Annotated in this window: 40 protein-coding genes, 1 tRNA gene and 1 rRNA gene; 16 read left to right on the top strand and 26 right to left on the bottom strand. The window is 71.3% G+C overall.

What is annotated here, in order from left to right; genetic code table 11:
* Window positions 1–182: 182 nt before the first annotated feature.
* On the bottom strand, window positions 183–1,436 hold the full coding sequence (locus ACWDA7_RS25530; RefSeq protein ID WP_450606539.1) for an MFS transporter: 1,254 nt from the start codon (window positions 1,434–1,436) through the stop codon (window positions 183–185).
* 218 nt (window positions 1,437–1,654) lie between these two features.
* Between ACWDA7_RS25530 and ACWDA7_RS25525 the strand changes: the two genes are divergently transcribed.
* The gene (locus ACWDA7_RS25525) at window positions 1,655–1,885 is read left to right on the top strand and encodes a hypothetical protein (RefSeq protein WP_450606537.1); all 231 of its coding nucleotides are present in this window, start codon (window positions 1,655–1,657) and stop codon (window positions 1,883–1,885) included.
* A 10-nt stretch (window positions 1,886–1,895) separates the two neighbouring features.
* Here the strand turns inward: ACWDA7_RS25525 and tatA are convergent, their stop codons facing one another.
* From tatA to ACWDA7_RS25505, 4 genes are all read right to left on the bottom strand, one after another.
* Window positions 1,896–2,141: a Sec-independent protein translocase subunit TatA gene (tatA, locus tag ACWDA7_RS25520; protein ID WP_450606535.1), complete on the bottom strand. Its 246-nt coding sequence runs from the start codon at window positions 2,139–2,141 to the stop codon at window positions 1,896–1,898.
* A gap of 149 nt (window positions 2,142–2,290) precedes the next feature.
* Window positions 2,291–4,882, bottom strand: a complete 2,592-nt coding sequence (mgtA, locus tag ACWDA7_RS25515; RefSeq protein WP_450606543.1) for a magnesium-translocating P-type ATPase — start codon at window positions 4,880–4,882, stop codon at window positions 2,291–2,293.
* 22 nt (window positions 4,883–4,904) lie between these two features.
* The gene (locus tag ACWDA7_RS25510; protein WP_450606533.1) at window positions 4,905–5,264 is read right to left on the bottom strand and encodes an ArsR/SmtB family transcription factor; all 360 of its coding nucleotides are present in this window, start codon (window positions 5,262–5,264) and stop codon (window positions 4,905–4,907) included.
* Window positions 5,265–5,407: 143 nt separating this feature from the next.
* The gene (locus tag ACWDA7_RS25505; RefSeq protein WP_450606531.1) at window positions 5,408–5,815 is read right to left on the bottom strand and encodes a pyrophosphohydrolase domain-containing protein; all 408 of its coding nucleotides are present in this window, start codon (window positions 5,813–5,815) and stop codon (window positions 5,408–5,410) included.
* A 93-nt stretch (window positions 5,816–5,908) separates the two neighbouring features.
* Between ACWDA7_RS25505 and ACWDA7_RS25500 the strand changes: the two genes are divergently transcribed.
* Window positions 5,909–6,907 carry a TAXI family TRAP transporter solute-binding subunit gene (locus tag ACWDA7_RS25500; protein ID WP_450606529.1) on the top strand — a complete coding sequence of 333 codons (999 nt, stop codon included), beginning with the start codon at window positions 5,909–5,911 and terminating at the stop codon, window positions 6,905–6,907.
* A 114-nt stretch (window positions 6,908–7,021) separates the two neighbouring features.
* On the opposite strand, the gene ACWDA7_RS25495 is transcribed toward ACWDA7_RS25500, so the two are convergent.
* Together ACWDA7_RS25495 and ACWDA7_RS25490 are read right to left on the bottom strand one after the other, a co-directional pair.
* The gene (locus ACWDA7_RS25495) at window positions 7,022–8,467 is read right to left on the bottom strand and encodes an ATP-binding protein (protein ID WP_450606527.1); all 1,446 of its coding nucleotides are present in this window, start codon (window positions 8,465–8,467) and stop codon (window positions 7,022–7,024) included.
* Between the two features lie 10 nt (window positions 8,468–8,477).
* Window positions 8,478–9,164 (bottom strand): response regulator transcription factor, encoded by a 687-nt coding sequence (locus tag ACWDA7_RS25490; protein WP_359397941.1) that lies wholly within the window; start codon window positions 9,162–9,164, stop codon window positions 8,478–8,480.
* 340 nt (window positions 9,165–9,504) lie between these two features.
* Between ACWDA7_RS25490 and ACWDA7_RS25485 the strand changes: the two genes are divergently transcribed.
* The 8 genes from ACWDA7_RS25485 (at window position 9,505) to ACWDA7_RS25450 (ending at window position 16,404) form a co-directional block, all read left to right on the top strand.
* A complete protein-coding gene (locus tag ACWDA7_RS25485) occupies window positions 9,505–10,281 on the top strand; it encodes an amino acid ABC transporter ATP-binding protein (RefSeq protein ID WP_359397943.1) in 777 nt (258 codons plus the stop codon).
* Between the two features lie 89 nt (window positions 10,282–10,370).
* Window positions 10,371–11,288, top strand: coding sequence for a glutamate ABC transporter substrate-binding protein (locus ACWDA7_RS25480; protein WP_359397946.1), 918 nt, complete (start codon window positions 10,371–10,373; stop codon window positions 11,286–11,288).
* A gap of 164 nt (window positions 11,289–11,452) precedes the next feature.
* Window positions 11,453–12,100: an amino acid ABC transporter permease gene (locus ACWDA7_RS25475; protein WP_450606524.1), complete on the top strand. Its 648-nt coding sequence runs from the start codon at window positions 11,453–11,455 to the stop codon at window positions 12,098–12,100.
* Window positions 12,097–13,041 (top strand): amino acid ABC transporter permease, encoded by a 945-nt coding sequence (locus tag ACWDA7_RS25470; RefSeq protein ID WP_450606522.1) that lies wholly within the window; start codon window positions 12,097–12,099, stop codon window positions 13,039–13,041. Before ACWDA7_RS25475 ends, ACWDA7_RS25470 begins: the two co-directional genes overlap by 4 nt.
* Window positions 13,042–13,519: 478 nt before the next feature.
* Complete coding sequence (locus ACWDA7_RS25465) at window positions 13,520–15,196, top strand: FAD-dependent monooxygenase (protein WP_450606520.1); 1,677 nt, start codon at window positions 13,520–13,522, stop codon at window positions 15,194–15,196.
* A 114-nt stretch (window positions 15,197–15,310) separates the two neighbouring features.
* Window positions 15,311–15,397, top strand: coding sequence for a putative leader peptide (locus ACWDA7_RS25460; RefSeq protein ID WP_318722129.1), 87 nt, complete (start codon window positions 15,311–15,313; stop codon window positions 15,395–15,397).
* 75 nt (window positions 15,398–15,472) lie between these two features.
* Window positions 15,473–16,006 (top strand): cysteine dioxygenase, encoded by a 534-nt coding sequence (locus tag ACWDA7_RS25455; protein WP_450606518.1) that lies wholly within the window; start codon window positions 15,473–15,475, stop codon window positions 16,004–16,006.
* Window positions 16,003–16,404, top strand: a complete 402-nt coding sequence (locus ACWDA7_RS25450) for a rhodanese-like domain-containing protein (protein ID WP_359397956.1) — start codon at window positions 16,003–16,005, stop codon at window positions 16,402–16,404. The genes ACWDA7_RS25455 and ACWDA7_RS25450 overlap by 4 nt, the downstream gene beginning before the upstream one ends.
* An 84-nt stretch (window positions 16,405–16,488) precedes the next feature.
* On the opposite strand, the gene recX is transcribed toward ACWDA7_RS25450, so the two are convergent.
* Together recX and recA are read right to left on the bottom strand one after the other, a co-directional pair.
* Complete coding sequence (gene recX / locus ACWDA7_RS25445; protein ID WP_450606516.1) at window positions 16,489–17,268, bottom strand: recombination regulator RecX; 780 nt, start codon at window positions 17,266–17,268, stop codon at window positions 16,489–16,491.
* Window positions 17,269–17,271: 3 nt separating this feature from the next.
* On the bottom strand, window positions 17,272–18,408 hold the full coding sequence (gene recA, locus ACWDA7_RS25440) for a recombinase RecA (protein WP_450606514.1): 1,137 nt from the start codon (window positions 18,406–18,408) through the stop codon (window positions 17,272–17,274).
* Between the two features lie 346 nt (window positions 18,409–18,754).
* Here recA and ACWDA7_RS25435 point away from each other — a divergent pair, with 346 nt between their 5' ends.
* On the top strand, window positions 18,755–19,588 hold the full coding sequence (locus ACWDA7_RS25435; RefSeq protein WP_450606512.1) for a hypothetical protein: 834 nt from the start codon (window positions 18,755–18,757) through the stop codon (window positions 19,586–19,588).
* A 52-nt stretch (window positions 19,589–19,640) separates the two neighbouring features.
* Here the strand turns inward: ACWDA7_RS25435 and ACWDA7_RS25430 are convergent, their stop codons facing one another.
* Together ACWDA7_RS25430 and ACWDA7_RS25425 are read right to left on the bottom strand one after the other, a co-directional pair.
* Window positions 19,641–20,873 carry an AI-2E family transporter gene (locus ACWDA7_RS25430; protein ID WP_450606510.1) on the bottom strand — a complete coding sequence of 411 codons (1,233 nt, stop codon included), beginning with the start codon at window positions 20,871–20,873 and terminating at the stop codon, window positions 19,641–19,643.
* A gap of 60 nt (window positions 20,874–20,933) precedes the next feature.
* Window positions 20,934–21,128 (bottom strand): DUF3046 domain-containing protein, encoded by a 195-nt coding sequence (locus ACWDA7_RS25425; RefSeq protein WP_359397962.1) that lies wholly within the window; start codon window positions 21,126–21,128, stop codon window positions 20,934–20,936.
* Window positions 21,129–21,208: 80 nt separating this feature from the next.
* Between ACWDA7_RS25425 and ACWDA7_RS25420 the strand changes: the two genes are divergently transcribed.
* A complete protein-coding gene (locus ACWDA7_RS25420) occupies window positions 21,209–22,153 on the top strand; it encodes a hypothetical protein (RefSeq protein ID WP_450606508.1) in 945 nt (314 codons plus the stop codon).
* Between the two features lie 175 nt (window positions 22,154–22,328).
* Here ACWDA7_RS25420 and ACWDA7_RS25415 read toward each other — a convergent pair whose 3' ends face one another.
* From ACWDA7_RS25415 to ACWDA7_RS25405, 3 genes are read right to left on the bottom strand one after another with little or no spacing between them, the layout of a single operon-like run.
* Entirely contained in the window at window positions 22,329–22,637 is a 309-nt protein-coding gene (locus ACWDA7_RS25415) for an AzlD domain-containing protein (protein ID WP_450606506.1), read from the bottom strand.
* Complete coding sequence (locus ACWDA7_RS25410) at window positions 22,634–23,407, bottom strand: AzlC family ABC transporter permease (RefSeq protein WP_450606504.1); 774 nt, start codon at window positions 23,405–23,407, stop codon at window positions 22,634–22,636. The genes ACWDA7_RS25415 and ACWDA7_RS25410 overlap by 4 nt, the downstream gene beginning before the upstream one ends.
* Window positions 23,320–24,300 (bottom strand): AraC family ligand binding domain-containing protein, encoded by a 981-nt coding sequence (locus ACWDA7_RS25405; protein WP_450606502.1) that lies wholly within the window; start codon window positions 24,298–24,300, stop codon window positions 23,320–23,322. The genes ACWDA7_RS25410 and ACWDA7_RS25405 overlap by 88 nt, the downstream gene beginning before the upstream one ends.
* A 103-nt stretch (window positions 24,301–24,403) precedes the next feature.
* On the opposite strand from ACWDA7_RS25405, the gene ACWDA7_RS25400 reads away from it, so the two are divergent.
* From ACWDA7_RS25400 to ACWDA7_RS25390, 3 genes are all read left to right on the top strand, one after another.
* Complete coding sequence (locus tag ACWDA7_RS25400; RefSeq protein WP_450606500.1) at window positions 24,404–29,386, top strand: ATP-dependent helicase; 4,983 nt, start codon at window positions 24,404–24,406, stop codon at window positions 29,384–29,386.
* 70 nt (window positions 29,387–29,456) lie between these two features.
* Window positions 29,457–30,305: an Fpg/Nei family DNA glycosylase gene (locus tag ACWDA7_RS25395; protein ID WP_450606498.1), complete on the top strand. Its 849-nt coding sequence runs from the start codon at window positions 29,457–29,459 to the stop codon at window positions 30,303–30,305.
* Between the two features lie 33 nt (window positions 30,306–30,338).
* Window positions 30,339–31,100 (top strand): SDR family NAD(P)-dependent oxidoreductase, encoded by a 762-nt coding sequence (locus tag ACWDA7_RS25390; protein ID WP_450606496.1) that lies wholly within the window; start codon window positions 30,339–30,341, stop codon window positions 31,098–31,100.
* 569 nt (window positions 31,101–31,669) lie between these two features.
* On the opposite strand, the gene ACWDA7_RS25385 is transcribed toward ACWDA7_RS25390, so the two are convergent.
* From ACWDA7_RS25385 to ACWDA7_RS25345, 9 genes are all read right to left on the bottom strand, one after another.
* The gene (locus ACWDA7_RS25385; RefSeq protein ID WP_359397978.1) at window positions 31,670–32,140 is read right to left on the bottom strand and encodes a Dps family protein; all 471 of its coding nucleotides are present in this window, start codon (window positions 32,138–32,140) and stop codon (window positions 31,670–31,672) included.
* 295 nt (window positions 32,141–32,435) lie between these two features.
* Window positions 32,436–32,813, bottom strand: a complete 378-nt coding sequence (locus ACWDA7_RS25380) for a helix-turn-helix domain-containing protein (RefSeq protein WP_450606494.1) — start codon at window positions 32,811–32,813, stop codon at window positions 32,436–32,438.
* Between the two features lie 109 nt (window positions 32,814–32,922).
* Entirely contained in the window at window positions 32,923–33,468 is a 546-nt protein-coding gene (locus ACWDA7_RS25375) for a CinA family protein (RefSeq protein ID WP_450606492.1), read from the bottom strand.
* The gene (gene pgsA / locus ACWDA7_RS25370; protein WP_450606490.1) at window positions 33,465–34,262 is read right to left on the bottom strand and encodes a CDP-diacylglycerol--glycerol-3-phosphate 3-phosphatidyltransferase; all 798 of its coding nucleotides are present in this window, start codon (window positions 34,260–34,262) and stop codon (window positions 33,465–33,467) included. The genes ACWDA7_RS25375 and pgsA overlap by 4 nt, the downstream gene beginning before the upstream one ends.
* Window positions 34,259–35,728, bottom strand: coding sequence for a 30S ribosomal protein S12 methylthiotransferase RimO (rimO, locus tag ACWDA7_RS25365; RefSeq protein WP_450606488.1), 1,470 nt, complete (start codon window positions 35,726–35,728; stop codon window positions 34,259–34,261). The genes pgsA and rimO overlap by 4 nt, the downstream gene beginning before the upstream one ends.
* 128 nt (window positions 35,729–35,856) lie before the next feature.
* Window positions 35,857–36,726 carry a helix-turn-helix domain-containing protein gene (locus ACWDA7_RS25360; protein ID WP_450606487.1) on the bottom strand — a complete coding sequence of 290 codons (870 nt, stop codon included), beginning with the start codon at window positions 36,724–36,726 and terminating at the stop codon, window positions 35,857–35,859.
* A 289-nt stretch (window positions 36,727–37,015) separates the two neighbouring features.
* Entirely contained in the window at window positions 37,016–39,727 is a 2,712-nt protein-coding gene (locus ACWDA7_RS25355) for a DNA translocase FtsK (protein WP_450606485.1), read from the bottom strand.
* A 180-nt stretch (window positions 39,728–39,907) separates the two neighbouring features.
* Window positions 39,908–40,591, bottom strand: a complete 684-nt coding sequence (locus tag ACWDA7_RS25350; protein WP_359397992.1) for a response regulator — start codon at window positions 40,589–40,591, stop codon at window positions 39,908–39,910.
* A 276-nt stretch (window positions 40,592–40,867) separates the two neighbouring features.
* On the bottom strand, window positions 40,868–46,330 hold the full coding sequence (locus tag ACWDA7_RS25345) for a HAMP domain-containing protein (protein WP_450606482.1): 5,463 nt from the start codon (window positions 46,328–46,330) through the stop codon (window positions 40,868–40,870).
* 376 nt (window positions 46,331–46,706) lie between these two features.
* On the opposite strand from ACWDA7_RS25345, the gene ACWDA7_RS25340 reads away from it, so the two are divergent.
* A complete protein-coding gene (locus ACWDA7_RS25340; RefSeq protein ID WP_450606480.1) occupies window positions 46,707–49,454 on the top strand; it encodes a SpoIIE family protein phosphatase in 2,748 nt (915 codons plus the stop codon).
* Between the two features lie 85 nt (window positions 49,455–49,539).
* Here ACWDA7_RS25340 and ACWDA7_RS25335 read toward each other — a convergent pair.
* The 3 genes from ACWDA7_RS25335 to rrf all read right to left on the bottom strand — a co-directional run.
* Window positions 49,540–49,612, bottom strand: a tRNA-Thr gene (locus tag ACWDA7_RS25335).
* An 82-nt stretch (window positions 49,613–49,694) separates the two neighbouring features.
* Window positions 49,695–50,357, bottom strand: coding sequence for a DegT/DnrJ/EryC1/StrS family aminotransferase (locus ACWDA7_RS25330; protein WP_450606541.1), 663 nt, complete (start codon window positions 50,355–50,357; stop codon window positions 49,695–49,697).
* 112 nt (window positions 50,358–50,469) lie between these two features.
* A 5S ribosomal RNA gene (gene rrf / locus ACWDA7_RS25325) occupies window positions 50,470–50,557 on the bottom strand; the annotation flags it as partial.

Genomic DNA, 50,557 nt, shown 5'->3' with positions numbered 1-50,557 from the left:
GCGAGCCGCCCAATCACCAGCCACCGACATGATCCTGGCGCCCTCCACAGCGAACCGACACGCTCAGGAAGACCCGCTTAACACCAGTCACCTAGAGCCCGGCTCGACACCGCGCACGGGCCCGCGCCGTCGGACACCGTCACCGGGTGCGGCGAACGCGGCGGACCGCGGCCGCACCGTGGTCAGCGTTCGCTCCGCACCGCCACCGCCGCCGCCAGGACCGCGCCCGCGGAGAGCACCACCGAGAAGCAGACCATCGTCGTTGGCATGCTCAGGTGGCGGATGAGCTCGCTGAAGAGGATCGAGGGCAGACCCAGGCCCGCGTACGCGACGACGAAGTAGACGGCGAGGACGCCCGCCCTGGACGCGGGGGCGGCCGCGGTCACGGACTGGACGAGACCGGCCTTGAACAGGATGCCCGAGCCCGCGCCCGCCAACGTGGCGGCCGTGAGGAAGAGCCACAGCGTCGAGCCGTATACGGACAGGGCCACCAGGGCCAGCCCGGACGGGAAGGCCACCATCCCCACGGCAAGCAGGCGCCGCGGCGGCAGCGCGGCAAGGGCCAGCTGGGCCAGCGCGGCGGCACTGAACATCAGGAACGGCGCGAGACCCGCGACGAACTCCGAGGAGACTCGCAGTTCGGTGTGAAGAATGACCGCGCCCAGCGCCGTGACCAGGCCGAAGAGGGCGAAGGAGCAGAAGCCGAGCCCCGCGGCCGAGGCGAACACCGGGCGCCCGCCGGGGCACAGGGCGAACCGCTCCGGCTTCTGCCGCACCGTACGGCTCCGGTCCACGGTCTCCGGCGTGACCAGGCTGAGCACCAGACACACCGCGAGGGCCAGCGCGAAACCGAACTGCGTGACCGTCAGCGGATCGGGCACCCACTGCGCCACCGCTCCGGCCACCAGCGGACCGAGAGCGAGCCCTCCGAGGTTGGCCGCGGTCGCGACCACCTCCGGCAGCACGGCCTCGGGTCGGTGGGGGTGCGCGCCTGCGTACAGGTCGTGCAGGTACGCGGTGGCCGTGGAGGCCATGAGGCCGATGCCCACCCCGTTCAGGAACCGGCCGGTCATCAGGCCGGGGAGGTCCTTCCACCAGGTCAGGAGGAGGGCGGCGGCCAGGGCCACGGCAAGGGCCGGGACGACGACACGGCGGCGCCCGAAGCGGTCGGAGAGATGCCCGAGGGCGAGGAAGCCGACGGCGGCACCGCCGACCAGCATGGCGAACACCACGGTGATCGTGGTCACCCCGAACCCGTCGCGGGCCGCGTAGAGCGGCCACAGCGGGGTGGGCGCGGTACCGAACGCCATCAGGACGGCGAACGCCGCCGCCACGAACCAGAATCCGGCGCCCTGTCCGACCGGGCGCAGACCCGGGCGCCGTCGGCCCGACGAGGCGGGGACGGCGGATCCGGCGGTCCGGGGCTGGGTCGGCATGGAGGGCCTCTCCGTTCGGTCGGCGCCGGCCGGGCACCGATGGACTCTCATGACCCCAGAGTTCCCACCATACGAGCATCAAAGGCGGCGAAGCGCCCGGCGAAGGCCGGCGCCGGGACGCGCCGGCCTTCGCCGGTGGACCGGCTTGCCGCACGCCCGGTGAAGCACGTGGTAGAGCTCACAACGCTGCCGCGAATGCGCAACTTTAAAGTACAGCCATGGATCTTCACGTCGCGACGAAGTGGGAGACCGCGGTGCTCGCGGGAGGGCCGGCCGACGGCCTGCGCATGCAGGTCGCGGGCCGGCCCTCGGTGTTGCAGGTCACCTACCCCTGCCGGGTCGACTCCCCGCAGGACGGTGTGCGGGTGGAGGCGGTCTACGTCTACCGGCGCCGACTCGGCCTGCAGGGCGAACCGTTGACGTACGGCTACGACTGCGCCAGCCCCTGACGGAACCGGTTCAGCGGGCGGCGGACGACGGCTGCTCCGGGGTCGCCTCCGCGGAGGTGTGGACGGCCGTGGGCGTCACGGGAACGACGTCCGCGGGCGCGTCCCCTTCCTTCATCGCCTTCGCCTCGCTCTTCAGGATGCGCATCGACCTGCCCAGCGCGCGGGCGGTGTCGGGCAGCTTCTTCGAGCCGAACAGCACGATGACGACGATCGCCACGACCAGCAGGTGCCAGGGTTCCAGTCCGTTGCGGAGCATGAGCGCGCCCGCCCTTCCTCGCCTGGGCGAAGACGCGTGCGCCGCTCGCCCGTCCCATGATGATTGCTACATTGCGCAACTGTACAACTGTCCAGCGGACCCTACCGGTCCGAGACGGCGCCGGGTATCGGCATGCTCCTCATCCAGCCCTACGGCCGGTCCAAGCGCAGGCTCTGCCCGCCGTAGCCCCAACGCCGCTCGTAGCGTGCCCTGATCGCCCACAGGGCCAGGGCGTACAGCGCGAGGACGGCGCCGACCAGCAGGTAGTACGAAACCGGAAGCGCCGGCAGGCCGAGGAGTGCGCCGAGCGGGGTGACGGGCAACAGGAGCCCGACGGCGGCGAGCGCGCCGGCTGCCCCACCGACCGGGCCCGGCCGGCGGCCCTCGGCGAGACTCCGGCCGGACCGCAGCAGCAGCATGACCAGGGCCTGGGTGAGGAGGTTCTCCGTGAACCAGGCGGAGTGGAAGACCGCTGCGTCGTCGAGCGCGTCGGGACCGCGCAGGCTGAGGGCGAGGACGCCGAAGGTGGCGAGGTCGGCGACCGCGTTGACCACGCCGAAGCCGGTGATGAAGCGCAGGAGGTCGTGCGGGCGCAGCACGGTGGGGCGCGAGAGCTCCCGTGGCGCGGGACGGTCGTGGGCGAAGGCGAGTTGAGCCGCGTCGAAGCACAGGTTCTGGGCGAGTACCTGGGCCGGGAGCATCGGGAGGAAGGGCAGCAGGAGGCCCGCTGCGAGCATCGCGAGGACGTTGCCGAGGTTCGAGGAGAGCGCGACCCGCAGATACGTGGCGATGTTGCCGCCGCTGCGGCGTCCGGCGGCCACCGCGTGGTCGATCGCGGTCAGGTCCTTGTACGCGAGGACGACCTCCGCGCTCTCGCGGGCCACGGCGACGGCCTCGCGTGGGGCGATGCCCACGTCCGCGGCGCGCAGCGCGGGCACGTCGTTGACGCCGTCGCCGAGGAAGCCGACGGTGTGCCCCGCCGCGCGCAGCCCGGCGACGATCCGCGCCTTGTCCTCGGGGGTGCAGCGGGCGACGACGGTCGCGGCCAGTTCGTCGGGCGCGCCGGCGGTGCGCATGTCACCGGGGTCCAGACCGAGGTCGCGGCAGGCACGGGCTGCGGTGCCCGGGTGGTCGCCGGTCAGGACCCGGACGGTGACGCCGCGGGCGGTGAGGTCCCGCAGGGCGCGCTCGGCGGTCGGTGCGAGGGCGTCCCGGAAGGTGACGAAGCCCCGGAAGGCCAGGCCGCGTTCGTCGGCGGGGGTGTAGGGGCGGGCGCGGGCGGGACGGTCGGCGGTCGCGACGCCGAGCAGCCGCAGGCCTCCGGCCGCCTCGCGCGCGGCCCGTGCGAGCAGCCGTTCCCGCTCCGCGGGCTCCAGCGCGCAGCGCTCCAGTACGTCCTCGGGAGCGCCCCTGACGAGGAGGGTGTGGCTGCCGAGGCGGCCCCGGACCACGGCGGTGGCGAGCCGCCGGACCGGGTCGAACGGCAGGGCGGCCACTCCCTCGTACTGCTCCCAGGCCCCGTCGGCCGCGTCCAGAAGCGCCTCGTCCAGGGCGTCCGCGAGGGGCAGGTCGGCGATGTGGAGGGTCCACCAGGCGCCCGCGGCCGCCCAGCGCAGGACCTCGGGGGCGTCCTCGCCCTCGGCGTCCAGGGCCCGTTCGACGACAGGCCGGTCCTGGGTGAGGGTGCCGGTCTTGTCGAGGCAGAGCACGTCCACGGCACCGAGGTCGTGCAGGGCGGGCAGCCGTTTGACGATCACCCCGTGGGCGCGGGCGAGCCCGGAGGCGCCGCGGCCCAGACAGGTGGTGACGATGACCGGCAGCATCTCGGGGGTGAGGCCGACCGCGACCGCGACGGCGAAGGGGAGCGTCTCAAGACCCCGGCCGCGCAGCGCCGCGTTGGCCATGAGGACCAGCGGCGGAGTGAGCAGCATGAACCGGATCAGCACCCAGGAGATGCCGTGCACGGACCGGTCGAAGGCGCTCCCCCCGCGCCGGGTGCCGACGGCGTACGCCTTGGCGAACCGGGTCCGGGCCCCCGTCTCGAGAACGAGCGCGGTGCCGCTGCCCGATCCGACGCTGCTGCCCTGGAAGCAGAGGTGGGGCTGGTCGAAGGGCCCGCCGTCGCAGACCGCGGGAGCGTCGAGGGCGTGCTTCGCCACGGGCGCCGACTCCCCGGTGAGGGCCGCCTGATGTACCGTCAGGCCGCTGGACCGCAGCAGTCGTACGTCAGCAGGAACGAGGTCGCCGGGCGCGAGCCGGACCACGTCACCGGGCACCAGTTCGGCTGCGGGTGTCTCCCGCGCCGGCCCGGGCCGGCGCGCGCCCTGCCCTTCGCCACCGGCGTGGCCTGCCGGCTCGAGCGCCGTGTCCGGGCGGCGCAGCACGGTCGCGGTGGCGGCAACGAGGTCACGCAGCGCGGCCGTCGAGCGGTCGGCCCGGTGCTCGCCGGTGGCGCGCAGGACGCAGCTGACCACGACAAGGAAGAGAATCACGCAGGCGGTGCCCCAGGCGGCGACGGTGGCGGAGACGAGGCCGAGGCAGAGCAGGACCGTGGTGAACGGGTCGCGCAGACCGCGTAGGAAGAGACGGGCCCAGGAGGTCGTACGGGTCTCGGGGAGCACGTTCTCCCCGAAGTCCGCGAGCCGTGCCGCAGCCTCCGCGTCGGTGAGTCCGCGCGGCGTGCTCTCCAGCCGCCGCAGCTCCTGCAGCGAGGTGGCGGCCGTGGCGCCCGCACCCGGCATCGACGCCGACGGAGCGGCCGTGTCAGAGGCCACGGAGACGGGGTGCCGCGGCGCCGCTCTGCGCGGCGCGATCGGTGAGCTGGCCCACCATGAGCCGCACCACGGTCACCACGTCCGCGTCGTCGACGAAGTAGACCTGGCGGCGGCCCTCACGACGGGAGCGGACCAGCCCGGCGAGCTTGAGTTTGGTCAGATGCTGGCTCACGGCGGGCAGCGCGCCACCGACCCGCTCGGCGAGCCCGGTGACATCGCTCTCGCCCTGCGCGAGCGCCCACACGATGTGCAGCCGCGCGGGCGAGGCCAGAAGCCCGAAGGCGGCGGCCGCCTCCGTCAGCACCTCGGCGGACGGGTCCTGGAAACCACCGCCACCTGCCGCCACCATCGCCCTCCTGTCCCAGCCCGCCGTACTGTACGGGTCGCCTCAGTCTAGGCGGCTGTGGACGGCGGGCCGACGGGTCCGACAGGGGCTCGCCGCACCGGCTCCCCACCCGGTCCGGTCGTCGTAAGCGCGCCGGAAACCGGTCCTCAGGACTGCGCGGGCGGCGTCCAGCCCTGGCGGCGCAAGACCTCCGAGACGACCGGGCCCCGGTAGTGGTCGCCCTTGAGGACCTTGCCGTCGGCCCGGCGGGAGACCGTGCCGTCCGGGCCGATCTTGGTCATGTTGGCCCGGTGGATCTCGGCGATGACGGCGTCGAGGTCGATGCCGTGCACGAGGGCGGTTCCGTAGGCCACGTACACGAGGTCGGCCAGTTCGTGCGCCAGCCGGTCGAGCGGTCCGGTGACGGACACCTCGGCGACCTCCGCGGCCTCCTCGGCGAGCAGCTCCCCACGATGCGCGGCCAGCTCCGGGGAGACCTCCGTCGGCACGGTACGGGCGTCGAGCCCGAAGGCGCGGTGGAACTCGCGGACGAGGGAGGCGGGCGAAGGGTGCATCCGGCGACCCTACCCGCTGCCACGGCCCGCTCCCGTGGGCCCGTGGTCTGCCGCCCTGGTCAGGGGCGCCCCCGGACTGGCAGGATCGCGCGCATGTTCACGCCACTCCCCCGCATCGGCCGGCGCCGCGCGCTGCTGGGCTCGGCGGCCTCTCTCGCGGTCGTCGGGCTGCTGCTGTGGTGGCTGCTGCCGATCGGCGAGGAGTCCCCGAGCGGAACGGTCACCTTCAGTACGGGCACCCCGACCGGCGTCTACCAGAAGTACGGCACCCTGCTGCAGCAGGCGATCGCCAAGGAGCTGCCGAGGGTGGACGTCCGGCTGCTGAACAGCGACGGGTCCCAGGAGAACGTGCGACGGGTGGCCACGGGCACGGCGGACTTCACGATCGCGGCCGCCGACGCGGTGGAGACGTACAAGCTGGAACACAAGGCCGGGGCCGGCCGACTGCGCGGTTGCGCACGGCTGTACGACGACTATGTGCACCTGGTGGTGCCGCGCTCGTCGACCGTGCGGTCCGTCGCGGATCTCGAGGGACGCAGGGTCGCCATCGGCCCGGGCGGGTCCGGGGTACGACTCATCGCGGAGCATGTGCTCCAGGCGGCCGGTCTCGACCCGAAGAAGGACATCACACCCCTGTCCGACGGCATCGGGACCATGCCCGACCTGCTCAGGCGGCACCGGATCGACGCGTTCTTCTGGTCCGGCGGGCTGCCCACCGGCGCGATCACGGAACTGTCGAAGCACTTCGCGATCCGTCTGGTGCCGATCAGCACCGATCTGGTGGCCAAACTGCACGCCCAGGGCGGCGCCTCACATTACTACCGGGCCTCGGTGATGCCCGCCGACGCCTACCCGGACGCCCAGCAGGGCTCCGCCGTGCAGACCGTGGCCGTCGCGAACCTCCTCATGACCCGGGAGGACATGGACCCGGGCCTGACCGAGCAGCTCACCCGTGCCGTGATCGACAGCCGGGACCGGATCGGCGCGAAGGTCCACGCGGCCCAGCTGGTGGACCTGCGCACGGCGATCTACACGGACCCGTTGGCGCTGCACGAGGGCGCGCGGCAGTACTACGAGTCCGTGAAGCCGTAGCCTTCGCCCCCCTGGGCCCCGCGCGTACGGCGAACCGGGTGGTGGCCGGCGCCTCCGGACCCCCGCCGCGGCCTCATCGGCCGCGTCCTCGAAGCTGACCGAGCCGGCGGGGCCTTACGACGCCTCGCCGTCCACCGTCCGCGGCACACTCACCGTCACCTTCAGTCCGTGCGGCACATGACGCCCGTACGCGATCGAACCCCCACCCGCCGCCAGCAGCGCCCGCGATATCGACAGACCGAGCCCCGACCCCTTGATGTTCTGATGCGCCGCGCTGCGCCAGAAGCGATCGCCGACCCGGACGAGTTCCTCGTCGCTGAGTCCCGGCCCGCCGTCGGTGACCACCACCGAGGCGGTGTCGCCGACGGCCGTGACCTCCACCTCGACGCACTCCCCCTCGGGCGTGAACTTCACCGCGTTGTCGATGACCGCGTCCAGGGCGCTGGACAGGGTGACGGGGTCCGCCCAGGCGGTGGTGGGCGCGCAGTTCCCGGTCAGCCGTACGCCCTTGGCCTGTGCCGCCGGGTCCCAGGCCGCAACGCGCTCGGCGGTCAGGGCGCCGATGTCGGTGAGCCTCAGGTCCGCCTCGGCGTGCTCGGCCAGCGCCAGGTCGAGCAGATCGTCCAGGACCTGGGCCAGGCGCCGGCCCTCCGTGCGGACCGAGGCGATCTCCTCGTTGCCCTCGGGCAGTTCGAGAGCGAGCAGCTCGATGCGCAGCAGGAGCGCGGAGAGCGGATTGCGCAGCTGGTGCGAGGCGTCGGCGACGAAGGCCCGCTGCTGCTCGAGGACTTCCTCGACGTTGTCCGCCATCTCGTTGAACGACCGGGCCAGGCGCCTGAGTTCCGGCGGACCGCCCGCGGCCGCGACACGCGACTTGAGGCGTCCGGTCGCGATGTCGTGGGTCGTGGCGTCCAGGACCCGCACCGGCCTGAGCACCCAGCCGGTCAGCCGGAGCGCCGCGCCGACGGCGAGCAGCATCGCGGCGATCTCACCGGCGCCGATGAACAGCCAGCCGTGCAGGATCCTCGACCGCATCTGCCCGGTGGGCGACTCGGTGACGACGACGGCGATGACGTCGCCGTCGCGGATGACCGGCGAGGCCACCACCAGCCGGGCGCGCTGCCAGGGCCAGACCTGCCGGGGGTCGTGGCTGCGGCGCCCGAGGAGGGCCTCGTTGAAGGCGTCGCGGCCGTCGCCCGTCTTGGGCAGGTACCAGTCCTCCGGCGCGTTGGCCATGGGCACGTCGTCCCGGTAGAAGACACCGGCCCGGATGCCGTACACGCCGTAGTACATGGCGAGTTCCTTGCGCAGGGTCTCGCCGCGCTCGTCCCTGGTGTCGCCGTCGCCGCCGTCGGGGTTGTCGCCGCCCACCCGGAGGCCGTTGCCCGGCCGGTCGGTGACGAACTGGGCGAGGGCCGCGAAGCGCGCGGTGTCGTCGATGCGGTCGACGACGACCCGCTGCTGTTGCGCGGCGGCGAGGCTCACCGCGAGCGGCACACCGAGCGCGAGCAGCACGGCCGCCATCAGGACGATGAGCAGCGGAAGCAGTCGTGCGCCCAACCTGTCCCCGCTATGCGGCCGGGGCGACGAGCCGGTACCCGACGCCGCGCACGGTCTCGATCAGCGCCGGCATGCGCAACTTGGAGCGCAACGAGGCGACGTGTACCTCAAGCGTGCGCCCGGTCCCCTCCCAACTGGTCTGCCACACCTCGCTGATGATCTGCTCGCGGCGGAACACCACGCCGGGCCGCTGGGCCAGCAGGGCGAGCAGGTCGAACTCCTTGCGGGTCAGCTGGATCACGGAACCGTCCACACTGACACGGCGATTGGGGAGTTCTATGTGCACGGGGCCGAGCCGCAGCGCGGTCTCGGTCGCGCCGGTGTCGTCCAGGTGCGGGGTGCGCCGGCTGACGGCGTGGATCCGTGCGAGCAGTTCCCCGGTGTCGTACGGCTTGACCACGTAGTCGTCGGCGCCGAGGTTCAGGCCGTGGATCCGGGAGCGGACGTCGGAGCGTGCGGTGACCATGATCACCGGGGTGCTGGTGCGTTTGCGGATCTTGCCGCAGACCTCGTAGCCGTCCTGATCGGGCAGACCGAGGTCGAGCAGCACGACGCCGAATCCGGCGCCCTCCGGCACCAGCGCCTGGAGGGCCTCCTCGCCGCTGCGGGCGTGCGTGACCTCGAAACCGTGCCTGGCCAGCACCGCGGACAAGGCGGCCGCGACGTGGTTGTCGTCCTCAACGAGAAGCAGTCTCATCCCGGCCCCCTCCGGTTTCTCGGCTTCGCGGTCCCCTCGCTCCCCGCCTGTACAAGAACGTGCTCTCGCCTTGTACTGGAAAGCGTCATCCACGCGAACGCGTGCACCCGCGTGCATGCACCAAGGCAGTCACGCCGATGAACAAGGACGCCGTCAAGAGGGTTCGGGTTGCGGGCGGCTTCCGTTACCCAGCCGGTACGCGCCCGGCACGTGGCCACTACGGTTCGTGCCCGGCCGCTACCGCATTGTGATGCTCAGATCTCCCTCAGATGTAATGACGCTGGTCGCACGGCATCACTACTGTCCTCCGAAACCGAGCGAGGACGGAGCGAGTCAGCACATGACCGAAGTATCGGTGGCCAAGGACTCGGTGGCCGCGACCGACGAACTCGTCGTTCTCAGGGGCGTCAACAAGCACTTCGGCGCGTTGCACGTGCTCCAGGACATCGACCTGACCGTCGCCCGCGGCGAGGTCGTCGTGGTCATCGGGCCTTCGGGGTCGGGCAAGTCCACTCTCTGCCGCACCGTCAACCGCCTGGAGACCATCGACTCGGGCGAGATCCTGATCGACGGCAGGCCGCTGCCCCAGGAGGGCAGGGAACTGGCCCGGCTGCGCGCCGACGTCGGCATGGTCTTCCAGTCCTTCAATCTCTTCGCGCACAAGACGGTGCTCGAGAACGTGATGCTGGGCCAGGTCAAGGTCCGCAGAACGGAGAAGCGGAAGGCCGAGGAGAAGGCGCGCGGCCTGCTCGACCGGGTGGGCGTGGGCGCCCAGGCGGACAAGTACCCCGCACAGCTCTCCGGCGGCCAGCAGCAGCGCGTCGCGATCGCCCGCGCGCTGGCGATGGACCCCAAGGTCATGCTCTTCGACGAGCCGACCTCGGCCCTCGACCCCGAGATGATCAACGAGGTCCTCGAGGTCATGCAGCAGCTCGCCCGGGACGGCATGACGATGGTCGTCGTCACCCACGAGATGGGCTTCGCCCGCTCGGCCGCCAACCGGGTGGTCTTCATGGCCGACGGTCGCATCGTCGAAGAGGCCGCGCCGGACCAGTTCTTCAGCAGCCCGCGCAGCGACCGGGCCAAAGAGTTCCTGTCGAAGATCCTGCACCACTGACACCGACCCATCGCCGCCGCGGGCTCCGGTGCCCTCGTATGCCCGGTTCCACGCAACGCCCAACCTGCCGACCCGAAGGATGTCCACCCATGAAGTTCCGCAAGTCCGTCCCCGCGGCGGTCCTCGCCACCCTCGCACTGGCCCTGACGGCCTGTGGCGGCGAGTCCGGAAACGCCGGTGACCAGCCCGCCGGAGAGAGCACGGGGGCGAACGCGCCGAAGCTGCCGACGTACGCCGTCGCCACCGACGTGAAGATCGACTCCCCGACGCTGAAGAAGGCCCAGCAGGCCGGCAAGCTCGTCATCGGCGCCAAGAACGACCAGCCGTTCCTGGGCTTCGAGGACACGACGGGCAAGCGCTCCGGATTCGACATCGAGATCGCCAAAATGGTCGCCGCCGACCTCGGCTTCAAGCCCGAGCAGATCGAGTTCAAGACCGTGGACTCCAACGTTCGTGAGACCACCATCTCCAAGGGCGAGGTCGACCTGTACGTCGGCACGTACACGATCAACGACGAGCGCAAGAAGCAGGTCGGCTTCGCGGGCCCGTACTTCCACGCCGGCGCGGACCTGCTCGTACGCAAGGACGAGACGGGCATCACGGGTCCCGACTCGCTCAAGGGCAAGACGGTCTGTTCCATCAAGGGCTCGACACCGCTTCAGGAGATCAAGAAGCCCAAGTACGGCGCGAAGACCGTCGAGCTGTCGAAATACTCCGAGTGTGTGCAGCAGCTGCTCAACAGCGAGGTCGACGCCGTCACCACCGACGACGCGATCCTCAAGGGCTATGCCGCGCAGCGTCCCACGAAGCTCAAGGTGATCGGCAAGCCGTTCACCGAGGAGCCGTACGGCGTGGGCATGAACAAGGACGACAAGGCTCTTCGCGACGCCGTGAACGACGCGCTGGAGAAGCACGAGAAGAACGACGACTACAAGAAGGCGTACGAGGCGACGCTCGGCCTGTCCGGCTCCCCGTACTCGGAGCCGCCGGCCGTCAACCGGTACTGACGCACCGCTGAGACGTCGCCGGCCCGGCGTCGACCGAGCCGGCCGCAGCGGACCCACCACCCAGCGGGTCCGCTGCGGCCCGTCGGCCCGTGCCGGCGACGCCGTCCGGCGCACCGCCCCGGAGGCGGCCTTCCCTGCCCGAACACCGCCACGAGGACCTCCCCGTGAACGTATTGCTCGACCATCTCGCGGACTTCCGCGAAGGGTTCATAGGCACCGTACTGCTGACCCTGGCCAGCGGACTCCTCGCGATGGTGCTGGGTGTCATCATCGCCGGGTTCCGTGTCTCCCCCGTCCCTCCGCTGCGGATGTTCGGCACCGCGTGGGTCACCCTCTTCCGGAACACCCCTCTGACGCTGCTCTTCCTCGTGGCGTGGTTCGTCGTCCCGGTCATCTTCGTGCCGGGCATGAGCCCGTGGACGAAGGCGCTGCTGGCCCTGAGCTTCTACACCTCGGCCTTCGTCTGCGAGGCGGTGCGGTCGGGCATCAACACGGTGCCTCTCGGCCAGGCGGAGGCCGCCCGCTCCCTCGGCATGACCTTCTCGCAGACGCTGCGCCTGATCGTCCTACCGCAGGCGACACGCACCGTGATCGCGCCGCTGAGCTCGATCTTCATCGCGCTGACCAAGAACTCGGCGATCGCGGGCGCGTTCAGCGTCACCGAGCTGTTCGGCTGGCAGAAGGCGCTGAGCGACCAGGGCTACGCCATCGCCTGGATCTTCGTGTGGGTGGCCCTGGGCTACCTCGTCATCACCTTCTCGATCAGCGGCCTGTTCCGGCTACTGGAGCGGCGCATGGAGGTCGCACGATGACCGCGAGCGTTCTGTACGACGCGCCGGGCCCCAAGGCCCGCGTGCGCAACCGCATCTTCACGGTGCTCGGTGCGCTGGCGTTGGTCGCCCTGCTCGCCTTCGTCGTGTACCGGCTCGACGCCAAGGGCCAGCTGGACCCGAAGATCTGGAACATCTTCAACAACGCGGGCGTGCGCACCAACATCCGCGACGGTGTCCTCACCACCTTGAAGGTGTTCGCCGTGGCCGGCGCGCTGTCCCTGGTACTCGGGCTACTGCTCGCCGTGGCGCGGCTGTCGGAGCACCGGCCGGTCCGCTGGTTCGCGACCGGCTTCATCGAGCTGTTCCGCGCCGTCCCGCTGCTCATCACCATCTACGCCTTGTGGGTGGTGTTCCTCACCTACAAGAACGATCTCGGCACGGTCGGGGACAACACCGCGTTCTGGGGTCTCGTCATCGGTCTGTCCGTCTACAACGGCAGCGTCCAGGCCGAGGTGTTCCGCGCTGGCATCAACGCCGTGCCCCGGGGACAGGTCGAGGCCGCCTACGCGCTCGGTCTGCGCAAGTACCAGGTGATGACGACCCTGTTGCTGCCGCAGGCGGTGCGCTCCATGCTCCCGACGATGATCAGCCAGCTGGTGGTCACCCTCAAGGACACCTCACTGGGCTACGTCATCACGTACACGGAGCTTCTGTTCGCCACTCGGACGATGGCCTCCAACATCATCGTCAACGGGGAGAACCCGTTCACAGCGGTGGTCATCGTCTCCGGCGCGATCTACATCGCGATGTGCCTCGCACTCTCCTCGCTCGCGACCTGGATCGAACGGCGGGGGCGTCGTACCAAGACCGGTGTCGCCGTCGCGGCGGCGGCCGAGCCGGCCGAGCAGCCGGGAGTGCTCGACGTCGCCGGAGGGCCCATCGGCCCGGCCGACGGCAATGCGGACCGCACGGTGAATTAGCCGCGGCGCCAGCATTTGCAGGACGGTGCGTCCCGGGACGCCGAGACGTCCCGGGACGCTGTGCGGCGGCAGTACTCGGACAGGGCCGGCCGCGCGGAGACCTGCCGGATCGGGTCTTCGCCGCCTGCCCCTCGGACAAGACTGGGCCGCCGCCCGTCTGCGATCGGCGTCATCGACCATCGCTCGAGCCCTTCACCTCGGTCGGGAGACAGTCAAGGACCACGTCCACACCCTGTGCGTCAAACTGCGCGCCGCCCATCGGATCCATGCCGTCCGCATCGCTGGACAAGACCGACATCGCGACCCCGCCCGCCTGAGGACGTCATCGACTGAAGCACCGTCAGCGACGCCGCAGCCACCGTCGCTTGACGCAAGCAGTGGCAATAGGTTGCATACGTTCTGTGATCGTGCACCCTGCTCCAATCTCCTGTTCACAGGCGTCCCACGGGACACCGCCACGGGCAGGGGGCGCAACACCGTGGACCCGGTGATCATCGTCGGCGCGGGGCCCGTGGGGCTCTCGCTTGCGCTCGCGCTGGCGCGCCAGGAGGTGCCGTCCGTCGTCCTCGACGAGGGCCCGGGCAAGGACGAACAGCGGGCCGCTCGCACCGTCGTACTGCGTGAGGACACCGCCGCGCTGATGCAACGGCTGACCGGGGTGCCGCTCAGCGAATACGGACTGCGCTGGACCGGATGGCGGTCGATGCGGCGCAAGCAGGTGATGCGCGAGGTCGTGTTCGAACCGGCCGAGGTGCAGCAGGAGCGCGCAGGCGGGTACGGCCCCGCCGAGAGCCCGACGGGCCCGGCCCGCGAGCCCGTCCTCGCCGGGGGTCCCGCCCCCCTGCACATCGCCCAGCACGTGCTCACCGGCGCCCTGCGCGCGGCCGTCGCGGGCGAACGGCTCGTCAAGGTCACCGCCGACAGCCGGCTCGACTCGATCGAGCAGGAGCCGTCCGGTGTCACGGCGCACACGCGCGGGCCGAGCGGCACCTGGTGGCGCGGCAGTTTTCTGATCGGCTGCGACGGGCCGCGCTCGACGGTGCGCAAGCTCATGGACATCCGCTTCCCGGGCCGCACCGCCGTGGAGCGTCATGCCGTGGCGGCGCTGCGCACCGAACTTCCCTGGCCCGGCGAGGCGTTGCTGCACCGGACGCCGCCGTGGCGCGCATCGGGTCCTTCGAGCGGGGAGATCATCGCGCGCCCTCTGCCCGACAGTGTGTGGCGCCTCGACTGGCTGCTGCCGCCGGGCAAGGACCTGGTCACCCCCGAACTGCTGGTGACCCGTGTCAGGGAGACCCTCGCGGGCTGGCACGGGGGCACCACACCCGCCTACGACCTGCTGGACACCGGCGTTCACACCGTCCACCACCGGCTCGCCCGCCGCTGGCGCGCCGGCCGGGTCCTGCTCGCCGGGGATGCCGCGCATCTGCTCGGCGCGCTGGGCACGCAGGGTCTGGACGAGGGCCTGAGGGACGTCGACAACCTCGCCTGGAAGCTCGGACTCGTCTGGCATCACGGCCCCAACGAGGCACTGCTCGACAGCTACCAGGCGGAGCGCCGCGCCGCGGTCGCGGCCCGGCTGCGCGCCGCCGACCAGGCACTGCCGCTGCTGCGCGGCGGCGGGGGGCTGCGTTCGTATGTGCCCGGCTCCGCCCGCGGCCACGACGCACTGCTCGCGGACGGCCATCTGGGACGAGGCGTGCTCGGCGCTCCGGGGACCTACGGCAACTCGCCGCTCGCGCCCCCGCCCTCCGAGTCGGTGACGCCGGTGGGTACCGAGCCCGGGGCGCCAGTGGTGGATGTGCGGGTGACCGCCGAGGACGGCTCTTTCGTGCGACTGCGGGACCGGCTGGGGCGCGGGGCTCTGCTGGTGGTGCTCGTCGCGCCGGGCACCGGCGTGTGGGAGCGCAAGCACTGGGTGTCGGCCGGGATCATGCCCCGGCTGGCAGCGGCGGTGACGGCCCTGCCGCACACCGCGGAACTGCTGGTCGCCGAGAGCTACCCGGGCGCGGCTCCGCACACGGTCCTTCTGGTCCGGCCCGACGGCCACTTGGTCACGGCGCTCAGCGGGGTGCGCCCGGCGGAGCTGTATCAGGCCGCGGAGGCGACGCTGGGCGGCCCGGCGAAGACGGAGGCGGCGGCAGGCACGGGCTGAGGGTGGGGACCGGGCCCGCGGTCGCGGGCCGCCGTCCCGGACGCTCTGTCACCTCGGGGTCCACATAGTGACTATCAGTTGACCGGCCGGAAACGCCATGGTCTACTCCGATTCGTGACCGACACCTGTGTGCGCCTGTGGCGGAGGGTCCATATGGACCTCGTCCGCTATGCGGGCTGCGTGTGTCGTCCGTCCTTCTGACCTCGCCGAATTCACCCGCGCGCGCCATGTCCTCAAGGCAGCGCGCCCCCGCGCGAACCATCAGGACGGTGCCCGTTGTCTCTCTCCCCCTCCGCCCCCGCTCCCGCCCCTTCTCTTGCCCCCACCCAAGCCGACCTGCTCGACTTCGCCCGTCGTGCGGCCGCCGACGCGCAGCTGATCGCATCGCTCCCCCTGGACCCCGAAGGGCGTACCTGGGTACGCCTCCAGGGCCCCGGCGGCAGCGAGGCCTGGCTGATCGGCTGGCCCCCTGGCACCGGCACCGGATGGCACGACCACGCCGACTCGGTCGGCGCCTTCGTCACCGCTTCGGGCGAACTCACGGAGAACTCTCTCGCGGCCCGGCTGCCCTGCGACGGCTGGAAGACCCTGGAGCTCACCGAGGGGGTGGACCGGGAGCGGCGACTGCCTGCCGGGACGGGGCGCTCCTTCGGCCAGCACCATGTGCACGAGGTACTCAACGAGTCCACGGGGCACCACGCGATCTCTGTCCACGCCTATTACCCGCCCTTGCCGCAGATCCGCCGCTACAGTCGCACGGGTCAGATCTTGCGTCTGGAGCAGGTCGAACGCCCGGAGGACTGGCAGTGACTTCCGTACCCGAAGCTCCCGTGGCCATCGACGACTTGCTGGAACGGGTCCGCGAGGGCCTCGACCGCGTGGTGGCGGCGGATGCGTACGAGGCCGCGCGGACCGGTGAGGTCCTGCTCGTGGACATCCGGTACGCCGCTCTGCGCGACCGCGACGGGCTGATCCCCGGCGCCCTCGTCGTCGAGCGCAACGAACTGGAGTGGCGCCTCGATCCCCAGGGCAGTCACCGCGCCTCCGAGGCCACGAGCCATGACCTGCGGGTGGTCGTGGTCTGCAACGAGGGCTACGCGTCGAGCCTGGCCGCCGCGTCCCTGCGTCAACTGGGCCTGCACCGCGCCACGGATCTGGTGGGCGGCTTCCAGGCCTGGAAGGCGGCGGGGCTGCCGGTCACGGCGTAGGCCGCGCATCACCCTCGGCGCTTCCGGCCGCACCTGTCGAATTCCCCCGGGGCCAGGGGGAGTCACGGGCGCGGCCGCTCGGGTTCAAAGCCCGGCGTCGTCCTCCAGCCCCTGCGTGTCCTCCCCCTCGTCCTCCAGCGCCTGGCGGACCACGCGCAGCGCCATGCCTTCGGAGTAACCCTTGCGGGCGAGCATGCCCGCGAGGCGGCGCAGGCGCTTGTCACGGTCGAGGCCACGGGTCCCGCGCAGCTTGCGGGCGACGAGTTCCCGGGCGGTGGCCTCCTCCTGCTCGCTGTCGAGCCGGCCCACCGCTTCGTCGATCAGCGCGGAGTCCACGCCCTTCGTCCGCAGCTCCTGCGCGAGCGCCCGGCGGGCCAGACCCCGGCCGTGATGCCGGGACTCCACCCAGGCGTCCGCGAAGGCACTGTCGTCGATCAGGCCGACGTCCTCGAACCGGGACAGGACCTCGTCCGCCACGTCCTCGGGGACCTCCCGCTTGCGCAAGGCGTCCGCGAGCTGCTTCCTCGTGCGCGGGGCCCCGGTGAGCAGGCGCAGACAGATCGCCCGCGCCCGCTCAGCCGGGTCCCCCGGGGGCTCCCCCTCCTCGGCCCTCGACGAGAAGGAGGGACCTCCGTCCTGTGGGTCGCCGGCCGGTTCCCCGAAACCGCGCCGCCGCCCTCGCCTGCGTCCCCCGCGGGCACGGCCGTCACCGCGCGAAGCGCCCTCGCCGAACGCATCCGCGTCATCGCGCAGCTCGCCGTACGCCGTGTCACCGCTCCCGATCGACCCTCCGCCGTCCCGGTTCCCCCTGCCCTGCGGGGCGACGGGCGGGGCGTCCTCGGCCCAGTCGGTTCGTCGTGTCACGGGCTAGCTCTTGGCCGCCGGAGTCTTGGCCGCCTTGGCCGCCTTGGCCGCCGGGGCGGGCACCGACTTGGCGGCCTCCCCGGCCGCGGGTGCGGGTGCGGCACTCGCGGCGTCCGCGCCCGGCTCGGCTGCGGGCTCCTCGGGACGCACGCCGACGCCCAGCTTCTCCTTGATCTTCTTCTCGATCTCGTTGGCCAGGTCGGGGTTGTCCTTGAGGAAGTTGCGCGCGTTCTCCTTGCCCTGGCCGAGCTGGTCGCCCTCGTACGTGTACCAGGCGCCGGCCTTGCGGACGAAGCCGTGCTCGACACCCATGTCGATCAGGCCGCCCTCACGGCTGATGCCCTGTCCGTAGAGGATGTCGAACTCTGCCTGCTTGAAGGGCGGGGCGACCTTGTTCTTCACGACCTTGCAGCGCGTGCGGTTGCCGACCGCCTCCGTGCCGTCCTTCAGGGTCTCGATGCGGCGGATGTCGATACGCACCGACGCGTAGAACTTCAGCGCGCGGCCACCGGTCGTGGTCTCCGGGGAGCCGAACATCACGCCGATCTTCTCGCGCAGCTGGTTGATGAAGATCGCCGTGGTCTTCGACTGGTTGAGCGCGCTGGTGATCTTCCGGAGGGCCTGGCTCATCAGGCGGGCCTGCAGACCCACGTGGCTGTCGCCCATCTCGCCCTCGATCTCCGCGCGCGGGACGAGCGCGGCGACGGAGTCGATGACGATGAGGTCGAGCGCGCCGGAGCGGACGAGCATGTCCACGATCTCCAGCGCCTGTTCGCCGTTGTCCGGCTGGGAGAGGATCAGGTTGTCGATGTCGACGCCCAGCTTGCGCGCGTACTCGGGGTCGAGAGCGTGCTCGGCGTCCACGAAGGCGACCTGGCCGCCGGCCTTCTGCGCGTTGGCCACCGCGTGCAGGGTCAGGGTCGTCTTACCGGAGGACTCCGGCCCGTAGATCTCCACCACTCGGCCGCGCGGCAGGCCGCCGACGCCGAGGGCCACGTCGAGCGCGGTCGACCCGGTCGGGATGACCTCGATGGGCTCCCTCGACCGCTCGCCCATGCGCATGACGGCGCCCTTGCCGAATTGCCGTTCAATCTGTGCGAGCGCGGCGTCGAGAGCCTTCTCGCGGTCGGTAGCTGCCATGGGTTCCACCCGGTTCGCTTGAGTCGATCGCTTCACGTCAAAGACGCTAACGCCTGCCACTGACAATGCGCCCCGACGCCCGTCCTGCCTGTGGACAACTTGGGCACTTCTCCCGGAAAACCGAGTCGAAATCCCCGTCCAGAGGCTCACCGGCGCCTCCATGAGAATGGATGTTCGATTTTTGTGTCAAGCGCACCACCCGGCGCCGCGGGCCCGCGTTCGCGTGCCGGCGGCGCCGTTTCACGGTCGACCGGACGCCCCGCCCGAGCCCTACTTCAGCGGGCGTACGAGAGGTGACTCCGGCCGTACGACGACCCCGTCACCCCCCACCTCCAGGCTGATTCCCATGGACCGCCAAGGAATCCCCGCTCCCGCCGCCGTCAGTGCGGCCCGGCAGACCGGCACCGCCGCCACCGGCAGCCGGTCCCGCACTCCGGGGCGCCCCCTCCGCACGCCCGAACGTATTTGCTATACGACGGGCGCAGTCCTCGTCCTGTCCGGCCTGACCCACCTGCTGGTGTTCGCAGTCGACGGCGGCCCGTGGGACGGCCCCGTCTCCTGGCGCAAGCCCATCACCTTCGGGCTCTCCTTCGGTCTGACACTCGCCGCGGTCACCTGGGTGACGTCGTATCTGACCGTCGCAGCGCGGCTCCGCACCGTCCTGCTCGTCGTGTTCGCCACCGACTGCGTCGTGGAGGTCGCCGGGATCACCCTCCAGGCATGGCGCCACGTTCCGTCGCACCTCAACACCGAGACACCCTTCGACACCGTGGTCGCGATGACCCTCGCGATCGGCGGCGGCGTCCTGGTCGTGGTGTTGTCGGCGTTCGCGGCCGCCGCCTTCCGGCACCGGCCGGACGGCCCCGTGGGCATGGCGCTCGCGGTGCGCTCCGGGTTCGCGATCATGATCGTCGCGCTGCTCTCGGGAGCCGTGATGATCGCCCGCGGCGTCGTGCTCTCCCGCACCGGGCACCAGCAGGCGGCATATCACTCCACCGCGCCGCTCAAGCCGCTGCACGCGGTGAGCCTGCACGCCGTGCTGGTGCTCCCCGCCCTGGCCTGGTCGCTGTCCCGCACGGCGTGGCGCGACGCCACGAAACAGCGCATCGTGCGCGCGGCGGTCGGCGGCTACGCGGCCGCCGTGCTCGGCGCGGTGGTCTGGGCGGCACTCACCTGGTGAGCCCCCGGGGCCGGGTGACGCTCGCCCGGTGAGTCCCCGCCGCGCAGGAGCCTCAGGAGGGCGCCTGTCCGCCCAGCAGTCGCCGCACTCGCGCGGAGAGGCTGCCCGATCCCGATCCCCGCGTCCGGTGCCCCTGGACACGGGGATCGTCCGTGACGTCGTACCGCTTCACATACGCCCCGAGGAAGGCCTGGAGCGTGGCGACCGCCGGGATGGAGATCAGGGCTCCGACGGCACCGAGGAGCGCGGTGCCGGCGATGACGGACCCGAAGGCGACCGCCGGGTGGATGTCCACGGACCGCGCGGTCAGCTTGGGCTGGAGCATGTAGTTCTCGAACTGCTGGTAGACCACGACGAAGATCAGCACCCACAGTGCGTACCAGGGGTCCACGGTGAAGGCGATCAGCATCGGCAGGGCGCCCGCGAGGTAGGTGCCGATGGTGGGGATGAACTGCGAGACCAGACCGACCCAGACGGCGAGCACGGGCGCGTACGGGATGCCCAGCGCCTCCAGCAGGATGTAGTGCGCGATGCCCGAGATCAGCGCCATCAGACCGCGCGAGTAGAGGTAGCCGCCCGTCTTGTCGACGGCGATCTCCCAAGCGCGCAGCACCTCGGCCTGCCGGGCGGGCGGCAGCACCGAGCACAGCGTGCGCCGCAGCCTGGGCCCGTCGGCCGCGAAGTAGAACGAGAACAGCGAGACCGTCAGCAGCTGGAAAAGGCCACCCAGGACCTGTGCCGAGACGTCCAGGACGCCGGTGGCGCTGTTCTGGACGTACTTCTTGAGCCAGTCGGAGTGGACCAGGCTGTCCTGCACGTCCACGCGTCTGAGGTGGGAGTGGAACGTCGAGTTGATCCAGTTGATGACGGAGTCGAGGTAGCCCGGAAAGCCCTCGACCATCTTGACGATCTGGCCGGCGAGCATCGAGCCGAGCAGCGTGACGAACCCGGCCACCGCGATCGCCAGGCCCAGGAACACCAGGAAGGTGGCCAGTCCCCGGCGCATTCGGCGGGAGGCCATCCAGCTCACCGCGGGCTCTATGGCGAGTGCCAGGAAGAACGCGATGAGTATGTTGATCAGCAGGCCGGTGAGCTGGTGGAACGCCCAGCTGCCGAGCTGGAACACGGCGACCAGGGCGAGGGCCAGCACCATGGCGCGCGGCAGCCAGCGGGGCATACGTGCGCCCGGCACGGCGGCATCGCCGGCCGGGGGCCGGGCGGGCGGTGTCGTGCCGAGCGGCGATTCCTGATGGGGTACCTGGGCGGTCTCGTCTGTCGGGGCCACGGAGCCAGTCTCGCCCACCGCGCCGACAAACGGGGACTTGCGGCGGATCTTCGTGTCCCTTCAGCGCTTCTCGTGCGGAACGTTCATGGCCGTGCACACGGCTCGCCACACGTCCTTGGCCTCCCAGCCGGCGTCCAGCGCCTCGTGCACGGTGCGCCCGCCGAGCTCCGACATCACATGATCGCGTGCGAAGGTGTCGGCGTACGCCTCACCGAAGTGATCCGCCATCCGTCGCCAGAAGACCGTCAACCGCATGACTCGAGTATCCCGCCCCTGAGAGTGGGCCCGGGTCGTGACCCCTTGCCGAGACCGCTTTCCGCCCTACGGTCTGAGCCATGGCCGAAACCGGAGTATCCCCACTCCCCCCGACGCCCCCGGCGCGCACCCAGCTGTCCCGCGCCGAGCACTTCGTCTGGCTCACCGCGCGCGTACTGGAGCAGCGCCGCTTCGCCTACCACTTCCTCGGCGGCGCCGCCGAGGCGGTGGAGACCGCCCTGACCGCGTACCGCAATGAGGACGAGGGATACGGGCACGCCCTCGAACCCGATCTGCGCGGCCCGGTCAGCCAGCCTCAGCACACCGCGCACGCGCTGCGTGTGCTGGACTCCATCGGGCGCTGCGGCGGGCAGCGGGCGGAGCGTGTGTGCCGGTACCTGACCGCCGTCTCCACGCCGGACGGCGCCCTGCCCGCAGTCCATCCCGGCCAGCGCGGCTATCCGGCCGCCCCCTTCATGCCGATCGTCGACGGGCCGCCGAGCGACCTGCTCGCCACCGGCCCCGTGGTGGGCCTGCTGCACCGCAACGAGGTGTGGCACGCGTGGCTGTTCCGGGCGACCGACTTCTGCTGGGACGCGATCGAGTCCCTGGAGAAGTCGCATCCGTACGAGGTCCAGGCGGCGGTGGCGTTCCTGGACTCGGCGCCCGACCGCTCGCGCGCGGAGGCGGCCGCCGACCGGCTGGGCCGGCTGGTGCGCGAACAGCTGCTCGCGGTGCTCGATCCGGAGCGTCCGGAGGCCTACCCGGTCGCGCCCGGATACGCGCCGGGCGAGTACCACTTCCCCTACGACTTCGCGCGCACGCCTGACTCCCTCGCGCGCGCGTGGTTCACCGACGAGGAGATGGCACGCGCCCTGGACTTCCTCGCGGCCGACCAGCAGGAGGACGGCGGCTGGCCGGTCCGCTGGCGGCAGTGGGCACCGGGCAGCGCACTGGAGTGGCGGCCTGTCGTGACGATCGAGGCGTTGCGAACGCTGCGGGCCCACGGACGCTTCATCGGCTGACGGCTTCCGGGACTGACGGCGCGCCGCCCCCAGGACCCACGCGTCCGGTACGCGCGCCGCCGGTATGTGCGTGCCGTCCATGTGCGCGAGCGCTGTCCCCCTACGCCCTACGCCCTACGCCCGCTGCCTGGGCGCGCGAGCGCCGCTATGGCGTGCGTGCCGGCAGCCCGGCCGCTCAGCCCGCGATCGCCCGCACCCCCGCCGTCACGATGACGGCTGCCGCGACGACGAGCAGGAAGGGGGCGCGCAGGAGCAACGCGAGGGCGGCAGCGGCCAGCCCCGCCGCCCGTGCGTCCAGGACGACGTCCCGGCCGTCGGCGAAGGTCTGCTGAGCCGTGAGGGCGGCCAGCAGGGCCACGGGGAGCAGGGCCGCGAGTCGCCGCACCAGTGGCCGCTCCAGGAATCCCGCGGGCACGAGAAGACCGATGAGCTTGACCGCATAGCAGCCCACCGCGGTCACACCGATCGCGATCCAGACGTTCAACGGTCTCCCCCCTGCGAGTGCGGTACATCGTCGGCGGTCGCCGCCCCGGGCCCGCCCGGGGCGCGACGCCGCCCCCGCGCCCAGAGGACGGCCGGGGCCGCCAGCGCCGCCACCAGGACGGGTACGCCGGCGGGCAGCACCGGCAGCAGTCCGAGTCCCAGCACCACGGCGGCACCCGCCACGGCGCGCTCCGTGGTGGTGCTCAGCATCGGCGCGAGCAGCGCCAGGAAGACCGCGGGTCCGGCGGCGTCCAGACCCCACGCGTCCGTGTCCCCGATGGCCCGCGCGCCCACGGCCCCGAGAAGCGTGGTCAGGTTCCACAGGACGTAGAGGGTGAGCCCGGTGACGGTGAAGCCGATCCGGATGCTCCGGCGCGTCGGCTGGGCGAGCGCGACCGCGGTGGTCTCGTCGATCACCCACTGGGCGGCCAGCGGCCGCATCGCGCGCGGGAGAGCGAGCAACTGCGACAGCCGCAGCCCGTAGAACGCGTTGCGCACACCCAGGAAGAAGGCGCCCGCGGCCGCCGTGAACGGGTTGCCCCCGGCGGCGAGGGCGCCCACGAGGGCGAACTGCGAGGCGCCGGTGAACACCAGGAGGCTGAGCGCGCACGTCTGCAGCAGCGTCAGCCCGCTGCCGGCCGAGGTCACTCCGAAGGCGAAGCCGGACAGCCCTACGGCGACCCCTACGCCGAGGGCGTCCCTGACGACGGCGGCGTCCGGTTTTCCGCCGTCCTCCCCGTGTATGTCCGCGAGTGCGGTCTGTTCTGCCACGGCGGGGACGCTACGGGCAGGCCGTCCCGGAGGTCTTGTACGTTCTTGCGCCCCCGGCGACGCGGGCCCTCGCCCGTTCGCTCGCGCTGGTAGGCCCCGGGCGGGACGCCGACGATACGGGTGAAGTGGCGGTTGAGGTGCGGCTGATCGGTGAATCCCACGGTGACGGCGGCCTCGGCGGGTGCCACGCCGGCGTCCAGGAGGCGCCGGGCCCGGCGGACCCGGGCGTCGGTCAGCCAGGTGTGCGGCGGCATGCCGAACGTGTCCCGGAAGGCGCGCAGCAGCGCGAAAGGGCTGGTGCCGAGGTCGGCGGCGAGCCGTTCCAGGCTCGGCGGCTCGGCCATCCGCTCCTCGAGCACGGCACGCGCGCGTGCGGCGGCGCGGGCGCCCGCGGTGCGCACGGTGCGCTGGGGCAGCGGCCCACCGTTGAGCCGCAGCAGCCGGGTCACGGCGACCCGCAGCAGGGTGTCGGCGGCGAGTGCGTTGCCCTCGTCGGCGGCCCGGAGCACCTCGTGGACCAGGCCGACGGTGTACGGGTCCTCCAGCACCGGGCTCGCGAACCCGGGGGTGCCGCGGATGGCCGTGGTCTCGGCGGCGATCTCGGCCACCAGTTCCGGCGACGGGTAGACGGCCCCGTACCGCCAGCCCTCGGGTGCGCCGGCCCGGCCCGTGTGCGGGGTGTCCGGGTTGACCAGGGCCAGGGCGCCGGGGCCCGCGTACTGGTCCGTGCCTCCGTGGTGGAAGATCTCGACTCCGTCGGCGATGGCCGCGATCACGAAGTTCTCGTGCGTGTGCCGTACGAAGGTCTTACGGATGTAGCGGGCGCGCAGCAGGTCGACTCCGGGCAACTCCTCGTACTGCCAGTGCCGCGCCCGCTCCCCGGAACCTGCCATGGAGCCATTCTGCGGCACGTCCCGGACCGCACCCCTCGCCCTCTCGTCCCGAGGTTGCACAGGCCGGACGGGATTGTCAGTGGACGGGTGCAGGATTGACAGCATGCCCAGTCCCGCACACCGAGCTCTCTACGGCTTCTCCCCCGCGACCCGCGGCTGGTTCACGGGGGCGTTCTCCGCGCCCACCGCCGCCCAGGCCGGGGCGTGGCGTGCCATCGCCGAGGGTTCGGACGTGCTCGTGGTCGCCCCGACCGGTTCCGGCAAGACACTGGCCGCGTTCCTCGCCGCCCTCGACCAGCTGGCGTCCACGCCGCCGCCCGCCGACCCCAAGAAGCGCTGCCGGGTGCTGTACGTGTCTCCGCTGAAGGCCCTCGCGGTGGACGTGGAGCGGAATCTGCGCAGCCCGCTCACCGGTATCCGCCACGAGTCGGTGCGGCTCGGACAGCCCGAGCCCGAGGTGAAGGTAGGCATCCGCTCCGGCGACACCCCCGCCGCCGAGCGCCGCGCCCTGGCCACGCGTCCGCCCGACATCCTGATCACCACCCCCGAGTCCCTGTTCCTGATGCTGACGTCGGCCACCCGCGACGCGCTCACGGGCGTGGAGACGGTGATCCTGGACGAGGTGCACGCCGTGGCGGGCACCAAGCGGGGCGCGCATCTGGCGCTCTCTCTGGAGCGGCTCGACGAGCTGCTGCCCAGGCCCGCGCGCCGCATCGGCCTGTCCGCCACCGTGCGCCCGGTGGACGAGGTCGCCCGCTTCCTCTCCCCGCAGCGCAAGGTGGAGATCGTCCAGCCCGAGTCCGGCAAGGAGTTCGACCTCTCCGTCGTGGTCCCCGTCGAGGACCTGGGCGAGCTGGGCGGCTCACCGGTCAGCGACGGCGGTGAGGGCAAGGAGCGCCCGTCCATCTGGCCGCACGTCGAGGAACGCATCGCCGACCTGGTCCAGGCCCACCGCTCCACGATCGTGTTCGCCAACTCCCGCCGCCTCGCGGAGCGGCTGTGCAACCGGCTGAACGAGATCGCCTACGAGAGGGCGACCGGCGAGCCGCTGGAGGAACATCACTCCCCCGCCCAGCTGATGGGCGGCTCGGGCGCGGCCCAGGGCGCGCCCCCGGTGCTCGCCCGCGCCCACCACGGTTCGGTCTCCAAGGAGCAGCGCGCCCTGGTCGAGGAGGACCTGAAGGCGGGACGGCTGCCCGCCGTGGTCGCCACCTCCAGCCTCGAGCTGGGCATCGACATGGGCGCGGTGGACCTGGTCGTCCAGGTCGAGTCGCCGCCGTCCGTGGCCTCCGGGCTGCAGCGCGTGGGCCGCGCCGGACACCAGGTCGGCGCCGTCTCCACCGGCGTGGTCTTCCCCAAGTACCGCGGCGACCTCGTCCAGGCCGCCGTGGTCACCGAGCGGATGCGGTCCGGCTCCATCGAGTCGCTGAAGGTCCCGGCGAACCCGCTGGACGTGCTCGCCCAGCAGCTCGTCGCCATGACCTCACTGGACACCTGGCAGTTCGACGACCTGCTCGCGGTGGTCCGGCGGGCGGCCCCCTTCGCCTCGCTCCCCGAGTCGGCGTTCACGGCGGTGCTGGACATGCTCGCGGGCCGTTATCCCTCCGACGCCTTCGCGGAGCTGCGGCCGCGTGTGGTGTGGGACCGGGTCGCGGGCACGATCAGCGGCCGTCCGGGTGCCCAGCGCCTCGCCGTCACGTCCGGGGGCACGATCCCGGACCGCGGGCTCTTCGGGGTCTTCCTGGCCGGGGCCGACCCGAAGAAGGGGGGCGGCCGGGTCGGCGAGCTGGACGAGGAGATGGTCTACGAGTCCCGGGTCGGCGACGTGTTCACGCTGGGGACCAGCTCCTGGCGGATCGAGGACATCACGCGCGACCGGGTCCTGGTCTCCCCCGCGCCCGGTGTCCCGGGCCGGCTGCCCTTCTGGAAGGGCGACCAGCTGGGCCGCCCGCTGGAGCTGGGCCGCGCGGTGGGAGCGTTCCTGCGCGAGGTCGGCTCGCTGCCCGAGGAGGAGGCCCGGCTGCGGCTGCTGGCAGCGGGCCTCGACGCCTGGGCCGCGGACAACGTGCTGTCGTACCTGACTGAGCAGCGCGAGGCCTGCGGTCACGTCCCGGACGACCGCACGATCGTCGTCGAACGGTTCCGGGACGAGCTGGGCGACTGGCGGGTCGTGGTGCACTCGCCCTTCGGCGCCCAGGTCCACGCCCCCTGGGCACTCGCGCTGGGCGCCCGGCTGTCCGAGCGGTACGGCATGGACGCCCAGGTCATGCACGCCGACGACGGAATCGTGCTGCGTCTGCCGGACGCCGATCTGATGGGGCTCGACCTGCTCGACCAGGAGCCGGTGAAGGCAGGCACGGAGTACGACGCCGAGCAGGCGCCCGTCGGTGCGGCGGAGGTCGCCTTCGACAAGGGGGAGGTCGACCAGATCGTCACCGACCAGGTCGGCGGCTCGGCGCTGTTCGCGTCCCGGTTCCGCGAGTGCGCCGCCCGCGCGCTGCTGCTGCCGCGCCGCAACCCGGGCCGACGCACCCCGCTGTGGCAGCAGCGCCAGCGCGCGGCCCAACTGCTGCAGGTGGCGAGCGAGTTCGGTTCGTTCCCGATCGTCCTCGAGGCGGTACGCGAGTGCCTTCAGGACGTCTTCGACGTCCCGGGCCTCGTCGAGCTGATGGGCGACATCGAGTCCCGCAAGGTGCGGCTCGTGGAGGTCACCACCCCGGAGCCGTCCCCGTTCGCCCGCTCGCTCCTGTTCGGATACGTCGCGCAGTTCCTCTATGAGGGGGACTCGCCGCTGGCCGAACGGCGCGCGGCCGCGCTGTCGCTGGATTCCCGGCTGCTGGCCGAGCTGCTGGGGCAGGCGGAGCTGCGCGAGCTGCTCGACGCCGAGGTGCTGACCGAGCTGGAGCGCGAGCTGCAGTGGCTGACCGAGGACCGGCGCGTCAAGGACGTCGAGTCGGTCGCGGACGTGCTGCGGCTGCTGGGCCCGCTCACCGAGTCCGAACTGAGCGAACGGGGGGCCGCGCCGCAGTGGGTGGAGGAGCTGGCCGCCGCCCGCCGCGCGATCAGGGTCCGTATCTCGGGCACGTACCACTGGGCCGCCATCGAGGACGCGGGCCGGCTGCGCGACGCGCTGGGCACGGCGCTGCCGGTGGGCGTGCCCGAGGCGTTCACCGAGCCGGTCAAGGACCCGCTCGGCGACCTCTTGGCGCGGTACGCGCGCACCCACGGCCCCTTCACATCGGCCACCGCCGCCGCACGGTTCGGTCTCGGGGTGGCCGTGACCGAGGGCGCACTGCAACGGCTCGCGGCGTCCGGCCGGATCGTCCAGGGGGAGTTCCATCCGGCGGGCATCGGCCAGGAGTGGTGCGACGCGGCGGTGCTGCGCAGACTGCGGCGCCGCTCCCTGGCGGCGCTGCGGCACGAGCTGGAGCCGGTGCCTCCGGCGGCGCTGGCGCAGTTCCTGCCGCAGTGGCAGCACGTCGGCAGCGGGCACGGACTGCGGGGCGTCGACGGACTGGTGCGGGCGATCGAACAGTTGCAGGGTGCGTCCGTGCCCGCATCCGCGCTGGAGAAGCTCGTTCTGCCCTCCCGCGTCTCCAACTACACGCCCGGGATGCTGGACGAACTCACGGCCGCCGGCGAGGTGGTGTGGGCCGGCGCGGGCGCACTGCCCGGCAAGGACGGGTGGATCTCCCTCTACCTGGCGGACGCGGCACCGCTGCTGCTGCCCGCCCCGCACCCCCTGGAACTGACCGCCCTCCACCAGTCGGTGCTGGACGCCCTTTCGGGCGGCTACGGCCTGTTCTTCCGCCAGATCGCCGACCAGGTCCGCGCCACCACGCACCCGGACGTGACGGATCCCCAACTGGCCGACGCCGTCTGGAACCTGGCCTGGTCGGGGCGCCTGACGAACGACACCCTGGCGCCCATGCGCGCGCTGCTCGGCTCGGGCCGCACCGCGGGGTCCACCGCCCACCGCGCCAAGCGCGCGATGCCGCGCGGCCGGTACGGCTCGCTGACGGCTGCCGCACGCCCCCAGTCCCGTACGGGACCGCCGACCGTGGCGGGCCGCTGGTCCCTGCTGTCCTCCCGCGAGTCCGACGCCACCGTCCGCGCCCACGCCCTGGCCCGGACGCTGCTGGACCGGCACGGCGTGGTGACCCGCGGCGCGGTCGCCGCGGAGGGTGTCGAGGGAGGCTTCTCCGCCGTGTACCGCGTGCTGTCCGCGTTCGAGGAGAGCGGTCAGGCACGGCGCGGCTATGTGGTCGAGGGACTCGGCGCGGCGCAGTTCGCGATGGACGGCGCGGTGGACCGGCTGCGCGCGGTGTCGAACGCACGCGATCGGGGCGAGCCCCTGCCCGGCGCGGGCACAGGGCCTGCCGACGGGAACGGTTTCGGGCACTCCGCAGACCGCACACGCCCGTTCGGCCCCACCGGAACTCCCGGCGCGGGCGACGACCCCTTCGGCGGCTCGGGCGCGGCATTCGGCACCGGCGGCCACGAAGGCCCGCAGGACCCGTTCGACGACGTCTTCGGCGACCCCTTCGCCTCGGACCCGGCAGGGCAGGATCCGTTGTCCGCGCCGGGGTTCGGAGGCCCGCGCTCGGGCTCTCCCGCCATGGGGTCCGGCTCCCCTTCCCCGTACGGACAGTACGGATCGGGTCTGCCGCCCCACCGCACCCGTTCCCACGGCCCGGCCCGGAGCGTGGTCCTGGCGGCCGCCGACCCGGCGAACACCTACGGTGCCGCGCTCGCCTGGCCCGAGCCGCCAGAAGGCGCGGGGCACAAGCCCGGGCGCAAGGCCGGTTCACTCGTGGTCCTGGTCGACGGTGAGCTGGCGCTGTACATGGAGCGGGGCGGCAAGACCCTGCTGACATGGCCCGGCGATCCGGAGGCCAAGGCGACGGACGACGCCCGGCTGCGGGCGGCCGCCGAGGCCCTCGGGGCAGCGGCACGCGCCGGTTCGCTGGGCACGGTGACGGTCGAACGGGTCAACGGCGCCTCCGCCTTGTCGTCACCGTTCGGCGTGCTCCTGGAAGGTGCGGGCTTCATCGCCACCCCGCGGGGGCTGCGGATCCGGGCCTGAGCCCGGCCCACCGCGCCCCTGGCGGGTGGCGCCCTGCCGGACCGCGACCGCGACGTGTCACCCTTGACGCATGCCCGAAGGAGACACGGTCCACCAAGCCGCGAAGCGTCTGCACGCGGCGCTCGCGGGCAAGGTGCTGACCCGCTCCGACCTCCGGGTGCCCAAGTACGCCACGACCGATCTGACCGGCCGTACGGTCCTGGACGTCACCCCGCGCGGCAAGCACCTCCTCACCCGTATCGAGGGCGGGCTGACGCTGCACTCGCATCTGAAGATGGACGGCGCGTGGAAGATCTACGCACCGGGCCAGCGCTGGAGCGGCGGGCCCGCCCACCAGATCCGGGCGATCCTCGGCACCGCCGACCGCACCGCGGTCGGCTACCGTCTGCCCATCCTGGAGCTGCTCCGCACCACCGACGAGCAGCGCGCCGTGGGCCATCTCGGCCCCGACCTGCTGGGCCCCGACTGGGATGCCGACCGGGCGCTGGAGAACCTGCTGGGCGACCCCGCCCGCCCGCTCGGCGAGGCGCTGCTCGACCAGCGCAACCTCGCCGGCATCGGCAACATCTACAAGAGCGAGCTCTGCTTCCTGCTGCGGGTGACTCCCTGGCTTCCCGTCGGCGCCCTCCCGGCCGAGCACGCCTCTCGCGTCCCCGCCCTCGCCAAGAGGCTCCTGGAGGCCAACCGCGACCGCCCGGCCCGCAACATCACGGGGCGGCGCGAGCAGAACCTCTTCGTCTACGGCCGCGCGCCCCGCCCCTGTCTGCGCTGCGGCACCTCCGTCCGCGTCGCCGACCAGGGCGACGGCTCCCGGGAGCGTCCCACCTACTGGTGCCCGGCCTGCCAGTCGGGCCCGGCACCTGAGCCGGCCCCGATGCGGGCCGAGCCCCGTGGCAGCCGCTCCCGCACCGGTAATTGACGGACCGTCAGGAATACTCGTACCGTCGCTGTCATGCCCGTCACGGCGTACGACCTCAGCGGACGCACCGCATTCGTCACCGGCGCCGCCAGCGGCATCGGCCGGGCTTCGGCCGTGCTGCTCGCCCAGACCGGCGCGACCGTGCATTGCGCGGACCGCGACCCGCAGGGGCTGCACGGGACGGCGACCCTGATCAAGGACCTCGGCGGCACGGCCCGCACCCACCTCCTCGACGTGACCGACCGGGCGCAGCTCAAGCAGGCGGTCGCCGCCTGCGAGCGGCTCGACGTGATGGCGGCCATCGCCGGGATCATGCACAGCAGCCCCGTGCTGGAGACCCGGGACGAGGACCTCGACCGGGTGCTGGCCGTCAACTTCAAGGGCGTGCTGCACGCCTGCCAGGAGGCGGCCCTGCGCATGATCGCCGACGGTACCCGTGGCAGCATCGTCACGATGGCGTCGGGCGCCGTCGACACCGGAGGTCCAGGGCTGCTCTGTTACGGCGCGGCGAAGGCGGCGGTGGTGCAGCTCACGAAGACTCTGGCGACCGAGATCGGGCCGCACGGGATCCGGGTCAACGCGGTGGCCCCTGGATGGACCCGTACGCCGATGACCGACCGGCACGGTGGGACACAGGAGCAGACGGAGGCCTTCATGGCCCACCTGTCGCCGCTCCGCCGGGTAGGCCGACCGGAGGACGTCGCCCACGCGGTCCTGCACCTGGCCTGCGACGCCGCATCCTTCACCACGGGCCAGATTCTCCGCCCGAACGGCGGAGTGGCCATGCCCTGGTGACCCCTGTGAGGGGATGACGCGCGGAAGGGATGACCGCGGACCGCTTCCAGAGGTCCCCTGACCACCCCTGGGGGCGGTCCTGCCGGTCCGTCCGCTCCCCCGCGCCCCACCCCCTCACCTGGGTTGCGCGCCCCTCCCGCGCGCCCACGCGGTACGCCACCGCCGCCAGGCCCTGGCCCACTGGTCCGACCCGGCCGCCCCCTCGGCCCGAGACTTCGGCACACAGTGCACCGGCAGCAGACTCAGCCCCCATCCGCTGATCGCGACCGCCCCCTCCAGCACCCCCGCGTCGGGTGCCAGCACGAGTCGAAGCACCCCCCACCACCACAGCGCACCCAGCGCCAGCCTCGCCCCCCAGCGAGCTGTGCGCCCCGCCATGGCCTCACCTCCAACCCGAGGAACCCGACCCTAGACGGGGCCCGTCCAGGCCTGGGAGGGCGCACCAGCGGCACACAGGCGCACCGGACCCAGCGCATTCCCCCGGCATCCGTCGCACACGGCGCACGCCGCGCACAGCCTTCACCCGCCGCCTGTCCCGTCCGGCAGCGGGGCCCCTGGGAGCCGGGCCCTCACCCGTTCTCCGCCTGGAACATCCAGTGGTGCTTCTCGAGGTCCGCGGTGATGGCGATGAAGAGGTCCTGGCTCACGGGGTCGGCCTCGGCGGTCGACCCCACCCGCTCGCGCATGCGCCCGATCACCGAGCCCAGCGCGGACACGAGCGTGCCGACGGCGTCCGTGTCCTTGACCCAGCCCTGCGGCACAGAGCCGATGCCGCTGCCCTGGGCGACCGTCGCGGCACGCCCGTCCGGCGGGACACCGAGGGCCGAGGCCCGCTCCGCCACCGTGTCGGAGTGACGCCGTGCGCTGTCGACCACCTCGTCCAGTTGCAGGTGGATGGAGCGGAAGCGCGGTCCGATCACGTTCCAGTGCACCTGCTTCGCCACAAGGGAGAGGTCCAGGAGATCGACCAGGGCTCCCTGCAGCGCCTCGGAGACCGTCTTGAGGTCAGGGTCGGCCAGCGGGCTCTTCACGACGTACATCGGTGATCCTCCGTGAGCGTTCGTGCGGTCCCGAGCCCCGCTCTTCCACCATGACCGCACCACCCGGCCCCGGCAAACGGGGCCGGCCGCCCACCGGGCCGCCATCACCGCAGGCCCCGCCCCGCCCGAGGAAGCACGGAGCGCCCTCGCGCGCCCCCGGCGGGCCCGCGCGCCGGGGGCCCGCTCCGGATCCAGACGCACCAGAGCCCCGGCCGCGCCCCTCCGGTCCTCCCGGAGTGGCCCCGGCCGGGGCTCTCGCAGATATCGCCGCCTCACCCGCCCACGCGTGTGAGGATCAGGCGGCGACCACGTCCACTGCCTCGCTGGGCGCCTTGATCGTGACCCGTTCCGGTGGGACACCGGCGACAGACACGGAATTCAGCATCGGGCGACGCACCGGTGCGGGCACCGGTGCGGTGGCCGCTGCCGACTGTGCCAGCTCGGCGAGTGCGAGCTCGTCGCTCACTTCCCGCATGAGCTCGGACATCCGTACGTCCAGCGCGTCGCAGATCGCGGAGAGCAGTTCGGAGGACGCCTCCTTCTGCCCCCGCTCCACCTCGGAGAGATAGCCGAGCGAAACTCGGGCGGACGAGGAGACTTCGCGCAGAGTACGGCCCTGGCGCTGGCGCTGCCGACGCAGCACGTCACCCAGCAGGCGACGGAGCAGAATCATCGGTGGCTCCCTCCTCGGACCGCGAAACCGCATCCTTCACGCCCCACCGTACCGCCTTGCGCCGCGGCCGTGCGGGGAGCGCTGTTGTGTTCACTCAGGGCTGCAAACATCAAGTCCCCCCGTTCTGTTCCGTATCCTGTGCCCGCTCATTCCCGGTCTGTTCGCCCGTAAGCTCCTTCAGGAGCAATCCGAGTACGCTCCGTACACTCTCCATACGGATTTCCGCACGGTCACCGTTCAACCGCAGAGAGGCGACTTTCCCGCCCCCGAGTTCGCCGGACATCTCCGCCGAGGGCCCGTGCACGGCCACGAAGACGGTGCCGACCGGCTGTCCGTCCTGGGGCTCCGGACCGGCGACACCGGTCGTCGCGAGCCCCCAGTCGGCGCCGAGCACTTTCCGTACGCCGGCCGCCATCTGGGCCGCCACCTGCGGATCCACCGCCCCGCGCTCATCCAGGAGAGTGCCGTCGACCCCGAGGACATCACGCTTGAGATCGGTGGCGTACGCGGTCACGGAGCCGCGGAAGACCTTGGACGCGCCGGACACCGCCGTGATCTCCGCGGCCACCAGACCACCGGTCAGCGACTCGGCCACAGCGAGGGTCTCACCCCTCACCGTGAGTAGCCGGAGCGCTTCGGCGGCCACGGGGTTCACCGCTCGGCCTCCCCGGCCGCGGCCCGGCGCTCGGCGATTCCGCGCCTGCGCAGCACGATGGCCTGTCTCACATAGTCGAGCCCGGTGACGACGGTCAGCACGATCGCCGCGGCCATCACCCAGAACCGCAGGGTCGCGAGCCACCCGGTGAGCGCCAGGACGTACATGCCGACGGCCACGCCCTGGGTGAGTGTCTTCAGCTTGCCGCCGCGGCTCGCCGGGATCACGCCGTAGCGGATCACCAGGAAGCGCAGCAGGGTGATGCCGAGCTCACGGCCCAGAATGACTCCCGTCACCCACCACGGCAGGTCGCCCAGACCGGACAAGCAGATCAGGGCCGCGCCCATGATCGCCTTGTCCGCGATCGGATCGGCGATCTTCCCGAAGTCGGTGACGAGGTTGTACGTCCGCGCCAGATGCCCGTCGAACAGGTCGGTGATCATGGCGATGGCGAACGCCGCCCAGGCGAGGGAGCGCCACGCCGGGTCGTACCCGCCGCCCGCCAGCATCAGCGCGACGAAGCCCGGGACAAGGAGCAGACGCAGCATCGTCAGGAGGTTGGCGACGTTCCAGACGCTGGCCTGGTTGACCACGACGGCCGTCAGCTTGACGCCCCGCGCCGACCGTGCGCCCTCCTTGGCAGCGTCCGCGTCCGGGGCACGGGCCGGCAGCCCGGACGGCCCTTTGGCCGCTTCGCCGCCGGACATGGCCGCGGTACCGGGGCCGCCCGGCGCGGTGACCGCCCTGCGCCCACCGGAGGAGCCGCCCGCCGCGGATGCCGGGATTCCCGTCATCTGCCCTCCTCAGGACAGCCGAGCGAGCCCTCGAGCGGCTCGGCCACCAGATCGACACCTTCCGTACCGACCACCTTCGCCTCGACCATACGGCCCGGCCGCAAGCCCTCGCTCCTCGTGAACAGCACCTGGCCGTCCGTCTCCGGAGCCTGGTGCGCGGCGCGGCCGTAGGCGCCCTCCGCCTCGTCCACCGATTCCACGAGCACGTGCACGGTCTCTCCGAGGCGCTCCTCGGCGCGCTGGGACACCAGCTCCTCGGCCAGGCGGGAGACATGGGCGAGCCGCTCGGCGACGACGTCCTGGTCGAGCTTGCCGTCGTAGGTCGCGGCCTCCGTGCCCTCCTCGTCGGAGTAGCCGAAGACACCGATCGCGTCCAGCCGCGCACCGTTCAGGAAGCGCTCCAGCTCGGCCAGATCGGACTCGCTCTCGCCGGGGAAGCCCACGATGAAGTTGGAGCGCACGCCCGCCTGCGGCGCCTTGCTCCTGATGGTGTCCAGCAGCTCCAGGAAGCCGTCTGTGTCGCCGAAGCGCCGCATCGCCCGCAGGACACCGGGCGCGGAGTGCTGGAAGGACAGGTCGAAGTAGGGCACGACCTTGGGGGTGGAGGTGAGCACGTCGATGAGGCCGGGCCGCATCTCGGCGGGCTGGAGGTAGCTGACGCGAACACGCTCGATGCCGTCGACCTCGGCGAGCTCGGGCAGCAGCGACTCCAGGAGGCGGATGTCACCGAGGTCCTTGCCGTAGGAGGTGTTGTTCTCGGAGACCAGCATGATCTCCTTCACGCCCTGTTCGGCCAGCCACCGTGTCTCGTTCAGCACATCGCTGGGACGGCGCGAGATAAAGGACCCGCGGAACGAGGGGATGGCGCAGAAGGAGCAGCGCCGGTCGCAGCCGGAGGCGAGCTTCACCGAGGCGACCGGAGAGCCGTCCAGGCGGCGCCGCAGCGGCGCACGGGGACCCGAGGCGGGGGCGACACCCTCCGGAAGGTCGGCCGGACCGTGCCCCGGGAGCGCGACCGAGGAGGCCGACTCCTGTCGCTCCGCCGGGCTGATCGGCAGCAGCTTGCGCCGGTCGCGGGGGGTGTGCGAGGCGTGGATGCCGCCGTTCAGAATGGTCTGGAGGCGGTCCGAGATGTCCGCGTAGTCGTCGAAGCCGAGCACGCCGTCGGCCTCCGGCAGGGCCTCGGCGAGCTCCTTGCCGTACCGCTCGGCCATGCAGCCCACCGCCACGACGGCCTGGGTTCTGCCGTGGCCCTTGAGGTCGTTGGCCTCCAGCAGGGCGTCGACGGAGTCCTTCTTCGCGGCTTCCACGAAGCCACAGGTGTTCACGACGGCGACGTCGGCGTCCTCGGCATCCTCCACGAGCTGCCAGCCGTCCGCCTCCAAACGGCCTGCGAGCTCCTCCGAGTCCACCTCGTTACGGGCGCAGCCAAGGGTGACGAGTGCGACGGTACGGCGTTCAGGCATGGGCTCTAGACTACTTCGTCCCGCTGACAGCCCACGTCGACGGGGTTGGCCGATCTTGGCCAACCCCGTCGTGTGTGTACCCCTGGGCATCCCGTGTGCGCCTGATCGGGGCGCTCAGCGGCCGTCCGTCAGCCGCTGACGGGGTCGCCCTTCGTGTAGGTCAGGCGCTCGACCTGGCCGGGCTGGAAGTTGTCCTGGATCTGCTTGCCGTTGACGTACAGCTGAACGGCGCCCGCATCACCGAGGACCAGGTCGATCTTCTCCTGGTCCTGGAAGGTCTGCGAGTCGCCCTTCTGGAGCAGTCCGTCGAACAGGGTCCGGCCGCTGTGGTCCTTGGCGGAGATCCAGCTGCGTCCGTCGGTGGCGCTCACCTGGACCGTCACCTTGTCCCGCGGCGCGGCGGCGATGGCGCTGTCGGACGGCGCGGGCTTCTGCTCGGCCGGCTTGCTGCTCTTGGGCGTGGGCGAGGCGGGCTTGCCGATGGTCGGCGTGGAGCCCTCGGCGACCTGCGTCTTGCCACTGTCGTCGCCGCCGGTGCCGTTGACCACTGTGAACGCGACGAAGCCGATCACCGCGACGATCGCCGCGACCATGGCCGCGGTCCAGTTCGGCCCGCGCCGCTCGGGCCGGATGCGTTCCGCGTCGAAGAGCGGGCTCGCGGGGGTCGGGGCGGGCGTTCCGCCGTGCTCGGCGGCGAACTGCTCCAGCAGGGGAGCCGGGTCGAGGTGCACCTCGCGGGCGAGCGTGCGAATGTGACCCCGCGCGTAGACGTCGCCGCCGCAGGGGCCGAAATTGTCCTGTTCGATCGCTTGCACGATGGCGGCACGGACGCGGGTGGCGTTGCTGACGTCGTCGACGGTCAGCCCAGCCGCGATGCGCGCCTCTTGCAGGGCCCGGCCGATCGAAGGGCGCTCCGACGCGGTGGCGTCTTCGCGGTCGTCATCGAACGGACGTGCGTCTTCAGGGGAGTTGCCGTCAGAGGAGTTGCCGATGGACACGGGGCGCCTTTCGAGCGTTCAGCCACCTGTGCTGGAAGTTCAGTCTAGGGGGGGTACGAAAGGGTGGGGCAACCGGGCGGTGGGACTTTGTACGCCATCAGAATGGCCGGTCATCCTGATGGTGGGAGATATACCTGCCCCTCCCTCAACTTGACGTGCGTCCAAGGGAAACGGTTGCTCACGGCTCGCTTACGAGTGGGTCACGGCCGAGCAGTCGGGCGCGCCGCAGGGCGCGGACGGACTCACTCGGGCAGCCCACTCGTGCGGCGAACCGGGACCGCCCGGATCCCTACGGTTGAGACTCCCCACGGATCAGGGCGAGCACTCCGTCCAGTTCATCGGGTTTCACCAGAACATCCCGCGCCTTGGAGCCCTCGCTCGGACCGACGATGTTGCGCGACTCCATGAGGTCCATCAGCCGTCCCGCCTTGGCGAAGCCGACGCGCAGCTTGCGCTGGAGCATCGAGGTGGACCCGAACTGCGTGGAGACCACCAGTTCGGCCGCCTGGCACAGCAGGTCGAGATCGTCGCCGATGTCCTCGTCGATCTCCTTCTTCTGCTTGCTGCCGACCGTGACGTCGTCCCGGAAGACGGGCGCCATCTGCTCCTTGCAGTGCCGGACGACCGCCGCGACCTCCTCCTCGGTCACGAAGGCGCCCTGCATACGGGTCGGCTTGTTCGCGCCCATCGGCAGGAAGAGCCCGTCGCCCTTGCCGATGAGCTTCTCGGCGCCGGGCTGGTCGAGGATGACGCGCGAGTCGGCCAGGGACGAGGTGGCGAAGGCGAGCCGGGAGGGCACGTTCGCCTTGATCAGACCGGTCACGACGTCCACGGACGGCCGCTGGGTGGCGAGCACCAGGTGGATGCCGGCGGCACGCGCGAGCTGGGTGATGCGCACGATCGCGTCCTCGACGTCGCGCGGCGCGACCATCATCAGGTCGGCCAGCTCGTCGACGATCACCAGCAGATACGGGTAGGGCTGCAGCTCGCGTTCACTGCCCTCGGGCGCCTTGACCTTGCCGTCCCTGATCGCGGCGTTGAAGTCGTCGATGTGCCGGAAGCCGTACGCCGCCAGGTCGTCGTACCTGAGGTCCATCTCCCGCACCACCCACTGGAGCGCCTCAGCGGCACGCTTCGGGTTGGTGATGATCGGTGTGATCAGATGCGGAATGCCCTCGTACGCGGTCAGCTCGACGCGCTTGGGGTCGACCAGGACCAGGCGCACGTCCTCGGGGGTCGCCCGCATCATGATCGAGGTGATCAGGCAGTTGATGCACGACGACTTGCCGGACCCGGTGGCGCCGGCGACGAGCATGTGCGGCATCTTCGCCATGTTCGCCATCACATAGCCGCCCTCGACGTCCTTGCCGAGCGCGACCAGCATCGGGTGGTCGTCCTCCGCGGCCTCCGCCAGACGGAGCACATCACCGAGGTTGACCATCTCCCGGTCGGTGTTCGGGATCTCGATGCCGACCGCGGACTTGCCGGGGATCGGGCTGATGATCCGCACATCGGGACTGGCGACCGCGTAGGCGATGTTCTTGGTCAGGGCGGTGATCCGCTCGACCTTCACGGCGGGGCCGAGCTCGACCTCGTACCGGGTGACCGTCGGGCCGCGGGTGAAGCCGGTGACGGCCGCGTCGACCTTGAACTCGGTGAAGACGTTCGTGAGCGAGGCGACCACCGCGTCGTTGGCGGCGCTGCGCGCCTTGCCGGGCCCGCCGCGCTCGAGCAGGTCCAGGGACGGCAGCGCGTAAGTGATGTCCCCGGAGAGCTGGAGCTGCTCGGCGCGCGGCGGGAGGTCCCGGTGCTCCGGGGGCGCCGACTTGGTCAGGTCGGGCACCGTGGAGCCGGTCGGGAGCTTCTCCTGCTTCGGGCGCGCGGCCGGTACCGGCGTCGGTGTCGGTGTCGGTGTCGGCTCCGCGCGGTCGCCCACGCTCACGCCCTGCGTGAGGTCGGCGACGATCGGGGACGGCGGCATGCCGTGCAGGACGGCCCCGTCCAGGGCGGCAGCGGCGGCAGCGGCGACGTCCACGGCGTCCATCTCGCGGCCCAGGGCGGGCTGCACGGAGGGACGGCGTGGGCGGCCGCGGCGGCGGGACAGGGCCTCCTGCTCGGCGCCGTCCGGGTTGTACTCCTCGGGAGCGGGCTCGCGCCGCCGGGAGCGGGGCAGCGCCTCGCGCCACTGGTCGTCGTAGCGTTCGTCGTCGTCGGTGAAGTCGTCGTCCTCGAGGTCGTGCAGGATCCCGAGCTTCACGCCGAGCCGCCGCAGCTTCTGCGGGATGGCGGTCACGGGCGTGGCGGTGACCACGAGCAGACCGAAGAACGTGAGCAGGACGAGCAGCGGTACGGCGAGGGCGTCGCCCATCGTGTACGTCAGCGGGGTGGCCGCGGCCCAGCCGATCAGCCCGCCGGCGTCCCTTATGGCCTGCATGCCGTCGCTGCGCGCGGGCTCGCCGCAGGCGATGTGCACCTGGCCGAGCACGCCCATCACCAGGGCGGACAGACCGATGACGATGCGGCCGTTGGCCTCCGGCCGCTCCGGGTGCAGGATCAGGCGCACGGCGATCGCGCCCAGCAGCAGCGGCACGAGCAGGTCCAGGCGGCCGAAGGCGCCGGTCACCAGAATCTCGACGAGGTCGCCGACAGGGCCCCTCAGACTGGCCCAGGTGCCCGCGGCGACGATCAGCGAGAGAGCGAGCAGCAGCAGCGCGAGGCCGTCCTTGCGATGCGCCGGGTCGAGCCCCTTCGCGCCTCGTCCTATGCCGCGGAGCATGGCCCCGACGGCGTGCGCGAGCCCGAGCCACAGGGCGCGTACGAGTCGGTACACGCCCCCGGTCGGGCTGGGCGCCGGCGCGGGGGCGGGCTTCTTCGCCGCGGCCTTCCGCGCAGGCGCCTTCTTCGCGGCGGCTTTCTTCGCGGGGGCCTGCTTCGCCGAAGCCTTCCTCGGAGCGGCCGCCTTCTTCGCCGGCGACTTCTTGGCTGCGGGACGTGAGGCCATGGGTGTGAGATTACCGGTGGAGGCGACAGGTGACACGCGTGCCCACTGCTTCACCCGTTCGTGTCGCTCGGGGCATGGCACCGAACTGACGCGGAATCAACGGCGGGCCAAACACAGTGGATCCGGGCCGCCCCGCGCAAGCGCCTCTCGGCGCGCGGGGCAACCCGTGGAGCACCTGGCTCAGTTCTGGGACGGCACGGATGCGGCGCCGCTGCCCGCGCCCGGCTCAAGGGCGTCCAGCGCCCTGCGCAGGCCCGTGAGTTTGCGTTCGAGATGGGCCGCGGTCGCGACCGCCGCCGCGTCCGCCGAGTCGTCGTCGAGCTGCTTGGACAGCGCCTCGGCCTGCTCCTCGACCGCCGCGAGCCGCGCCGACAGCTCGGCGAGGAGTCCGGCGGGCTCCTTGCTCTCCCCGGCCGCGGACTTGCCGCCGCCTTCCAACTGGAGCCGCAGCAGAGCCGCCTGCTCGCGCAGCTGGCAGTTCTTCATGTAGAGCTCGACGAACACCGAGACCTTGGCGCGCAGCACCCACGGGTCGAACGGCTTGGAGATGTAGTCCACCGCACCCGCCGCATACCCCCGGAAGGTGTGGTGCGGGCCGTGGTTGATGGCGGTCAGGAAGATGATCGGAATGTCCCTGGTCCGCTCGCGCCGCTTGATGTGCGCGGCGGTCTCGAAACCGTCCATTCCCGGCATCTGCACGTCCAGCAGAATCACCGCGAAGTCGTCCGTCAGCAGCGCCTTGAGCGCTTCCTCCCCGGACGATGCCCTGACCAGCGTCTGATCGAGCGCGGAGAGGATGGCCTCCAGCGCCAGCAGATTCTCCGGCCGGTCATCGACCAGGAGGATCTTGGCCTTCTGCACCATGGCCCGCCCTCCTCGCCCCGGCTTGGGGCCTCCCCTGTCCTCAGGACTCGAGGTGACGCCGCCCGACGCCACCCCAGGGGACGACTCCCTTGCGCCGCCCGTCCTTGTGCCGGTCATCGTAGCCGCACCCCGCCTGTCGCCACACCCTGTCACCGCGATGTCACTGTGCACATAGCAGAAACGCAGCAGGAGACCAGAAGGTTCCCCCTGCACCGCACTTCTACACGGCCCCGGTCGCACTCACTCAGCAACTCCGAGTGAACATTCAGGATTACGTCACTCCTCACGCATCCACTGTTCCATCACGGACAGCAGATGATCGGGGTCCACCGGCTTGGTCACATAGTCCGAGGCGCCCGATTCGATGGCCTTCTCCCGGTCGCCCTTCATGGCCTTCGCGGTCAGTGCGATGATCGGCAGCCCCGCGAACTGCGGCATCCGCCGGATCGCCGTCGTCGTGGCGTACCCGTCCATCTCGGGCATCATGATGTCCATCAGAACGACCGCGACATCGTCGTGCTGTTCCAGGACCTCGATGCCCTCGCGGCCGTTCTCGGCGTACAGCACCGACAGGCCGTGCTGCTCGAGGACACTGGTGAGCGCGAACACGTTACGGATGTCGTCGTCGACGATCAGCACCTTCTCGCTGTCGAACCGCACGCCCTGCCGGGGCACGACCCGCTCCTGCTGGTCCGCGGACCACTGCTCCTCCGCGCCCGACTGCTGCGCGCTCGCGGAGACCGCCCTGCGCCTGCGCCTGAACAGCGCCGCAGGCCCGTTCTGGGTCTCCTGGTACGACTTCACCTCGGCCGGGGTCTCGATGCCCGACGCGGCGCGCTCCGCCTCGGACGCCAGCAGCTCGTCGGCCGCCATGGCGGGCGCGAGCTGCGAGTAGCCGTGCGGCGGCAGCTCGCTCGGGTGCAGCGGCAGGTACAGCGTGAACGTCGAGCCGCGTCCGGGCTCGCTCTGCGCATGGATCTCGCCGCCGAGCAGCCGCGCGATCTCCCGCGAGATGGACAGCCCCAGACCCGTACCGCCGTACTTGCGGCTCGTGGTGCCGTCCGCCTGCTTGAACGCCTCGAAGATCACCCGCATCTTGCTGGCCGCGATGCCGATGCCCGTGTCGGCCACGGAGAACGCGATCACCTCCGCGTCCGGGTCGCGCAGCGAGCCGGACTCCAGCAACTGCTCCCGGATGGCCACGGGGACATCGGCGCCTGCGGGCCGGATGACCAGCTCCACGGCCCCTGTGTCGGTGAACTTCACCGCGTTGGACAAGAGGTTGCGCAGCACCTGCAGGAGGCGCTGCTCGTCGGTGTGCAGCGTGGCGGGCAGCTCCGGGGAGACCCGTACGGAGAAGTCGAGCCCCTTCTCCGCGGTCAGCGGCCGGAAGGTGGCCTCCACGTAGTCGACGAGCTGGACGAGCGCGATACGCGTCGGCGAGACGTCCATCTTGCCCGCCTCGACCTTCGACAGGTCGAGGATGTCGTTGATCAGCTGGAGCAGGTCGGAGCCGGCGCCGTGGATGGTCTCGGCGAACTCGACCTGCTTCGGCGAGAGGTTGCCCTCGGCGTTGTCGGCGAGCAACTTGGCCAGAATCAGCAGGGAGTTGAGCGGTGTACGCAGCTCGTGCGACATGTTGGCGAGGAACTCGCTCTTGTAGCGCATGGAGACGGCGAGCTGCTCGGCGCGCTCCTCCAGGACCTGCCGCGCCTCTTCGATCTCGGTGTTCTTGACCTCGATGTCGCGGTTCTGCTGGGCCAGCAGCTCGGCCTTGTCCTCCAGTTCGGCGTTGGACGCCTGGAGCGCCTTCTGCCGCTGCTCCAACTCCTCCGACCGCAGCCGGAGTTGCTCGGTCAGCTCCTGCGACTGCTTCAGCAGCACCTCGGTCTTGGTGTTGACGGAGATGGTGTTGACGCTCGTCGCGATCATCTCGGCGATCTGGTTGAGGAAGTCCTTCTGGATCTGCGTGAACGGCGTGAAGGAGGCGAGCTCGATGACACCGAGCACGTTCGCCTCGAAGAGCACAGGAAGGACGATCACCTGCGCGGGCGGCGCCTCGCCGAGCCCGGAGGAGATCTTCAGATAGCCGCTCGGCGCGTTCTCCACCAGGATCGTGCGCCTCTCCATGGCGGCCGTGCCGATGAGCGCCTCACCCGGCCGGAACGACGTCGGCATGGAGCCCATGGAGTAGCCGTACGAGCCCAGCATGCGCAGTTCGTAGGCGCCGTCCGCGTCGGTGCCCAGGTCCTTGCCGTCGACGAGCGGCATGGCGAGGAAGAACGCGCCGTGCTGGGCGGAGACCACCGGCGTCAGCTCGCTCATGATGAGCGAGGCCACGTCCTCCAGATCGCGCCGGCCCTGCATGAGAGCGGAGATACGGGCCAGGTTGCCCTTGAGCCAGTCCTGCTCCTTGTTGGCGATCGTGGTGTCGCGCAGGTTGGCGATCATCTTGTTGATGTAGTCCTGCAGCTCCTGGATCTCGCCGGAGGCGTCCACATCGATCTTCAGATTGAGGTCGCCGCGGGTCACCGCGGTCGCCACGCGCGCGATGGCGCGCACCTGCCGGGTCAGGTTCCCGGCCATCTCGTTCACCGACTCGGTCAGGTCGCGCCAGGTGCCGTCGACGTCCCGGACGCGGGCCTGGCCGCCGAGCTGCCCCTCCGTACCCACCTCGCGGGCCACGCGGGTGACCTCCTCGGCGAAGGAGGACAGCTGGTCGACCATCGTGTTGATGGTGGTCTTCAGCTCCAGGATCTCGCCGCGCGCGTCGATGTCGATCTTCTTGGTCAGATCGCCCTTCGCGATGGCCGTGGTGACCATGGCGATGTTGCGCACCTGGCCGGTCAGGTTGGACGCCATCTGGTTCACGGACTCGGTGAGGTCCTTCCAGGTGCCTGCCACACCCGGTACGTGCGCCTGACCCCCCAGGATGCCGTCCGTGCCCACCTCACGGGCCACCTTGGTGACCTGATCGGCGAACGAGCTCAGCGTCTTCACCATCGTGTTGAAGGTGTCGGCCAGCTGCGCGACCTCGCCGCGCGCCTCGATCGTCACCGTCCGCGTCAGGTCGCCGTTGGCGACGGCCGCCGCGACCTGCGAGATGTTGCGCACCTGCGTGGTCAGGTTGTTGGCCATGAGGTTGACGTTGTCGTTGAGGTCCTTCCAGATGCCCGTGACCCCGGGGACGTGCGCCTGACCCCCCAGGATGCCCTCGGTGCCCACCTCGCGGGCCACCCGGGTCACCTGCTCGGCGAAGGACGACAGCTGGTCGACCATCGTGTTGACGGTGGTGACGAGTTCGAGGATCTCGCCCTTGGCGTCGACGGTGATCTTCTTGGACAGGTCGCCCTTGGCGACCGCCGTCGTGACCTCGGCGATGTTGCGCACCTGGATGGTCAGGTTGTTCGCCATGAAGTTCACGGACTGCGTGAGGTCCTTCCAGGTGCCGGAGACACCCTGGACCTCGGCCTGGCCGCCGAGGATGCCCTCGGTGCCCACCTCGCGGGCGACCCGGGTCACCTGCTCCGCGAAGTTGGAGAGCTGGTCCACCATCGTGTTGAGGGTGTTCTTCAGCTCCAGGATCTCGCCGCGCGCGTCCACGTCGATCTTCTGCGACAGGTCACCGCGGGCCACCGCCGTCGCGACCTGCGCGATGTTCCGCACCTGGGTGGTGAGGTTGCCGGCCATGCCGTTGACGGAGTCGGTGAGGTCACGCCACACACCGGCCACACCCGGCACCTGCGCCTGACCGCCGAGCCGGCCCTCCGTACCCACCTCGCGGGCCACCCGGGTCACCTGCTCCGCGAAGGCGGAGAGCTGGTCCACCAGGTTGTTGATGGTGTTCTTCAGCTCCAGGATCTCGCCGCGCGCGTCCACGTCGATCTTCTGCGACAGGTCACCGCGGGCCACCGCCGTCGTCACCTGGGCGATCTGCCGCACCTGCGAGGTGAGGTTGCCCGCCATGAAGTTGACGGAGTCGGTGAGTTCCTTCCAGGTGCCGCTGACGCCCGGCACCACGGCCTGGCCGCCGAGGCGGCCCTCGGTGCCGACGTCCCGGGCCATGCGCGTGACCTGCTCGGCGAAGTTCGAGAGCTGGTCCACCATCGTGTTCACGGTGTTCTTCAGCTGGAGCATCTCGCCGGACACATCCACGGTGACCTTCTGCGACAGATCGCCGTTGGCCACCGCCGTCGTCACCTGAGCGATGTTCCTCACCTGTCCGGTGAGATTCCGGAACGCGGTGTTGACGGAGTCCGTGAGGTCCTTCCAGGTGCCGGCGGCACCCGGGACCTGTGCCTGGCCGCCCAGCTCACCCTCGACCCCGACCTCCCGCGCCACGCGCGTGACCTCGGAACCGAACGCGGACAGCTGATCCACCATCCCGTTGACGGTGTTCTTCAGCTCCAGCATCTCGCCGGCGACGTCGACGGTGACCTTCTGCGACAGGTCACCGCTGGCCACCGCCGTCGTCACGGCGGCGATGTCCCTCACCTGAGTGGTCAGATTCCGGAAGACCGTGTTCACCGAATCGGTGAGGTCTTTCCACGTTCCCGCCGCACCCGGCACATTCGCCTGACCGCCGAGCCGGCCCTCGCCACCGACCTCGTTGGCGACGCGGGTGACCTCGTCCGCGAACGTGCGCAGCGTCTCGGTCATCTGGTTGATCGTCTCGGCGAGCTGCGCGACCTCGCCCCGTGCCGAGACGGTCACCTTCTGCGACAGGTCGCCGCTGGCGACCGCTGTCGTGACCTGGGCGATCCCGCGCACCTGAGCCGTCAGGTTGCCGGCCATGAGGTTCACCGAATCGGTGAGGTCCTTCCATACACCGGCCACACCGGGCACCTGCGCCTGGCCGCCCAGCTCGCCCTCGGTGCCCACTTCACGGGCGACGCGGGTCACCTCGGAGGAGAAGGAGGAGAGCTGGTCCACCATCGTGTTGACGGTTTCCTTCAGCTCCAGCATCTCGCCGGCCACGTGAACCGTGACCTTCCGGGACAGATCACCCTTGGCGACCGCCGTGGTCACCAGCGCGATGTCCCGCACCTGTGCCGTCAGCCGGTAGGCCATGGTGTTGACCGAATCCGTGAGGTCCTTCCACGAACCGGACATACCGCGCACCCGGGCCTGCCCACCCAGCTTGCCCTCGGTGCCCACCTCGCTGGCGACCCGCGTGACCTCGTCGGTGAACGTCGACAGCTGATCGACCAGGTTGTTGACCGTGCGCCCGACCTTCAGGAACTCCCCGCGCAGCGGATGCCCGGTCCCCTCCGGCCCCGGAGCCCGCAGTTCCATGCGCGGCGAGAGGTCGCCCTCCGCCACCGCCGACAGCACCCGGCTGACCTCGGAGACAGGACGGGCGAGATCGTCCACGAGCGCATTGGAGGCGTCGATCGCGGCCGCCCAGGAGCCCTCGCACGCACCTGTCTCCAGCCGCTCCGTGAGCTTGCCCTCACGTCCGACCATGCGCCGCACCCGCGCCAGTTCCCCGGTCAGGTGCAGGTTCCGGTCGGCGACCTCGTTGAACACGGCGGCGATCTCGGCCATCACGCCGTCGCCGGTGACCGTGAGGCGCTTGCGGAAATTGCCGTCCCGCATCGACACCAGAGCCGCCAGCAACCGGTTCAGCGCCGCCGTGTCGACCGGGGTGGTTCCATTGCGTGCTTTGCGCTGGTTACTCAGGGACTGTCCGCCTTTTGCGCGCGGCTTCGTGCCCCGCGTCGCTGCGCCAGACTCCACTGTGTCCCTCCCGCAGGGGTCGACCATCACTGCTGTGCTCAGGATGACCGCTCGACTTACCGGTCACTGGTGCTTGGTGCCACCCGATACACGGGAAGCACGCGCGTGCTCCTGCCCGGAACGGCCCAAGACACTCGGCCGCCCGGACGTCCACATGGAAGCTTGCCCAGTGTTTCACCATGCCTGAACCAGGCCATAACAGTTCGGCAGCTTCGCACACGCTCCGCACACCCTCAGGACGTAAACACCTGCGACCGGCATCCGCATGGACGGCGAAGGTAAGTAACCTTGCATCCGGCTGTCCAGCCGTACCGGTCCGACCGGCCTGGGCGGTCACATGAGCACGAGCGGGCAGGCATCGGAGGGGCGCCGCACCATGACGACCGGACTGCATCCCGGGGGACCACCCCAGGATCCCCGGCACGCGGGGAACCAGCAACTGCCTCGGCAGGAGCGGGTCGGCCCGGCAGCCCCGCATGTCGAGACCGGGACGAGGAGTTCTGTGATCACCGCGCGCGCGGCCGCCAGCTTCGAGCCCGTCGGACGATCCGTCGCGACCGCCCGGTCCTTCGTCCGGGACACCCTCCAGGGGTGGGGCTTCGCCGACATCGTCGACGACGCCGTCGTCCTCACCAGCGAGTTGGTCACCAACGCCGTCGTCCACGCGGGCACAGCCGCGGACGTCCTGTGTCTGCGCAGTGACGACGGCGTCCGCATCGAGGTCGCCGACCGCTATCCGGAACGCGAGATCCCGCTGCAGACGAGCGCCATCAACATGGGCGGCCCCGACCGCGAGGGCGGTCGGGGCCTTCAGCTGTGCGCCGCCCTGGCCGGCCGCTGGGGCGTCGAGTACACACCCACGCACAAACAGGTCTGGTTCCAGCTGGACCTGCCCGAGCGCCCGGTGGGCACCCGCAGTGCGGGCCCCGCACTGCCCGCGGACCTCCTTCCGCTCGCCGACGGCCGGGTCCGCGTCGCGGTCGTCCAGATCGACCGCACCGGCTCCATCACCGCCTGGAACGAGGACGCGGAGGAACTGTTCGGGTACCCCGCCGAGCAGGTCACCGGCAAGCCGCTCACCGACCTGACGGCCTGGCCGCACACCCCCGGCACCGGAACAGGCGTCGCCGAGGCCCTGCGGCTCTCCCGCTGGGAGGGCAGCTACGGCATCCGCGCGGCGGACGGCCGAGTGACCCCGGTCTACGCCTCTCACCTGCGCGTACGCGACACGGCAGGTGAACCGTCCACGGTCTGTCTGCTGGTACGCGACCACGAGCGCGCCGTCCTGCAGACCCCGATGCGCGGAGCGGCCCCCGACACGACGACCGCCACCGACGGCAAGGCCACCGACCCCTTCGAAGTCTTCATCGGCTCCCCGGCCCCCGACGACCTCGACGGTCTGCTCCAGCGCACCGTGGAGCGCGCCCGCGACATGCTGGACGGCGACGCGGCCTTCCTCCTCCTCGCCACCGACGACGAGACGGAGCTGGAGGTCCGCGCCTCCACCGGCCTGCCCTCCGCCCGCCAGCGCTTCGCCCGCGTCCCCGTGGATGCCGGCCCCGGCCGCTACGGCTCGGCCCGCATGCCGGCCGTCCATGACGACCTGGCAGCCGTACCGGGCGCGGTGCCCCTGCTGGGCGGGACGGGCATGCGCTCGGTGGTCACGGTCCCGCTGAAGGTGGAGGGCCGGCTCACCGGCTCCCTCGGTGTCGCGGCCGAGGCGTCCTCCCGCTACTCCAACGAGGAGGCGCTGCGCCTGCAGTTCGCGGCCGACCGCATCGCCCTCGCCGTCGAATCGGCCCGCCTCGGCGAACTGGAACGGCTGCGCCGCGGCTCACTGAGCTTCCTGGTCGAAGCCTCCGACCTCCTCGCGGGCACCCTGGACCGCGACCAGACGCTGGCCCTCATGGCCCAGATGACGATCCCGACGCTAGCCACCTGGTGCGCCGTGTACACGATCGCCGACCAGGCCTCGGAGCCGTACCTCTCCTACGTCCTGCACGAGGACGAGGAGCGCATCGACGGCCTCAAGGCGCTTCTGTCGAAGATCCCGCCGCCGGACCCGATCCCGACGCCGGGCGCCAGGGTCTGGCCGGCCCCCGGCGACGAAGCCCACCGGGCGGCGCTGCGCACCTCCATGCGGAGCCTCGGCCTGGGCGAGCCGCCCACGGTCAGCTCCGGCATCGGGACGACGCTCGCGACGGCCTCGGCGGTCGGCGGCGAAACGGTCGTACTGCCCCTGGTGGCGCGCAACCGCGTCATCGGCATGCTGACGCTGGGCAAGCCGACGGACGAGCACTTCCGCCAGGAGATCCTGGAACTGGCCGAGGACCTGAGCCGCCGGGCCGCCCTGGCCCTGGACAACGCCCGGCTGTACTCGGAGCGCACGGCCATCAGCCAGTCCCTCCAGCGCAGCCTGCTCCCGCCGGAGCTGCCTCACGTCGACGGCGTCGAGGTCGAGGTCATCTACCGCGCGGCCGGTGAGGGCAACGAGGTCGGCGGCGACTTCTACGACCTCTTCCCGATCCGCGACGGGGCCTACGGCTTTGCCATCGGCGACGTCTGCGGTACGGGCCCGGAGGCGGCGGCGGTGACCGGCCTGGCCCGCCATGCCCTGCGTCTGCTGGCACGCGAGGGCTTCGGCGGACCGGCGGTCCTGCAGCGCCTCAATTCCGCGATCCTCGACGAGGGCGCCCGCAGTCGCTTCCTGACGCTCCTCTACGGCGAGTTGTGGCCGCAGGAGGACGGCAGCGCGGTCCTGAAGGTGGTCTGCGCCGGCCACCCGCTCCCGCTCCGGCTGCGTCAGGACGGGACGGTGGAACCGGCCGCAGAACCGCAGCCGCTCCTCGGTGTCATGGACGACCTGGAGCTGTACGAGCAGACCGTGACGCTTGATCCGGGCGACGTCCTGCTGTGCGTCACGGACGGCGTCACGGAACGCCGCGAGGGCACGCGCATGTTGGGCGACGACGGACTCACGGACGTCCTGACGACCTGCACGGGCCTGACGGCGGGAGCGGTGGCGGCGCGCATCATGCGCGCGGTGGAGCGCTTCGCGTCCGACGCTCCGTCCGACGACATGGCGATCCTCGCCATGCGCGTGCCGGGCCTTCCGAAGGAGTGACCTGGAGCCCGGGAACTCCCGGGCTCCCCTTAGGAGTTCACGACATCAAAAAGGCCTCGCCCTTATGGGCGAGGCCTTTTCTCTGAGCCCCCAAACGGAATCGAACCGTTGACCTTCTCCTTACCATGGAGACGCTCTGCCGACTGAGCTATAGGGGCCGGTCACCTTTTGAGGTTTCCCTCGCGGCAACGGATCAGATCATACCCCGAACTGGCGTGTGCTCCCAACCACAAGCCCTGGTCAGAAGGCGGGCTGCAGCAGCCCGCCCAGGGCGTTGCACGCGGAGACGATCCGGTTCATCTCCCGCTTGGTCAGCGACGCGTCCACCGGCAATGAGAGCGTCTCATCCGCGGCGCGCTCGGTTTCCGGAAGGCACACATCGCGCCGGAAGTCCGGCATCCGGTGCACCGGAGTCTTCACCGGAACCCGGCAGTCAACTCCCCTGGCCCGCACCGCCCGTGCGAAGGCATCCCGGTCCGGCCGGCCGTTGCCCGGCACGCGCACCACGTACTGCTGATAGGTGTGGCCGCCGCTGCTCTCGGGCGTCCACACGCCTCGCAGCCGCCCGTCGAGGTAGGCCGCCCGCTCACGCCGCTGCGCGACCTCGGCGTACGGCGTCTCGGACTCCCCCTGCTCCAGCACCAGGAGACCGTGCCGCTGCCCGAGCTCGTGCAGGCCCGCGATGTCGGCCGGCTGCCCGAAGCGATGGACGACGACCACCGCGGCGGTCTGCGAGGAGACCACGGCCTCGACGGCCGCGGGGTCCAGGCAGTACGTCGCCGGATCTATGTCGGCGAAGACCGGGGTCGCACCGGCCAGGGTCACGGCCTCGGCAACCTCGATGTTCCCGAACGCCGGCACGATGACCTCGTCACCATGGCCGACGCCCGCGGACTTGAGCATTCCAGCAGTACCCATGGCTCGGATGCTGATGCGGCAAAGTGAACGCAATGTGACAGGCAACGCAAAAGAGCGGGTCCCCGAACCGAAGTTCGGAGACCCGCTCTGAAGATTTGTTCGGCGGCGTCCTACTCTCCCACAGGGTCCCCCCTGCAGTACCATCGGCGCTGTAAGGCTTAGCTTCCGGGTTCGGAATGTAACCG

This window comes from Streptomyces sp. NPDC001156 (assembly GCF_053598275.1).
This window is presented reverse-complemented; position numbering and strand designations above follow the sequence as displayed.

Coding starts and splice junctions, on each gene's coding strand:
- ACWDA7_RS25530 (WP_450606539.1), bottom strand. CDS start 1,436: ATGCCGACCCAGCCCCGGACCGCCGGATCCGCCGTCCCCGCCTCGTCG.
- ACWDA7_RS25525 (WP_450606537.1), top strand. CDS start 1,655: ATGGATCTTCACGTCGCGACGAAGTGGGAGACCGCGGTGCTCGCGGGA.
- tatA (WP_450606535.1), bottom strand. CDS start 2,141: ATGCTCCGCAACGGACTGGAACCCTGGCACCTGCTGGTCGTGGCGATC.
- mgtA (WP_450606543.1), bottom strand. CDS start 4,882: ATGCCGGGTGCGGGCGCCACGGCCGCCACCTCGCTGCAGGAGCTGCGG.
- ACWDA7_RS25510 (WP_450606533.1), bottom strand. CDS start 5,264: ATGGTGGCGGCAGGTGGCGGTGGTTTCCAGGACCCGTCCGCCGAGGTG.
- ACWDA7_RS25505 (WP_450606531.1), bottom strand. CDS start 5,815: ATGCACCCTTCGCCCGCCTCCCTCGTCCGCGAGTTCCACCGCGCCTTC.
- ACWDA7_RS25500 (WP_450606529.1), top strand. CDS start 5,909: ATGTTCACGCCACTCCCCCGCATCGGCCGGCGCCGCGCGCTGCTGGGC.
- ACWDA7_RS25490 (WP_359397941.1), bottom strand. CDS start 9,164: ATGAGACTGCTTCTCGTTGAGGACGACAACCACGTCGCGGCCGCCTTG.
- ACWDA7_RS25485 (WP_359397943.1), top strand. CDS start 9,505: ATGACCGAAGTATCGGTGGCCAAGGACTCGGTGGCCGCGACCGACGAA.
- ACWDA7_RS25480 (WP_359397946.1), top strand. CDS start 10,371: ATGAAGTTCCGCAAGTCCGTCCCCGCGGCGGTCCTCGCCACCCTCGCA.
- ACWDA7_RS25470 (WP_450606522.1), top strand. CDS start 12,097: ATGACCGCGAGCGTTCTGTACGACGCGCCGGGCCCCAAGGCCCGCGTG.
- recA (WP_450606514.1), bottom strand. CDS start 18,408: ATGGCAGCTACCGACCGCGAGAAGGCTCTCGACGCCGCGCTCGCACAG.
- ACWDA7_RS25435 (WP_450606512.1), top strand. CDS start 18,755: ATGGACCGCCAAGGAATCCCCGCTCCCGCCGCCGTCAGTGCGGCCCGG.
- ACWDA7_RS25425 (WP_359397962.1), bottom strand. CDS start 21,128: ATGCGGTTGACGGTCTTCTGGCGACGGATGGCGGATCACTTCGGTGAG.
- ACWDA7_RS25420 (WP_450606508.1), top strand. CDS start 21,209: ATGGCCGAAACCGGAGTATCCCCACTCCCCCCGACGCCCCCGGCGCGC.
- ACWDA7_RS25405 (WP_450606502.1), bottom strand. CDS start 24,300: ATGGCAGGTTCCGGGGAGCGGGCGCGGCACTGGCAGTACGAGGAGTTG.
- ACWDA7_RS25400 (WP_450606500.1), top strand. CDS start 24,404: ATGCCCAGTCCCGCACACCGAGCTCTCTACGGCTTCTCCCCCGCGACC.
- ACWDA7_RS25395 (WP_450606498.1), top strand. CDS start 29,457: ATGCCCGAAGGAGACACGGTCCACCAAGCCGCGAAGCGTCTGCACGCG.
- ACWDA7_RS25390 (WP_450606496.1), top strand. CDS start 30,339: ATGCCCGTCACGGCGTACGACCTCAGCGGACGCACCGCATTCGTCACC.
- ACWDA7_RS25385 (WP_359397978.1), bottom strand. CDS start 32,140: ATGTACGTCGTGAAGAGCCCGCTGGCCGACCCTGACCTCAAGACGGTC.
- ACWDA7_RS25380 (WP_450606494.1), bottom strand. CDS start 32,813: ATGATTCTGCTCCGTCGCCTGCTGGGTGACGTGCTGCGTCGGCAGCGC.
- pgsA (WP_450606490.1), bottom strand. CDS start 34,262: ATGACGGGAATCCCGGCATCCGCGGCGGGCGGCTCCTCCGGTGGGCGC.
- rimO (WP_450606488.1), bottom strand. CDS start 35,728: ATGCCTGAACGCCGTACCGTCGCACTCGTCACCCTTGGCTGCGCCCGT.
- ACWDA7_RS25355 (WP_450606485.1), bottom strand. CDS start 39,727: ATGGCCTCACGTCCCGCAGCCAAGAAGTCGCCGGCGAAGAAGGCGGCC.
- ACWDA7_RS25350 (WP_359397992.1), bottom strand. CDS start 40,591: ATGGTGCAGAAGGCCAAGATCCTCCTGGTCGATGACCGGCCGGAGAAT.
- ACWDA7_RS25340 (WP_450606480.1), top strand. CDS start 46,707: ATGACGACCGGACTGCATCCCGGGGGACCACCCCAGGATCCCCGGCAC.
- ACWDA7_RS25330 (WP_450606541.1), bottom strand. CDS start 50,357: ATGCTCAAGTCCGCGGGCGTCGGCCATGGTGACGAGGTCATCGTGCCG.